Here is a 49,339-nt window from a genome sequence, read left to right as displayed (position 1 = left end):
TGACAGAGGTACTTAAGGGAATGACAGAGGTGCTTAAGGGAATGACAGAGGTGCTTAAGGGAATGACAGAGGTGCTCAAGGGAATGACAGAGGTACTTAAGGGAATGACAGAGGTGCTTAAGGGAATGACAGAGGTGCTCAAGGGAATAGCAGTTGGTTCTGCCGGACTTGTTGGGTGAATCCGGATGCGGCAGGAACATCGATGAAGAATGTGCAGGAAACAGCGAATCTGTTAAAGGGGATTATCCCGCCGATAGTCACTCCGCTGCGAAGTCAGACGGAAATCGACGGTGACGGATTGTCGCGACTGGTTGAACATATCCTGGCAGGCGGGGTGCACGGGTTGTTTGTTTTGGGTACGACCGGAGAAGGGCCCTATCTGTCGTCCGCGCTGCGGGCGGAGTTGGTCCGGCGGGTTTGCAGGCAGGTGAACCGGCGGGTTCCGATTTTCGTGGGGATTACGGATACGGTGGTTTCGGAATCCGCTGCCTTGGCCCATTTTGCTGCGGAAAACGGTGCCGACGCCGTTGTGGCGGCCCCTCCGTATTATCTGCCAATGGGCCAGGAGGAGCTGATTGGGTATATGGAGCGCCTTGTTTCCCAAGTTTCTCTTCCCGTGGTTTTGTACAATATCCCTCTGTGCACAAAGATGTCGATGGACCCTCAAACCGTCCGACGCATTGCGGAGCTGCCCGGTGTCATCGGACTGAAGGACAGTTCCGGCGATATGATGCACTTTCAAAAAATCAAATGGATGTTCCGGGAAAATCCGGGCTTCAAAATCCTGATGGGCACCGAGGAGCTGCTGGCGGAATCTCTCCTGCTGGGGGCCGACGGCGGAATCTGCGGGGGAGCCAACCTGTTCCCCCGGCTGTATGTGGATTTATATAATGCCGCCGTGTCCTCCGACATTCGAAAGGTTCGGCAGCTGCATCAGCTGGTTATGAAACTCAGCACGGCGGTTTACAGTGTCGGCCAGTCCAGTTCGGGGATTTTCAGAGGAATCAAATGCGCCTTGCGCATTATGGGAATTTGCAGCGACATGCCGGCGGAACCGTTTTGCTGTTTTTCAGAGTCCCAGCAGGAAAAGATACGCGAGTTTCTGAATGAGTGGCGAAATCTCTATCCGCCTGCGGACGAACGGTGAAGGGGTCGGCGGCCCTTTCGGAATCGAAAAGAACCAAAGCACAGGGACGGCAAATGGGACAATTCAGTGCGGTTGACCTGACAGTTCTGGTTCTTTATTTTGTCGGGACACTGAGCATCGGGGCTTTCTTTTACCGAAAGAGCCGATCCACGGATGGATTTGTCGCCGGACACCATTCGCTTCCAGGCTGGCTGACCGGCTTGTCTATTTTTGCCACATATCTGAGCAGCATCAGCTTTATCGGCATTCCGGGCAAGGCCTATGCGGACAACTGGAGTTTTTTTACCTTCAGTCTGTCGCTGCCGATTGCTGTGTTCATCGCCTATCATTATTTTGTTCCGTACTACCGGCGGAGGACCGAGGCCATTTCCGCCTATGAGGAACTGGAGCAGCGGTTCGGCTATTGGGCCCGGCTGTACGCCAATCTCTGTTTTCTGACCACACAGATTGCCCGGATGGGGGCTGTGCTGTATCTGACGGCCGTGCCGATGCAGATTCTGCTCGGATGGGATATCAAAGCGATTATCTTCCTGCTTGGGCTTTCCGTGACCGTTTATACGCTGATAGGGGGCATTACGGCGGTGATTTGGACGGATGCGATTCAAAGTGTCATTCTCATCGGCGGGGCTCTGGTTTGTACCCTTGTGATGCTCTTTTCCGTGTCCGGAGGTCCTGCTCAACTGCTGTCAACGGCATTTAATGAGGGGAAATTCAGTCTGGGAAGTTTCGGGCCTTCGCTGCGGGAGGAGACGTTCTGGGTTGTCCTGCTTTTCGGCATTGTGCTGAATCTGCAGAACTTCGGCATCGACCAGAACTATGTCCAGCGGTATAAATCCTCCAAAAACGACCGGGAGGCGGGCAAGAGCCTGCTGCTGGGGGGACTGCTGTATCTTCCGGTCTCGGCGATGTTTTTCCTGATTGGTTCGCTCCTGTTTGCGTATTACAAAATCCAGTCGGCGGAGATTCCGCCGGCCGTTGCGGCCAAGCCGGACTATATTTTTCCTTACTACATTGTTCAGACCCTGCCGGCGGGGTTGAGGGGGCTTTTGATTGCGGCGATTTTTGCGGCGGCGATGAGCACCGTTTCGACGAGTTTAAATTCGGCGGCTACTCTGATTATGTCGGACTTCTTTCGACGATTCAAGGCGGACGCGACGGACCGGCAGTGCCTGAACGTGCTCTATGCGGCTACGGGCTTTTTTGGTCTGTCCGGCATCCTGGCGGCTTTTGCGATGAGCCGATTCGGCGAAGGATTCAAGACGTGGCAGACGCTGGCAGGCATTTTCAGCGGGGGCATGCTTGGGCTGTTTCTTCTGGGTCTGATGTCCCGCAGGGCGGGAAATTCCGCCGGTGGGATTGGCACAACGCTCGGAATCCTTTTAATCCTCTGGATGACGGCATCAAAAAAGTTTCCGGTCTTTTTCGGGCGTTTCGCCTATTCGTGGAACGATTTTCTGATTCCGGTGATTGGGACAGCGGTGATTCTTCTGACAGGCCTGGCTCTCAGCCGGGCAAAAGAAGCAAATAAAAAAGCACCTTGTTCGGAGGAACAAGGTGCTTGAAAAGACGAGCAATTAATGTGTCCGGCGTTTTTTTGCAGCTGTCAGAAGACCGCTGAAGGCCAGCAGCAGGAGCGATGTTGGTTCAGGAACCGCAATAATTCGCGGTCCGCGTCCGCTTTCGGCAGTGTAGATTGCCCCGCCTGTATCTCGAGACCCGCACAGAACAAACGTTGTGTAGGCCCTTCCGGCCGCAAGGTCGTCGAGAAGATGATTCAGCACGTCAAATTGTTTGATGCCGGGTGTGCCTTCTACCGTCCCGCTGTTGAACAGATAGTACTCTATGGAGACGAAGGCTGTCGTCGGGCCCAGATTATCCGCAACGACATCACCGGTCAGGTTCATGGTGCCTGTATTGACCCACCGAATCCCGGCTGAACCATACCAGTAGCCCGTATCAAATCCTAATGATTCCACTTCCAGAACGGCGCTTGTGATTGTTTGGCCGGATAAGGCGGCTATCGGAATTTCGAAGATGGAAATGGTGTAATCGTTTCCGTAGCTGCCGCCCATAGACAGGCCTACCCCCATTTCGTTGGTTCCGGTTGTGTAGCCGTAGGGACCGTATTTGCTGTTCCAGGAATACATCGCATCACCCGACGGCGGGGTATAAAGTGTGATGGCGCCGAACGAAATACTGCATAGACAAGCGGATAAAAAGACAAAAACACTCCAACTATTTTTACACATAAGAACCTTTCTGATTTTCAAAAGGAAAAGCAGGAAAGAAAAAGGTAGATTTCGTTGTGAGGTACGCCCCTCCAATCGTTTATCTATATTTCCGCTTTTCTGTTCTCCAATTTTGCCTATGTTAACAAAAAAGCGTTCTTGAGTCAAGAACTTACTTGGGATTTCTTTGAATTGGAGACGATTCCAATTTGGCTGTGGGGGTCATTTGGATAGGTTTGATGGTTCCGTCGGTGCCATATTCCACAAGGTCTGCGGCGATTTTTCGGCTGCCGGAGTAGGGGCCGTCTCCTTCGACGTTTTCCCAGCGGTGGTAAAAGATGTACCAGCGGTCTTTGGGCGGTACATAAACAAACGAGTGATGGCCGGGGCCTTTAAAGCGGTCGTTGCTGACAAGGATTGGGCCCTTGTAGTCCCAGGGGCCCAGAGGGGTTTTTGAGACGGCATAATGCACCGAATAGGAGCTGTGCCGCCAGCTGCCGTGGCTGTAGGACAGGTAATACAGGCCGTTTCGATAATGGATAAAGACGCCTTCGGTAAAATTCGGCGGCGTCTGCACCGGGATTTCCTGTTTGAGCCCGAGCAGGTCGTCCGTTAATTCAAAAACCCTCAGGGTGGAGCCGGCGCTGCCGCCCGCGTAGAGATAATACTTTCCGGATTGGGGGTCTTGAAAGACCATCGGGTCAATGGCTTCAAAGTTGGGGTCGTTGTGGTCTGACAGCAGAGGCCGCCCGGAATCCGTGAAAGGTCCCAGCGGGCTTTTGCCGACGGCCACCCCGATGTGGGAGGGTTTGGGGCCGAGTGAATAGTAGAAATAAAATGTGCCGTCTTTTTCGATGAGGCAGGGGGCCCAGCCGCTTTTGCGTTCGGTGAGCCATTCGATTTGGCTGACGCTGAAAATCGGCCCGTGTTTTTGCCAATGAAGCAGATCCGCAGAGGAGTATGCATAAAAACGGCCCCTCTCGGAAGTTGGATAAAGGACAAGACGGCCGTCAAACCAGACGGCGTGCGGGTCCGCCCCATCGAAAAGGGGGTTTTCGGCCGGTGCGGCGCCAATCAGAATCCAGACAAAAACGAGCGTCTTCAGAGAACAATTCGATACAATCATCATATTGATTTCCCATTCGAACCTATCATACAAAAAAGAGGCGGCCTGTCCAGTAATTTTCAGTTTTTCCTCTGCCGCAGAAAAAGCCCGGAAAAGAGAAACCGGGCCGGATAGGTGCTTAAGGCGGTCGTGTTTTGAGCCGATAAGAACACCGGGCTCGGCGGATGTCCGCGGGCCTAAGCGTCCGAGAAAAACGGTTTTCTTGAGGCAATGGAAGCCCTCAGAAATACCGGCTGTGAACCGAGGAGACCAACAAATGGCATTTGATATCACGATTAAAGAGTATTTGAAGGAAATCGATGAGGCCCCGCTGCTCAGCTGGGAGGAAGAGAAGACGCTGGCCAAGGCGATTATCGAAAACAATGATCCGGAAGCCCGCGACCGGCTGGTTCGTTCCAACCTTCGGCTGGTGGTCAATATTGCCAAACGGTTTTCCGGACGCGGAATGACGCTGGGGGACCTGATTGAGGAGGGCAATCTGGGGTTATTGCGGGCGGTGGATACCTTTGACCCGGAGCATAAGGTGCGGTTCAGCACCTATGCGGCCTGGTGGATTAAGCAGGCCATCAAGCGGGCGATTTTGAACAATGCCCAGCCGATTCATATCCCGACCTATATGGTGGAATTGATTAATCAGTGGCGTCAGACCTATGCAGAGATGGAACTGAAGCTGGGCCGAACGGTCAGTCTGGAAGAGATGGCCGGAGCGATGAAGGTGCCGATTCGAAAGGCCAAGGCCATTCAGGATATTGTTTCGGTGGTGGAGGCCGGTTTTCAATATGACAATCCGGAGGGCAATGCGGGGCTTGAAGAGACCGTCGAAGATGACAAGGTGTCTCTGCCGGATGATGAAATCGGCGGCGAAGAGGAACTCTGCCAGGCCCTTGAACTGCTGGAGGAAATTGACCCGCGGGAGGCCGAGGTGCTTCGTCTGCGGTTTGGATTGGACGGGCAGGAGCCGCTGACCCTCAAGCAAATCGGCGAAAAGCTCGGGCTGACGCGTGAGCGGGTTCGCCAGATTCAGCGAAGCGGCCTGGCCAAACTGAATGAACTGATGACCCGTTAAATAAACGAAGGAACGGACAAAAGCGGGCCGTTTATAGGTCCGCTTTTTTTATGTACATTCGCCGCCCAAAAAAATATTTTTTTGAGGGAGTTTTTTGCTATAATCCCCGTTTCTGAGATGCGACGGCCTGCGTGCAGGAAAGGGATGGAATTGGATTTAAAAGACTATATTCGCAGTATTCCTGATTTCCCCAAGCCGGGGATATTGTTTCGGGATATTACGCCGCTTCTGGCGAATGCGGAGGCATTTGGGCAGGCAATAAAGGAGATGTCGAGTCCGTATATAGACAAAGCGGTTGACTGCGTGGCGGCGGTGGAGGCCAGGGGATTTATTTTCGGCTCGGCCATTGCGGCGGTTTTAAGCGCGGGCTTTATTCCGATGCGAAAAAAAGGCAAGCTGCCGTATCAGACCGCGTCCGTCCATTATGGTCTGGAGTACGGGCAGGATTCCATTGAAGTTCACTGCGATGCCATTCGTCCGGGCCAGCGTGTTCTTTTGGTAGATGATGTGCTGGCCACGGGCGGGACGATGGCGGCGGCCTGTGAACTGGTGAAAAAACTGGGCGGTCAAATCTGCGGTTTTTCCTTTCTGATTGAGCTGACCGGGCTGGAGGGGCGTCAGAAACTCGGTTCCTATCCCATTCATCGGCTGATTGCCTATTAGCGAAAAATGGACTCCCCTCTGAAGGACAATCTGAAGACGTTCAAGGTGTCAACGCCCGCTCTGCCGGAAGGGGGGTATCCGGTTTTTGTCGGCAGCAGCTTTTTAGGGAAGCTTCGGGAGGCGCTGGAGGTGCAATTTGCCGGACGGACGGGGTTTGTGATTACGGACCGCTCTCTTGTGCAGGCCGGTCATCTGGACCGCTTTCTGGGCGGCAGCCAAATGGGAGTCTATGTGATTGACCCGCCGGGGGAAGCGTCTAAAACGATGCAGACGCTTGCATCGATTTTGGAGGCGATGGAAAGCCGCTTTTTGGGGCGGGATACCCTGGTGATTGCGCTGGGGGGCGGAACGGTCGGGGATATTGCCGGTTTTGCGGCGGCTGTTTTCAAACGCGGCGTGCCCGTTGTGCATATCCCGACGACGACCATCAGCCAGGCCGATTCGAGCATTGGCGGCAAAACCGGCGTGGACAGCACTCGAAGCAAAAACGCCTTTGGCGCATTCTGGCATCCGGCGGCTGTGTATATGGATACCCAGACGCTTCAAACCCTCGATGAGGTGCAGTATCGGGCCGGGCTGGCCGAGTCGGTCAAGCATGCCGCCATCGCCGATGCCGCCTTTTTTGCATGGCTGGAGGAGAATGCCGACCTGCTGCTGAAGCGAGACCCCGCGGTGCTGGAGCATCTGGCCTGTCAGAACTGCCGAATCAAGGCCTCGGTGGTGATGGAGGACCCGCTGGAGAAGAATCGGCGGCGGGTGCTCAATTACGGCCATACGATTGGACATGCCCTCGAGGCCCTCAGCGGATATTCGCTGCTGCATGGGCAGGCGGTTGCGATTGGAATGATTGCCGCCGGATGGATTGAAAAGGAGATGGGGCTGGTTGGTGATGACCGGCTGGAGCGGATTGAGGCCCTTTTGGGTAGACTGGGGCTTGCGACCCGCGCAGCAGGGGCCTATCCGCCGGAGAAAATTTTAGAGCTGCTGAAACTGGATAAAAAGTCCGTCGGCCGACGTCCGCGGTTTGTGCTGCTGGAAAAGCTGGGTTCGGTGCTGTGCCGGGACGGACAATGGGCTGTGGAAGTGCCCGAGGAGATTGTCAGGAAAGTTTTGGTCCGCCTGGCGGACACGGTGTAAAGATTTCAGGAGATTTTCATGCGCTACAGTCAGACGTTTATCCCTACGGTCAAGGAAGTGCCTGCGGAAGCGGAGATTATTTCGCATCAGCTGATGATTCGCGCCGGTCTGATGCGCAAGCTGGCCAGCGGCACCTATATTTATCTGCCCGCCGGTCAGCGGATTTTGCTGAAGGTGATGAATATCGTCCGGGAAGAGATGAACCGGGCCGGTGCGCAGGAGTGCACAGTGCCGGTTGTGCAGCCGATGGAGCTGTGGCAGAAAACCGGCCGGGATATTGATTACGGCGAAACGCTGGGAAAGTTCCGCGACCGGCACGGACGAATGAACGTGCTTTCGCCGACGGCGGAGGAAGGGTTTACATATCTGGCCTCGCAGGAGATTCAGTCGTACAAGCAGCTGCCGCTGAATCTGTATCAAATCAATACAAAATATCGGGATGAGTTTCGGCCCCGCTTCGGCGTGCTTCGTTCCCGTGAATTCCTGATGAAGGATGCCTACAGTTTTCACGCCACGGAGGAGTGTCTGCACAAAACCTATATGGATATGTACAATGCCTACCGACGGGTGTTTGCCCGCTGCGGGCTGGAGTTTGTGATTGTCGAGGCCGAAACGGGCGAGATGGGCGGCACCGGTTCGCATCAGTTCACCGTTCCCTGTGAAAACGGCGAGGATGTGATTGTCTATACAGAGGATGGGCAGCGTGCGTGGAATATCGAAAAGGCCCCGGTGGACCCGCTGCCCAAGCAGCCGCCGGTGCGGGCGGACGCGCCTGCTGAAGTGCATACGCCGAATGTCGGCAGCATCGAAGCGGTTTGTGCGTTTCTGAAGGCCCGTCCGCAGGATTTGATTAAAACCCTGATTTACAAGACAGACGAGGAGGTTTTTGCCGTTCTGGTTCGCGGCGACCATGAAGTCAATCCGGAGAAAGTCAATCAGTTCTTTGTCGGGCATCATATTGAGCTGGCGGATGAGGAGACGATTCGAAAGGTTACCGGAGCGGCCGTCGGTTTTGCCGGACCGGTCGGGCTGGCCGGACGCGTCAGCAAAATTCTGATTGACCATGCCGTGGCGGCTATGGCCGTCGGCATCACCGGTGCCAACAAGACGGATTATCATTTGAAGAATGTTGTGCCGGGCCGGGATTTCCCGCTCGAAGGCGCCGGGATTCAGGTTTGTGATGTCCGCAATGCCGTTGCGGGCGACACCTGGGGCGGGAAAAAACTGCTCTTTAAGCGGGGCATTGAAGTCGGACAGGTTTTTAAGCTCGGCACCAAATACAGCGTCAAACTGGAGGCGTTTTTCCTGGATGAAGAGGGCCGCCGCAAGCCCTGCCTGATGGGCTGCTACGGCATCGGCATCAACCGCATTGTTGCTTCTGCGATTGAGCAGTCGCACGATGAGTGGGGCATTATCTGGCCGATGACGATTGCCCCCTGGCAGGTGATTGTCACGCCCGCCGCACCGGATGCGGATGTGATGGAAGCGGCGGAGCGGATTTACCGCGAGCTTCTGGACAAGGGCGTCGAGGTCCTGCTGGATGACCGGGACCTGCGGGCCGGTGTGAAGTTCAAGGATGCCGACCTGCTGGGCATTCCGATTCGGATTACGCTGGGCAAAAATTCGCTGGCCGAGGGCAAGGCCGAGGTGAAACTGCGCAGCGAAAAGGACAAGCAGCTGGTGGAGATTTCCCGGGCCGCCGCCTTTGCCGCCGAACGGGTTCAGCAGATGCTGAACAGACTGAATGCGGTTTCGGTATAGAAATTTGTGGACAGGATTCACTTTCACCGAATGGCGGGTCTGCTTGACCCTCTTTTGATGAATCGGTATAATCAGGAAAGAAACGAGAGGGTATTCAGGTTGTGATTGAACAGATCAAACAGCATCGCGGGGCACTGGAGGCACTTTGCAAGAAATATCGAGTAGCCCGACTCGAACTGTTCGGCTCGGCCGCTTCAGGCCGGTTTAATCCTCAAACCAGTGATTTGGATTTTTTGGTGGAGTTTTTGCCGCTCCGGGAGGGAGAATATGCCGAGGTTTATTTCGGTCTTCTGTTCGATTTGGAGCAGTTGTTCGGAAGACCGGTGGACTTACTTATGCCCACAGCCGTAAAGAACAGATATTTTCTGGACATGGTGAATCGACAGCGAGAGCCGCTCTATGCAGATTGAAAAACGGTCTTTGTTGGAAGATATTCTCCCGGCGGCGGAGTCCATTGAGCGGTACACGCGCGGCAAAATACTTGAGCATTATCTTGAGGATGATCAGCTTCAGGCCTCCGTGGAGCGAAAGTTCGAGATTATCGGGGAGGCGATGAATCGGCTGTATAAACTCGATGCACAAATCACAGAACAGATAGAAGATTCCCGAAAAATTATCGCCTTTCGCAACATTCTGATTCACGGCTACAGTGCGGTTGACAATCGAGTTGTCTGGGATATCGTCAAATACCATATTCCTCGGCTTTCAAGTCCGGAGTCTGCTCGAGTAAGGCGGATATCTTGCTTATGGGAGAGGTTGCATCACCCCAGCCGGTCAAACTGATTTGCGGGATTCTTGCGTCGGATTTGCGCTGTCTTCAGGCGGCTCAGGAGGCCCTGCAGCGGCAGTACGGGCGGGCGGACTGTATCAGCGAGGTCTGGCCCTTTACCCAGACGGATTACTATCGGGAAGAGACCGGGCCGTCGATTCTCCGCAATTTTCTGGCCTTTGAACAACTGATTGAGCCGGGTCGGCTGGCGGACATCAAACACCAGACCAATGAGCTGGAAAAAAGACTGGCGGAGGAATTAAAGACCCCCTGGCCGCGTCCGGTGAACCTGGACCCGGGGTATCTGGAGCCGGCCAAACTGGTTCTGGCCTCAACCAAGAATTTTTCCCATCGAATTTACATCGGACAAAATATGTATGCCGAGGTGACCCTGATGTTTCACAAAGGGGCCTGGCGGAGTTTTGAGTTTACCTTCCCGGATTTTCGCGGGCCGCAGTACCATGGATTCTTAAGCGAAGTCCGCGAGCGGCTTATCCGCCAGCGGCGGGAATTGCAGGGAATAAAACAATAAAGAGTTCCGACAGCCGTGCCGACGGCTATTCCATCTCTTTTTTGATTTCATTGAGCAGATTGATGGCTTCGATGGGGGTCAGGTTGTTCACGTCCAGTTCCCGGAGTTTTTCGAGGACGGATTTGTGTTTTTCGACAAACAGGAGGTCTTCCTCCTGAGCGGTTTTGTGGCGGGCGAGTTTTTCGCCGGAGGCCTCTTTGGCGAAGGTGTTTTCGAGGTCTTTAAGGATTTCATCGGCCCGGCGAAGGATGGATTTGGGGATGCCCGCCAGTTTGGCTACGTGAATGCCGTAGCTTTTGTCGGTGCCGCCGGGCACAATTTTGTGCAGGAAGATGACCTGTCCCTCCCATTCCCGCACGGCCACGTTGAGATTTTTGACATTGACCAGCAGCCGGCCCAGTTCCGTCAGTTCATGATAATGCGTGGCAAACAGGGTGCGGCATTTGATGTGGTTGGCCAGATGTTCGGTAATGGCCCAGGCCAGCGACAGCCCGTCATAGGTGCTCGTGCCGCGTCCGACCTCATCGAGAATGACCAGCGACCGCTCCGTGGCATTGTTCAGGATATTGGCGGTTTCGGTCATCTCCACCATAAAAGTACTCTGGCCGCGGGCCAGTTCGTCGGAAGCGCCCACTCGCGTGAAGATTCGGTCCACCAGTCCGATGCGGGCCTCTTTGGCCGGAATGAACGAGCCCGTCTGGGCCAGCAGCACCAAAAGGGCGGTCTGGCGGATGTAGGTGCTTTTGCCCGCCATATTGGGGCCTGTGATAATCGCCAAATCACCGCTTTCGGTCCCTAATTCCACATCATTCGGGACAAACTCCGCGCCCATCAGGTCAGCCAGAACCGGATGTTTCCCCTCAATGATGACCAGTTCTTTCGTGTCGGTCATCTGCGGGCGGATGTAGTGATTCTGCCGGGCCAGATGGGCAAACGAGGCCAGACAGTCAATCTGTGCAACGGCGTCGGCTAGTTTCTGCAGGCGCGGGATATACTGTGCCGTGTGCAGGCGGATTTGGTCGAAGAGCTCCTGCTCTCGTTCAAGGGCCTTTTCGGAGGCGGTCAGCACCTGCTCTTCATATTCTTTCAGCGGCTCGGTGATGTAGCGTTCGGCATTTTTGACGGTCTGCTTACGGATGTAGTCGGGCGGCACCCTGTCCGCCATCGAGTGGGTCACCTCGATGTAGTAGCCGAAAACTTTGTTAAAACCGATTTTCAGGTTGGGGATTCCGGTTCGCTGGATTTCCTTCTGCTGATAGTCCGCCAGGAAACTGCGTCCGTCTTTGGAGAGGGAGCGGAGCCGGTCGAGCTGTTCATCAAAGCCCGTGCGAATGACGCCGCCGTCGCGCAGATGCATCGGCGGGTCCGGCTCGACGGCTTTCTCGAGCAGCTCGGCCAGTTCGTCCATGCTGTCGCATTGTCCGGCCAGCTGGTTGAGCAGGGCGGCGGAGCATCCGGCCAAAAGCTCCCGCAGCGGCGGGATTTTCCGCAGGGTGCGTCCGGCGGCGACCAAATCCCGCGGCGTGGCCCGGCCTGTGCTGATGCGGGCGGCAATCCGCTCCACATCGGCGGTTTCTTTTAAGAGGTCCCGAATGCGGGCGCAGACCGTCTCCTGCTCGACCAATTCTTCAATCGCATCCTGCCTTCGCCGAATTTCTTCGAGGTCGTACAGCGGCATGCACAGCATCGAGCGGAGCCGGCGGCTGCCCATGCCCGTCAGGGTCCTGTCCACCGTCTGCAGCAGCGTGCCGCGTGTGCTTTCCCCGCGAATCGTCTGGACGATTTCCAGAGACCGAAGCGAAATCGGGTCAATTCGCAGAAAACGGCTGGGTTCAACCTTTTGAAGTTTGGTGATATGGGTCAGCGCGGTTTTCTGGGTTTCCTGAAGATATTCCAAAACTGCGCCGGCCGCACAGAGCGTTTCATCTCCGTCCTGAATGCCGAATCCCTCGAGCGTCGAGACGCCGAAATGCTTCAGGAGTTTCTGGCGGGCCGTGTATGGGTCAAAATACCAGCCCGGCCGCTCCGTGACGACGGCGTTTGTCATCTGGCGGATTTGGGCCGCCAGGGTCTGGGTTTCCGCTCCGAACAGGTCGCCTTTGCGTTCGGCCAGCAGGACTTCTTTCGGATTAAGGCGGAGGATTTCGTCGAGGGCTTTCTCCCGCGGTACTGACTGGATGAAGAAATGCCCTGTGGACAAATCCACCCAGGAGAGGGCGTCGGCGGTTCGTCCGAGATGGACGGCACACAGAAAATTATCTTCCCGTTCATTGAGAAGAATCTCATCCGTCAGCGTGCCGGGTGTGACAATTCGAACGACGTCGCGTTTGACAAGGCCTTTGGCTTTTTTGGGGTCCTCGACCTGTTCGCACACGGCGACTTTATAACCGGCCTGCAGCATTTTCTTCAGGTAGCCGTCCACGGCGTGGTAGGGAATGCCCGCCAGCGGAATCGGCTGGTCTCCGGCTTTGCCCCGGCTGGTGAGCACCAGCCCGAGCACGCGGGAGCAGACGGCGGCGTCTTCAAAAAACGTTTCGTAAAAATCTCCCATCCGGAAAAAGAGGACGGCATCCGGATACTTTTGCTTAAAATAGCGAAACTGCCGCATCGCCGGCGTCAGATTGTCCTGGTTGACCGATGGCTTCATAGTTTTGATTATACAGCCTGGGGGGCCTTGAACAACAGTTGAATGAGGGTTTTTATACGGTCCGGGTCATCGGCCGACACAATCTTCTGCAGAAGCTGAATCTGCCGGTCCGTAAAGGCCGCCGGCCGGGTCGGGTCGAACGAGTCAACATGAAGAATCTGAAGAATCCGCTCGCAGAGGGTTTCCATATTTGTGCCCTGCAGGGCACTGACGGCGACAGCGTTCCGGTTATCGGGAGGAAGGATTTTGGAAAGGTCATATTTGTTTAAGACCGTCAGGGTCGGAACGGGGCCGGATGTCGGCAGCTGTTGGGTCCATAAAGGTGCTGTCGTATCCAGAACGTACAAAATCAGGTCGCAGCCCTTCAGCAGTTCTCTTGTTCTCTGCTGGGCGATTTGTTCGAGCGTGTCCGCCCGGGCCAGCTCTTCATCCAGACCGGCGGTATCCACCCACTCGACCCAGAGCGGGCCGAGGCGTCCGAAGGCGGTTACCCAGTCGCGTGTGGTGCCCGGAATATCGGAGACAAGGGCCCGCTCCTGTCCGGCCAGTCGGTTCAGAAGGGTGCTTTTGCCGCTGTTGGGCGGACCGGCAATCACGATGCGGACGCCCTGCAGGATTCGCCGGGCGACTCGGCTGTGCCGGAGAATGGCTTCGGATTCGGAGTGAATCGATTGGATATCCGGCCGGTTCATCCATCGCCGAAGTACTTCTGTCAGACCGCCTGTGCTTTGATGGTGAAGACACTGAACACCCAAAAAAGAGACCGCCCGCAGCATTTCGAGTCGTGCCTCCGCCTCGATGGAGTTGGAACAGGCGGACTGGAAGCGCCGCCGGAGCATCTGTTCAAAACCGACGATTTGCACACCGGTGTTTTGAAGGGTTTTTAAGATTTGCTGCAGAATCAGCGGATTGCCGTGGGCGTGCAGGGCGAGGCGGTTTTCCGTTTCCATTGCCGCCAGTCCCTCATCGAGCACGCGGGAGTCTGCGAGAAACTGTCCGCGGAGAATCTGTCCGACTTTCCATCCGGCATCTTGGCGGAATGGAAGGAATATCCGCCGCACGGCATGCAAGGCATCCGGCCCTTCGATTTCGATGGTTCCGATGGCGGCCGTTCCCGCCCCGGTTCGAATGCAGGCCCAGGTTTGTTCCGGGTCGAATCCGGACGGCGGAGTTATTCTTTTTTCGGCGGCTTGGACGTCCATTTGGGCTTGTGTTCGCGGTCGAGCTGTTCGATTTCCGCCTTTTCGTAGAGGTATTTTTTGTAGGCGATGATGATGCCCCGCACGGTCAGGTCAGGCACATAGGAATCGACGAATTCGCAGTCGTCCCGAATCAGGGCGGCCCCGCCGCCGGTCAGAATGACCTGCGGCCAGCGTCCCAGCTGCTCGGCGAATTTTCGGCAGACGGTCTCCAGCAGTCCCAGTGCCGAATAGTAAAGGCCGGAGCGAATGGCTTCTACGGTGTTGGCTCCGTTGGGACTGACGGGTTTGGCCATCGTGATGCGGGGCAGTTTGGCGGTGTTTTCCTGCAGGGCCTTGGCGGCTATTTCAAAGCCGGGGCTGATGGTGCCGCCGACAAAGACGCCGCTTTCATCCACCAAATCAATCGTTACAGCGGTGCCGAAATCCGCCACCACAACCGCATCTTCCACCACGGCAAAGGCGGCTGCGGCGGCAATCAGCCGGTCGGTCCCGACTTCCAGCGGGTTGTCCACACTGGTTTCAATGGGCAAAGGAATATCCCGACCAACCAGCAGCACCTTTTCGTTTAATTCCTCCCGAACCAGTTTTTCCAGCAAATCGGTCCAGACCGGCTTAACCGAGCTGGCCACCAGCACTCCGTCGCGAATCGGTTCGGCGGCGGCTTTGGAAAACGGAATCCGCTCCCAGGCCTCCCGAAGCGTCTGCCGAAGGGTCTTTTCAAGGGCCGGGTCGCCGGGGATGGACCGCAGCCATTTTTCTTCATCATCACAGTAGAGAGCCACTTTGACTCGGCTGTTGCCGATGTCAATCGCGATCAGATTCATAAGGTTTTCCTTTTCCCAGACTCCAGAGGGTTTCTTTCAGTTCGGCGATTCCCTGTCCGGTGGCGGCGGAAATCGCCAGAATCGGTTTTCCGTTCGGCAGACGCTCTTTGTACTGTCGGACGAGCGTGCCGTCGGGGTCCAAATCAATTTTGTTCAGGACGATGACTTCCGGCTTTTCGAGCAGCTGGCGGCTGTACAATTCCAGTTCGTTGCGAATGGTATGGTAATTGACAACCGGGTCGGAGCGGTCCGCCGGCAGGATGTCCAGCAGATGAACGAGAATCCGTGTGCGCTCAATATGCCGAAGGAAATCATGCCCCAGTCCGGCTCCCTTGTGAGCCCCTTCAATCAGCCCGGGGATGTCGGCCATTACAAACCGGCGAAAATCGGACAATTCGACAATCCCCAATACGGGCGAAAGAGTCGTGAACGGATAATCCGCGATTTTGGGTCGTGCCTTCGAGCAGCGGGAGATGAGGGTGCTCTTGCCGGCGTTGGGCATTCCGACCAGTCCCACATCGGCAATCAGTTTCAGCTCCAGCCGCAGTTTGCGCATCTGGCCGGGTTTGCCTTTTTGGGCGAAGCGCGGCACCTGCCGAACCGGCGTGGCGAAGGCCTTGTTGCCTTTGCCGCCGCGTCCGCCGCGGGCGATGCAGACCTGCATCCCCTCGCGGTCCAAATCGGCCAGCAGAATGTTCATGTCTTCATCGTAAACCAGCGTTCCCGGCGGCACGGGAATAATCAGGTCTTCGCCGTCGGCCCCGTGCTTGTTTTTTCCTTCGCCGGGTTTTCCGTTCTGGGCTTCCCAAATATGGCGTCCGGAAAAATCCAGCAGGGTATCAATCGAGGGGTCCACGCGAAAGTACACATTGCCTCCGCGTCCCCCGTCGCCGCCGTCCGGGCCGCCCTTGGGGATAAACTTTTCCCGCCGGAAACTGACGCAGCCATGCCCGCCGTCTCCGGCTTTGACGATAATTTTTGCCTGATCAATAAACATAAGTGTTTTATCCGGATTTTCCCAAAAGGCTGATTATATCATCTTTTTCTAATTTCACAATCTCTCTTGCGGCGGCTTCAGAAAGCCCCGCGGGGTTAAAATGCCGTTGAAAAGATTCCTTGATGAGGTAAGATACTCAAAAATCGCAATTTAAGGTCGTTTTTCAGGGATATTAGTTATGAAACAGGACAGCCATTGTGGTTATAAATCGACTCTTGCGGTCTTCTTCTTTCTGATTTGGGTCTCCAGCGGTTTCGGCCAGGTTTTATCGGCTTCGGCCGCCGGGTTGGAGATGTCGGAAGAAAAAGTCTTGCAGTATCGGAAAATTGCGGAGCAGGATTCTTCTGTGAGTCAGCAGACTCGCCAGCAACTTTTTGAACTGTACGACAAAGCACTGGCGATTCTGGCGCAAAACAAGGAAATACGAGGTCGAACAGAGTCTTTCCGACAAATGCAGGCGTCGCTGCCGGCGGAGCTGGAAAAGGCCCGTCAAGCGCTGGCGGCGCTCAATCAGCCGTCCGGGCTGCTGTCGGCAGAAGGGCTTTCGATTGCAGAACTGGAGGAGAAAGTTGCGGCGGCCCGTACGGATTGGGACGAGGCCCGCAAGAATGCCGAACAGGTTCAGCAGGAAATGCTCCGCCGCACCCAGCGACGGACGCAGATTCCGCAGGAACTCCTGACCGCCCGCGGTCAGATGGACCAGCTCAAACAGCAGCCGCCGCCTGTTGTGCCGTTCCGTGCGTCCGAGCCGGCCCAGGTGTCTGCGTTGGTCAGTCAGATTCAGATTGAAACGTTTCGTCTTCAGATGGAGCTATTGGAGGAGGAGGAAAAGACGTATGCCGCCGCCGAGCCGCTGATGATGCTTCAGCGAGACATCACTTCCAGGCGTCTGGCGGAAGCCGAACGTCAGGTGCGGTTTTGGGAGCAGGCGCTTCAGCAGGCCCTCCTTCGCGAGGTTCAGCAGATTCAGGCCCAGGCCGAGCTGGCCGCGCGGCAATCGCAGGGAACACATCCGGTGCTTCAGCAGCTGCTTCTGGAGAACGCTGAACTGGCGTATCTTCAGGCCGAGCGAATCCGGCAGCTGGAAGAAACCGCCCGGTATGCCCTGTCGGTTGAAACCCAGCTGCGAAACGTCAGCAATGATTTTGAGAACATTCAGGCTCAGATTGCCCGGGCCGGGCAGGTGACCAGCGCGCTGGGGGTGCTGCTGGTAACCAAGAAGAACGACCTGCCCGATCTGCGTGAGCATCAAAGACAGATTCGACGCCGGATGATGGAAAGCTCTGCGGTTCAGCTCGAATGGGGCAAATATGACCGTCAATGGTCGGATTTGGCCGATGTGCCGGGTCAGGCCGCGTTTCGGCTTGCAGCGGCGGGCCTGTCGGAGCGCGACGGAGACTATTCCGTTTTGCTTCCGAAGGTCATCGAACTGCTCAGCCGGCAGCGGGAGCTGCTGCAGAGTCTGACGGCTTCCACGATGCAGTATCTGGCGGCACTGGCCCAGCTGGACATCCAGGAGCGGGCCCTGGTCAGCACCGTTCAGGCGTATCAGCGGTTTATCGAGGAGAATAGTTTTTGGGTCAAAAACACCTCTTTGTTAAGTCTTCGGGATTTTGGGGCTGTTCTGCGGGTCGGCCGGGAATGGATGTCCGGGAGCCGATGGCGTCAGATTTTTTCGGCTTGGCGCCAGGATGTCGTGGAGGAATGGGGGCTGCATATCGTTTGTGCGGCCGGGTGGATTGGGCTGTTCCGCTGCCGAAGGTGGTTCAGAAAGACGCTGGGGGAACTGACTGAAAGGGTCCGCCTGGCGGCACCGGATCGTTTTTTTTACACCGTGTATGCCCTGCTGCTGTCGGTTTTGTCGGCGCTGGTCGGGCCGCTGGTGCCGTTTTATCTGGGCTGGCGTCTGAAGTCCGGCTCAGCGCTGTACCCGGAGGCGGCTTCCCTGTCGGCGGCGCTGCTGGCTCTGGCGGTGAGTCTGTTTGTGTATCGATTTCTCCGGAGCGTCAGCGGACCGGCGGGCCTGGGGGAACATTTCCGTCTGCCGGCGGATTTGCTGAACACGCTTCGACGGCACATCAGCGGGTATTTCCGGATTCTCATTCCGCTTGTGGTTGTGTGGTATTTGACGGAGGATGCTGCAATAGAGGAAGCGGCCCGCAACGGCGTCCTGCGGCTTCTGTTTTTGGCCCGGCAGATTCTTCTGATGGTGTTTCTGCTGGTTTTGCTGCGTCCCTCGGGGGCGTTTGTCTCTTCGTGCCTGCCGCATGGTCACTGGCTTTATGCGTTTCGGTATGTCTGGTACGCGGGCTGCTGGCTGATTCCGCTGTTTTTCTGTTATTTATCCATTCTCGGATACGGATTTACCGCCCGGCAGCTTGAACAGCGTCTGCAGGAGACAATATTGTTTCTGCTGGCCGTGCTGTTTGTCTATGGGATGCTGATTCGCTGGCTTTCGGTCCTTCAGCAGTCTTTGCATCATCAGCCGGCTGAATCTGTCGGGCCGGCTGCACCGGAGTCAACCGCTCCGTCTAAAGAAAGCCGGACGGAGCATTCCCCGGAATGGTTCGCTCATCTGTTTGGTCAGACCCGCAAACTGATCAATGCGCTGGTGATTGTGCTGATGGCGGCGGGGGTCTTTTGGATTTGGAGGTCTGTGCTGCCGGCGTTCGGCGCGCTCGAAAAGGTCCATCTGTGGACCTCATCGGACGCCCAGGGGCGGCTGAGAATTATTACACTGGCCGGACTGTTCCGGGCGCTGATTATCACAATTCTGACGGCGATTCTGACCCGAAACATTCCGGGCTTTCTGGAGGTGAGTCTTCTGCGGCGGTTCCCGCTGGATGCCGGGGTGCGTTTTGCCATCACCTCCGTCAGCCGATATGTGCTGGTGATTGTCGGAATTATGCTGGTGTCCTCTGAAGTGGGCATCCGCTGGTCGTCGATACAATGGCTGATTGCCGCGCTCGGTGTCGGTTTGGGCTTTGGTCTGCAGGAGGTTTTCGCCAATTTTGTCTGCGGTCTGCTGCTTCTGCTGGAGCGTCCGCTGCGGGTGGGGGATGTGGTGACCATTGGGGAAATTACCGGGCGGGTCACCCGAATCCAGACCCGCGCGACGACGATTCAGCTGTGGGACCGCAAGGAACTGGTGGTGCCCAATCGGGAATTTATCACGGGCCGGCTGATTAACTGGACCCTTTCGGATACGGTTTTGCGGCTGACATTTCCGGTGGGGGTCGCGTACGGTTCGGATGTCAGAAAGGTTGAAGAAGTCTTATATCGAATTGCACGTTCCCATCCGAAGGTCATTCAGGATAATCCGGCACCCCGTGTGGTATTTGACAGTTTCGGAGACAATGCGCTGCAGTTTGAGCTGCGGGTTTTCATCCCTTCAATGGACTGTCTGGTCGATGTCAAGCATCAGATTAACTGTGCGATCGACCGGGAATTCCGCAAAGAAGGCATCGAGATTGCGTTCCCGCAGCGGGATTTGCATATCCGGTCGATTCAGGTGCCGCTGCCGATTCAGCCGTTGGAGCCGAGCCGGGATTCCGGAGGTCCGCAATAGTCCGGTCTGCTTATTCTTCCCAGGTTCCCAGGGCGACCGGCGCGCACAGGAAATCTTTTTGGGCGGCAACCCGTCCGCAGCTTTTGCAGACGTATTGGGGATTTTCCACAAGCCCTTTGTATTCTTCCGGGCGGCTGCGGTGAAGCCCGTCGGAGGTCAGTTTGCACAAATGGTTCGAATGGTTTTGGCTGTCTGAACAGGGCTGCATAGGAAGACTCCTGCAAAAAAGGGTTTTTTATTGGGAAACGGATGGAGAGGGTTGGGGCGGCAGGGCGGGAAGCACCGTTACCTTTTCAATTTTGAAACTCCCGAAGACGGTTGTCAGATTCAGAAAATCGGTCGGATTGCCGCTGCCTTTGGCCAGCATAATATGACCCGGTCCGTATCCGTGCGGAGCCCGCGTGGCATCCAGTCCCATCCAGACTCCGCCGACATAGGCCTCCGCCCAGGCGTGTCCTCCGAACACATTTTTTTGTCCGGCCAAATTGTCCGTGTACACCAGTCCGCTGACGACGCGGGCGGGAATCCCCACGGCCCGGCAGAGGGCGGCGGTCAGGACGGCGTGTTCTGTACAGTCGCCCTGGCGGCTTTCGGCGATTTCGCGTGCGGAGGCATAGCCGACGGAGAAGTCGGCGGTTTTGATGTACCCTCGCACAAAGGCCTCAATCTGGCGGGCGGCTTTGGCGGCATCGGTTGTTGTGCCGACGGCGGTCCGGGCCATTTCGACAATTTTCGGGTCGGTGCTCTGGAGATATTCCGTCGGTTTCAGGGCGTCCAGAATCTCCGGGTCGCTGCCGGTATAGGGGAAAGGCACGTCGGAAGGGGGCACAGCCGGACGAACCGTCAGCAAAAACCGTCTGCCTCCCAGCGGCTCGACGCTCTGATTGTTATCCGAAGGCAGAAGAATGTCCTCGGGCGACAGAATGGTGATTTCATAGGCAATTGCCGAGGCCGTCCCCGGCGGAGGCAGAGGAATCGGACTGGGTACGGTCATCAGGGCCAGAAAATCGAAGATGTCCTCCGGCCGCAAGGCCAGGTCTTTTTCGCAGGCAATCAGTTCGAGAGTTTTGTCTCCGAAGGGAACCAGAATTTTCAGCGGTTCGAGATTGTCATCACAATAACTGACCGTTCGAATGGTCTGAACCTGATTTCCGAATGGCAGGGGAATGCGGAGCAGCGTTTCCGTTTCATAGGCCCGAACCTTCCTGCCGAGCAAGTCAATTTCTTTTTTGGGGCCGGCTTTGACGGTCATGGAGAGGATACCGCCGGTGGTCTCGAGCATGTCGGGCCGAAAGATAACGGCTTGAAACTCTGTTCCCTCCGCCAGCCCTTTTTGTTTCTGCAGCCGCCGCATCCCTTCGTTCATCAAGGCGCCCGACGGATAGACCAGCGAAAGGGTTTGCTGGGTGCCGCCGATTTCGAGGGTGACATCCATTTGTCCGTCGGGCCGAATAATCCCGCTTCGCTTCTGTATGCCTCCGCCGATGTCCTGAATCATTTCAAAGCCGAGCGGTTTGCCGTCTTCGGTTTCGATATGGGTTTCCCGGGTGTACAGGCGGGTTGTCTGTCCTCCCCGATAGACGGTAAAAGTCATTTCTTCCGTGGAAACAATTCGGCCGTTTTTGGTCTGTCGGGTTCGGATGGAATGCCCGACCTTTTTGCCTTCCAGAAAGACGGCCATATAGGCGGGTTCTTCATCGGCCGCCCAAAGCGGCCGAACATCAACAGACAGGCACCAGAGCGCCGCAATCCAAATGATGGGGCGCAGCCCCGATGTCCGACTGATTTGAACGGGCTTTGCATTTTTCATCATTCCGTCCTTCCTATATTTTCAGGAGCCGGAGGTTATTTGGTCGATAAAGGATTATAATCCTGATGGAAGGGATTTGCAATGAAACGAACAAGACAATTGTAGAGTAATGCTGTCTACAAACAGCAGTCAGACTGCAGCGGAGTTGCTCTCAAATGACGTTGACGGAATTGCTGGCTCGGGTAAATGGTTCTCAGTTAATTCGTGTGCGGAATGATTCCCGGAAGGTGCAGCCGGGCGATGTGTTTGTGGCGGTTCGCGGCGCCCATGCCGATGGGCATGCTTTTATTGAGCAGGCCGTTCGGCAGGGGGCCAAATACATTGTGGCGGAACGCCCGATGGTGTTGCCGCCTTCGGTGGAACTGATTCTGGTTCAGGACAGCTCGGCGGCGCTCGGTCAGCTGGCTCAGGCCTCGTTCGGCAATCCCAACAGCCGACTGACCAATCTGGCCGTTACAGGCACAAACGGCAAGAGCACAATTGGATACCTTGTCCGTTCGGTGCTGAACACAGCCGGAATGCCCTGCGGGTTAATCGGCACTATCCAATATGATTTGATCGGAGAAATCGTCGATTCCCCCCTGACCACGCCGGACCCGCTGACGCTGGCGGAAGCGGCAGCCAAGATGGTCGAACACGGCGGACGCTTCATGATGATTGAGGCCAGCAGCCATGCCCTCGACCAGAATCGGCTGGCGGGGGTTTCCTTTTCCGCAGCGGCTTTTACCAACCTGACCGGAGACCATCTGGATTATCACAAGACGATGGATGCCTATCTGGCGGCCAAAACCAAACTTTTTACGGGGCTGCCCATTCACGCTCTGGCGGTGCTGAATGCGGATTCCGATGCTTCTGCTCAGATTGCCGCCAAAATCAATCGTCGGATTCTGTGGTACTCCACGCATAAGGAAGCGGATATTACCGCAGAAATTGAATCCATGGATGCCGCGGGCAGTGAATTTTATCTGGTCTTTCGAAATGTGAAAGAAAAGGTGCAGACGCCGCTGCCGGGTCTTCATAATATCAGCAATCATCTGGCGGCAGCGGGGCTTTGTTTTGCCGTGGGGCTGGATGTGTCCACCGTGGCGGCCGGGCTGTCGGCGCTTCAGGCGGTTCCGGGGCGTCTGGAGCCGATTCTTTGCGGTCAAGCCCAGGAGGCCGGAATTCGTGTATTTGTCGATTACGCCCATACGGATGATGCCCTTCGAAACGTCCTGACAACCCTGCGTCCGCTGTGCCGGGGTCGGCTGGTTGTCGTTTTCGGCTGCGGCGGCGACCGGGACAAAACCAAACGTCCACGAATGGCCCAGGTGGCACAGGCCCTTTCTGACCGGGTCATCGTAACCAGTGATAATCCGAGGACGGAGGAACCAAATTCGATTATTCAGGATATAGTAAAGGGATTTACGGATACATTCAGGGTCCAGTCTGTCGTGATTGAGCCGGACAGAAGAAAGGCCATCCGCCTGGCGATTCATGAAGCCAAAGAGGGGGATATTGTCCTGATAGCCGGAAAGGGGCATGAAAACTATCAAATTATCGGAACGCAAAAAAACCACTTCAGCGACCAGGAGGAAGCATTGCGAGCCCTGAGTGAACTGTGATTGTCCGGATTTAACAAAAAACTAATTTTCTTTGTAAAAGTCATCGCTTTTCCGACATCTATTTTTAAAAAGAACGAGAATTTTTTGTCGGGGGATAAGTGAGAAAGCACATCCTTTTTGTCTTGTTCCTGCCGTCGCTGGCTGTTTGTAATTTCATCGCCTACAATGACTGTATTCGCGGAACGGGTGATACAACAGCCCCCAATGTCACAAACTGGACTATTTATAACGGGTTTACATCCCAACCCTCCGGTTACTTAATTGACTTTACCACCGGTCTTCAAACTCCTGTTCTGGCGACTTTCCGATGGAATGCCTCCGCGGGCCTGGCTGTCAGCGAAACCAGCGGTTCGGCCGAAGGGGAAAGTCAGCCGCGGCCGGGGACCCCGGCGTACGAGATTTTCGGCGGGATTGTCGATTTTTCCAATCGGCTGATTTATTACGGCAGCAGCGGCTGGTGGGTTGAAATTGAGTTTACCGGTCTGAACCCTCAAAAAAATTATACTTTTGTTACAACGGCGATTCGGGGGTATCTCTATCCGGAACGTCTTACGCTTTTTACCCTTTCCGGCCATGTCAGCGCCGTTAATAACAGTTCAGACGGGGTTTATTTGAAAAACGGGGACCAAACTGTTTTACGGGCTGGCGGCAATCATTTAAGCACTACCGGATACGTTGTCCGCTGGGACCAAATCCGCGTAGCCGACCGGGGCGATGGAACGGGAAGTTTCAAAGTGCGGGCTCAGGCCTACGGCAGCGACTATCGGGCGTATCCGTTCGGCGGATTTATGCTCGCTGAGGAGGGCAACACGGCTCCCAGAGTGAACGCCGGAGCGGACGAGACGATCCGCCGCCCGCGGGAGTACCTGACCTTAAACGGCTCTGTATCTGATGACGGATATGGAGCTCCGGACGGGACACTGCAAATCGCCTGGTCGCAGCTTTCCGGGCCGGCAGATGCGGTGTTTGTTTCCTCTCCCAATCAGCCGCAGGTCTCGGTACGTTTTCCGACAGCCGGCCGTTATGAACTGCGGCTGTGGGCGACCGATGGGGAGCTGCAAGCATCGGATACCGTGGTTGTCACGGTGGAAGAACCATTCTGTCCTTTGGGGGATATCAACGGGGACTGCCTGGTTAATCTGTCGGACCTGAGCGACTGGGCTGCCGGCTGGCTGGTTGACAGCGGGGCGGGTTTGTTTGATTTGGACGGCAGCGGGCGGATTTGTCCGATTTGTATTTTCTGGCGGTTTCGTGGCTTCAGCAATGGATTGGTTCGGTGCAGGTGGTTTTGCTGCCGGCGGAGGCCGCCGCTGCCGGTGCCCGCTGGCGGTTGGACGGGGGGCCCTGGCTGTCTTCCCAGACTGTTTTGTCCTCCGTGCCGCAGGGGCCTCATACCGTTGACTTTTCGCCGCTTTCGGGCTGGTTTTCTCCGCCCCCTCAGGAGATTTTTGTTTCCGAGGGTCAGCTGACCGCTTTTGCGGCGGAATACACCCGTCCGCCGAAGGTGCTGGCGATTAACGAATTTATGGCCGTCAACTCCAATGTGAGCGATTTGCGTCCGCTGCCGGCAGTCAATCTCTACACGCAGGTCAATGGGCAGCCCGCTTACGAGGATTGGATTGAAATCCGCAATCTGTCCGACCAGACGGTTTCGCTGGAAGGATGGTATCTGACCGACAGCCGAAACAATCTGACCAAGTGGCGGTTTCCGGCCGGCGTCTCCATTGGTCCCTGGGGCTATTTGGTTGTTTATGCATCCAACAAGGACGAATCAAAATACGGTTATCCTTTTATCGATGACTGGGGGAACCTGCATACCAATTTTGAATTGTCGATGGATGGGGAGTTTCTGGCGCTGGTTCGTCCGGACGGACAATGGATAGAAGACCGTTTTGACCCGTATCCGCCTCAGCGGGGTCTGGTCTCCTATGGCGTCAGCTCCGATGGACGAATCGGCTATCTGACTTCGCCGACCCGAGGGGCTGCCAACACAGGGATTTATGAAGGGGTTGTCGGGGATACCCAATTCAGCGTCAAACGCGGATTCTTTGAAAGCCCGTTTACGGTTCATATTTCCTGTTCCACGCCGGACGCGGTCATCCGCTATACGACAGACACAAGCGAGCCGACCGCCACAACCGGCCAAATCTACAATCCGGCCAATCCGATTCAGATTACCCGGACGACTTGCCTGCGTGCGGCGGCCTTCAAACCCGGCTGGCTGCCTTCCAATGTGGATACGCAGACCTATTTGTTTCTGGATAATGTTCTTACGCAGGCAACCAATCCGTCCACCGGAGCGCAGGCAGTCCCCGCCGGCTATCCGACGACCTGGCCCGGCGGTACATACAGCGGCTCCGTCACAGGGGATTACCAGGTGGACCCGGACATCGCCTCGCCCAGCGGGCCGTTCGGACCTTTGTATGCGGCCACCCTCAAAGATGACCTGAAGGCGATTCCGTCGGTTTCGCTGGTGGTGCCGATTGCTCAGCTTTTCGGGTCCGGCACGGGAATCTATATCAATCAGAGTCAGGACGGAACGGAACGGGCCGGCTCCATCGAATGGCTGGACCCGCAGGGCATAGAGTCCTTCCACACCAACTGCGGAGTTCGGATGCAGGGCGGCGTCAGCGGCGGCGGCACGACCCTCAACCGATGGAAGAGTTATAAGTTGTCCTTCCGTCTGACTTTCCGAGGGGTTTACGGCGGTCAGTTCCGGTATCCTTTGTTCGGGCCGAATGCGGCGGACTGGTTTGATACGGTTATTTTGGATTCCCGTCCGCAGAACAGCTGGGTACATCCGGATGCCACACAGCGTCTGCGGGGGGAATATGTCCGCGACCAGGCGGCCTCTGATACGCAGCTGGCGATGGGGGGGTATGCCTGTCACGGCAGGCCCGTGCATCTGTATCTGAACGGTCTGTACTGGGGACTCTACTGGCTGCATGAGCGGCCGGATGATTCCTTTGCGGCGGCCTATCTGGGCGGTGAGAAGGATGATTATGATGTCATCAAGCACGACTATACCAATGTCGTCAGCGGCAGCAATAACGATTATATTGCGATGTTTGCACTTTCGCCCACCAGTCCGGATGTGCTGACGGCGTTTGAAAATCTCAAACAAAAGCTGGATGTTCCCGACTTCATCGATTACCTGCTGGCCAATTTCTATCTGGGCAACGGCGACTGGGACCACAAGAACTGGTACGCGACGCGGAATCGGTTTGACCCGGCCGGACGCTGGCGATGGCATATGTGGGACGGTGAGCATGTGATGGATGACGGCACGTTTACCGTCGTGGATGCCACCACCAAGAATACGGCGATGGCACCGACCGGACTGCATCAGAAGTGGATTGTCAATTCTGAATATCGGATGCTTTTTGCCGACCGGGTTCATAAACATTTCTTCCACAACGGTGCCTTGACGCCGGAAAACTTTGCGGCGATGTTTAACCGATTAACCGGCTGGATTGACCGGGCGATCGTGGGCGAGTCCGCCCGCTGGGGCGACAACCGCCGTCCGGCGACTCCCTATACCCGAAATGTCGAATGGCTCAATGAATGCAATCGGCTGCGGACGAATTTTATTCCGACGCGCCGCGATGTTGTCCTGGCTCAGTTTACCTCGAAAAATCCGCCGTGGTATCCGACGATTGCGGCTCCGGAGTTTTTTGTGAACGGCGTTTTGCAGTACGGCGGACGGGCCGAAAGCGGGGCCGTTCTGACAATGACCGCCGGCAGCGGCAATACCATCTGGTACACGCTGGACGGTACAGACCCGCGGCTGCCGGGCGGAGCGGTCAACACGGCTTCGGCGGCGGTTTACAATGCTCCGCTGACTCTTTCCAAAACCCTGTTTATCAAGGCCCGGGCTCGAACCAGCGCCGGGCTGTGGAGTGCGCTGGCGGAAGCCGTCTTTGAGGTCGGGTCGGTGCGGGACTATCTCCGCATTACGGAAATTATGTATCATCCGACAAATCCGGAGATGGAGTTTCTCGAGTTGAAAAATATCGGCGATCAGACGATTCATCTGGACTGGGTTCGTTTTACCAAAGGGATTCGGCATACGTTCCGGAATGCGTCGATTGAAGGCGGCGGTTTTCTGCTGCTGGTCAAAAACAAAGCCGCTTTTGAAGCCGTCTATACCAATGTTCCTGCCGGCGTGCCCATTGTGCAATGGGACGAGGGGGTTCTGGACAATGCCGGAGAGACCCTGACGCTCACGGATGCGCTGGGCGAGGTCATTTTGTCGTTTGCATACAAGGATTCCTGGTATCCGCTGACCGACGGGGCAGGATTTTCTCTGACGCTGCTGAATCCGCTGGAAAGCGACCTGTCGGTCTGGGGCCGCAAGATGGGCTGGCGGGCCAGTACAGCCGCCGGGGGCTCGCCCGGCCGGGAGGAAATCGGACTGCTCCCCGGCAGTGTTGTAATCAATGAACTGCTGGCCCATTCTCACGGCTCATCGCCCGACTGGATTGAACTGTATAACACGACCGACCAGGCGATATCCATCGGCGGCTGGTTCCTCAGCGACAGCGGCAGCAATCTGATGAAATATCAAATCCCGGAGGAAACCGTGCTGGCTCCGTATGGATATATTGTCTTTTACGAAGACCTTCATTTCGGCTCGGCGTTTGCTCTCAGCGAGAACGGAGAAACGGTTTATCTGACCTCCGGCCAGGGCGGCCAACTGGGCGGATATCAGGCCGTCCAGCCGTTCGATGCATCGTTGAGCGGGGTTTCTCTCGGCCGTTATCTGAAAAGCGACGGCGATATGGATTTTGTGGCGATGAGCATCCCGACCCCCGGCGGTCCGAATGCCTATCCGCAGGTCGGCCCGATAGTGATATCGGAAATCCAGTACAATCCCGGCCCCGGCAATACAGGCAATGAATATATTGAACTGGTCAATCTTTCCTCACAGCCGGTTCTGCTGCAGGACTGGGTTGATACGGAAACGGCGCCGGGAGTTATCGTTCAGGAGTTGGTTCCCTGGGCCTTTACGGAAGGGATTGATTTTACCTTCCCGCCGAATACGGAGATTCCGGCCGGCGGTGTGCTGATTGTTGCCAAAAGCCCGTCCGCTCTGCAGGCTTATTACGGTTCTCAGATTCCGGCGGGCGTTCCCGTTCTGGGGCCGTTTGAGAATGATACGTCCTTAAGCAACGGCGGCGAGAAGGTCCGTCTTTGTCGGCCCGGGGAAAAGCCCTTCGGCAAAACTCGTTCCTGGATTCGCGTGGATCAGGTGACCTATGATGATGAGCCTCCATGGCCGACCCAGCCGGACGGCTACGGAGCGACCCTGCAGCGGATTTCTCTTTCTGCGTACGGCAACGACCCGGCCAACTGGACCGCCGGGGCTCCCTCGCCGGGGGTGTATTAAAGCATATGCCCCCGAATCAATAAGACTGGATTCCCGCCTTCCTTCTTCGCGAAAAGCTTCGGAGGACAAGTCGCGGGAAGACCTGGATTCCCGCCTGCGCGGGAATGACAGGCACCTACACGGAAATGGCAGAGACCTGCGAGGGAATGGCAGACGTCTGCGCGGGAATGTCGAAATGACGCGGGAATGACGGGTGCCTTTGTGGGGATGACGGAGGGCTTGGCGTGGGAAATAGCCCCGGGCGCAAGCCCGGGGAAAAGAGGATGCATCCGTTAACAGTTATCAGTCATCAGTTAACAGTTATCAGTTATCAGTTATCAGTTATCAGTCATCAGTCATCAGTTATCAGTTATCAGGGACGAAAGGAGATTTTTCGGTCTTATCTGTTTCAATTCCTCCCGGGCTTGTCGGCGGAGGTTTTTTCCCTTAGAATGGTGCAGACTTGTTTAGGGAAAGGGATGCTATGCTCAAGGGAATTCCGGCGATTCTTTCGCCCGACTTGCTGAAGGTGCTGATGGAAATGGGCCATGGGGATGAACTGGTGCTGGCGGACGGCAACTTTCCGGCCTGTTCGAACGCCCGCCGTCTCATCCGGGCCGACGGCCTGATGATTCCGCCGCTGCTGGAGGCCGTTTTGAAATTCTTTCCGCTGGACCAGTATGTCCAGCGGCCGGCTGTGCTGATGCAGGTCGTGCCTGGCGACCCGACTCGACCGACCATTTGGGAGGAATACCGGAAAATCATTCGGGCCAGCGGCGAGAAGTTTACCGATTTTGAGCAAATCGAACGGCACGCTTTCTATGAACGTGCCCGAAACGCCTTTGCGATTGTGGCCACCAGCGAACCGGCCCTTTATGCCAACCTGATTCTCAAGAAGGGCGTGGTCGTTTGACCGGGCGGCTTTGGAGGATTTGGTCCAGAAGCTCGGCCAGCTCTTTGGGTTTGGAACGCTGGGGGTTGTGGTCGGCCTCCATTCGGTGCACCGGCCATTCGTAGCCGGCCGCCCGCTGAGCGTATGGATAAAATGTGTCCAGCTGTTCGGCCGTACCCGGGTCAACTGTCAGAATATAATCGGCTGGAATCTCCAGACGTTTCGGGTTGTTCAGGACGATGGGGTCGGTGAGGGTCTTGAGGGGATGCGGGACATCTTTGGGCGGATTTTGGTCTTCTTTGACCCACATCGGATAGATAAATCCGCCGCGTGCGGCGGCCAGCAGCTGCGCCTTGTTGGCGGCAAAGGCCGGATGGTCCAGCAGATTTTCTCCGTCCTCCGGAAGGACGGCATCCAGATAAATCAGCCGGCTGATTCGCCCCGGAATCCGGTTGGCAACGCCGGTGATGACCATTCCGCCGTAACTGTGGCCGAGGAGAACAATCCCTTTCAGGTCTTCAAATAAAATCACATTCACAATGTCCTGAATGTGGGTTTCTAAGCTGATTTGCTCGCCGGCCAGATGGACCCGTTCTCCCTGTCCGGTCAGGGTGGGTCGATAAACCTGATACCCTTTGGCTTGGAGCAGTTCCTCCATTTGACGAAATCCCCAGCCGCCGCCCCAGGCCCCGTGAACCAGAACAATTACGCCTTTGGAGGGCTTTGTTTGCTGCCGGCAGCTGAAGAGCGGTGCAAGCCCCAACACCATCAGCCACATCCACAGTACAGTCTTTTTTGTCATCGTTCGCTCTCCGTTATGTCTTGTCTGCACGCCGGATTTGGTCCAGCTGAAGCATAAACTTATTCAGGCGGCTGTTGCCTTCTTCGTATTGATTCTGGGCATTCCGCAGATGACGGCCCAGCACCCCCCAGCTGTCGACGAATGAGCCGAATGTGCCGGCCAGCTGTTCGAGGGCGGTGCGAATCTCGGCGGCCTGTTTTTCAATCTGCATCCCGCGAAGCCCCATGGCCACCGTCATCAGATAGGCATACAGCAGATTGGGAGAGACCGGAATGACTTTCTTGGCAAGGGCATAGTCCGGCAGATTCACCTTGTCTGAATCATAATGGACGATGGTTTCGTAATAAACGTTTTCGGCCGGAATGTACATCAGGGCAAAGTCCGCCGTGCCCTCTGCGGGCAGGATATAACTTTCAGCGATTTTGTCGATGTGTTTGCAGACGTCGTTTTGAAACTGGCGGCGTGCCTTGCTGCGGTCCTCGTCGCTTTCGGCGGAGGCAATCTTCTCAAAAGCCGGCAGCGGAAACTTCGCATCAATCGGAACCGAATAATCCGGCAGCCGAACCAGCGCATCGACAATTCTGCCGTTTTTGAAGGTGTGCTGAATGGTGAAATGTTCGGCGGGCAGAATATTGCCCAGAAGCCCCTCCAGCGAATATTCGCCGATTTGTCCTCGCAGTTTGGGGGCTTTGAGAATATCCTGAAGCTTGCGAACCTCCTGGCCGATGCGCAGCATCTGTTCGCTGTCGCTTTTGAGTCGGCCCAGCTGTTCCTTCAGCTCGCCCAGGGTCTGTCCGCTGTGGGCCAGAAACCGGCTGATGCTCTCCTGGCCCATTTGCAGGTTTTTGTCGAGTGTTTGAGAGAGAATCAGAGTGCTCTGGCGCATCTGTTCCAGCTGCTGCTGAAAGAGTTCATTGGTTTTCTGCTGGGAAACGACATCGCGCCGCAGTGAAGAGACCGTCAGTAGAATGCTGACGACGACAATTCCGATTCCGATGAGCGTGAGCAGCAATATCGTTTCCATAGCGATTCTCCGAAGGCGTTAAGATGCGCAGGTTCGGAATAATTATAATCGCCGCGGGGCGCCTCGTCAAAGGTGAATCGCTCCGGGGAGGGGGGTATGCCCTAAAGAAAAGAACGATTTCGATTTTCCTTTGTTCCTTTTTCTGGGTACAATAGATAAAGAGAGAGATTTCAGGGAGTTTCGTATGCGTTTGAGAATAACTGTATTTCTGCTAAGCGGGCTGTTCCTGCTCGGGTTCGGCTGTGAGCCGGGGCAGCGGTCCATGCTCGGGAGGATGAGAACACCCCGTCAGGGGATGATCAGCAAAGAGGAGCTGCGGGACCTGCTGAACAGCTATCGGGATTACTATGTGGCGGAGCTGAAGCGGATCGGCGAACAGCTCGATACCGTCAATGGGACCCGGCGGTCTCAGCGCACCAGCCTCCAGATGCGTATGCGCATCATCTCGGCGATTGACACCATGCTGGAGCCCTCCGACCCGGTGGTGGCCTTTCTGGAGATTTGGGGCTTTACCCTCCGGATGCGTCTGTATCTGGAACAGGGAGACGGGATGGAACTTTACGGGGACAAACAGTCTGTCGTGATTGCGTTTACCCGCGAGGTTCAGGAGGAAATCCAGCGAATCGCCCGGCTGTTTCTCGATGAGCAGAAGTACCAGGAGGCCTATGACAATCTGATGGAGTTTGCCCGGCGGAATCCGATTCGCGGCACCTACTCCAATCTGATTGTGATGGCTACCAAAGAACGGAAGGAAGGTCCGAATCCGCTGATGAATGTGATTACGATTCCGATGGCGCCGTTCAGTGCGATGCGCGGAGTGGACCGCACAGCCGATGCCGTCTATCAGTTCCGCAATACTGCCGAGCGGTTTACGGATGTCGTCCGCGACCTGCCGGAGATGATGCACTGGGAGGCCCAGCTGTTTATGGAAGAATGGTTTGGTTCTGAACAGATGCAGTCGCTGCTGACCAGTCTGGAGCGGTTTTCGGAAAGCAGTGTCCGGATGTCGGCTGCGGCGGAGAAACTGACGTCTATGCTCGAGGAGGACTCTTCTTCGTCGGCCCTGAATCAGACCCTTGCATCGGCTCAAGGGACGGCGGCGGAAGTGCGGGCGGCGATTGAATCGCTGGACCAGACAGGGCGAACGCTGCGGGAGACGGCGGGGGAAGTCGCCCGGGCTGCCGAGGCGGCTCGCGCACTGGTTGAGCCGTTTCTGGTTCGCAGCGAACGAGACCCCCAGGCCGGTCCGCCGTTTACGATGCGGGATTTTGATGCCCTCGTGTTAAATATCGGCCGGTCGGCCGAACAAATCCATCAGGTTGTATTATCGCTGCAGCAGATGCCCCAGACCCAGGACCAGATTACCCGGCAGATTAACGCCTCCGTCGATCACGCCGCCAAACGAATCCTTCAATTGCTGCTGGTCTTTTTTGTCCTGATGCTGGGCTATCACATTCTCACGCGCAGAAAAAAGACGCAGCCAAACTCCTGACGGCGGCTAGCCGAGGGCTACATCCAGAATCATCATCACGGTAAAGCCGAGCATGGCAAAGGTGGTGGCCAGGTCCACATGGCCGGCCCGCTGCGATTCGGGGATGACTTCTTCGATAACGACGAAAATCATGGCGCCGGCGGCAAAGGCCAGGGCATACGGCAGCAGGGGCGTAATGCTCATCACCGCCCAGGCACCGAGGACGCCCGCAATCGGCTCGACCGCGCCGGACAGCTGGCCGTACCAGAAACTTTTCAGGCGGCTGAACCCTTCGCGGCGGAGCGGAACCGATACGGCCGCTCCTTCGGGGAAGTTCTGGATGCCGATGCCGATAGCCAGGGCCAGGGCTCCGCTGAAGCTCGCTTCGGACAGGCCGTATTTGAGGGCGCCGAACGCAATGCCGACCGCCAGTCCCTCCGGAATATTGTGCAGGGTAATGGCCAGAACCAGCAGAACGCTCCGCCGCCAGGAGGTATGAATGCCCTCGGCCTCTTCGGTCGGATAGCCCAAATGCAGATGCGGCAGCAGGACATCAACCCCCCGCAGGAATGCTCCGCCTAATAAGAAGCCGACGGCGGCGGGAATCCAGGCGATTTGTCCCTGATTGGACGCCATCTCGATGGCCGGTGCCAGAAGGGACCAGTAGCTGGCGGCAATCATCACGCCCGCCGCAAACGAGAGCATCGCATCGAGCGTGCGGCGGTTGATGCTTTTGAAGAAAAAGACGGTGCCCGCTCCGAGGGCAGTCAGGCCCCAGGTAAAGAGCGTGGCCAGGAGGGCCTGCACAATCGGGTTGAGCTGTTCGAGTCGTTCGAGCATCGGCTGCAAGTCCTTATCTCCAAATACACCGGCAGTATAACCGGAGTTGCTGTTCGGGGCAAGAAGCGGACGAAAAGGAATTTTCACCACAGATTACACAGAGATAAAGTTAACCACGGACTTACACGGATTGAAGAAAGGAAGAATTACAAATGAAGAATGAAGAAAGAGAATTCACCGGCCAGCAGCCAGCTTCCAGCGGCCGGTCTCCGGAAAAATCCGAAAGTCCAAAATCAAACGGCAAAAGGAGCATTGCCGGAGGTGAATACGATGTTTTCTGGTCATGCCGGAACCCTTAAGTTTGTGCTTGACTTGGCTGAAAAGACTAATGTATAAATAATAGTGCTTAGGAGGTTTTAGGACGGGTAAAAAGTTCCCGCCCCTTGAACATTTAGGAGAGGCAAAGGAGAAAACGACAGCTCTGCAGTCCGCATATCGACGAGATTTCCTTGCCCGGGCGAAATTGCTGCAGGGAGGATTTGGTTATGAAACAACTCTTTTTGCTCTGAGCTCCGTATCAGCGGGGGCAATATGGGCAGAGAATTATGTCAGCGGAGCGGAGCACATTTCGCAGCGTAGGCCGGCTTCTCAGAGCACCGGTTTCCAGGATTGCGATGCACCGGAAAGGAGATGATTTTCTCATTTCTGAAAATGAATCAGGAAGAACGATAGCGGAGGGCAGAAATCATGAAAAAGAAAACAGCTGTATTCCTTATGACAGCAAGTCTTTGTTTGGGCGGCCGAGTTTTGGCGGTGTTAAGCGGAAGCGGGACGGAAGGGGAGCCCTATCTGATTCAGTCGCTGGCGGATTTTGATGAGTTTGCGGGCGATTCTTCCTATTGGGCAAGCGGGATTTATACCAAACTGATGTGTGATCTTAATTTGGCGGGAAGGACCTACACGCAGGCGGTGATTGCCCCGGATACGAGCATAGAGTCAGAATTTCAGGGGACAGCTTATGCCGGCATTTTTGACGGGGATGGTCATATTCTGTTGAATCTGACTATCAATGCCCCAATGCAGGATTATATCGGTTTGTTTGGATATGTTCATCCAGGAGGTCAAATCAGAAATCTGGGCGTTGAGAACGGCAATATCCTATCCGGAAATTTGTTTGTCGGCGGACTGGCGGGAAGAAATGAGGGCACCCTTGCCGGCTGTTATGTCACCGGTGGAGTTACAGGAGGGCAAGCAAACGGTGGGCTGGTGGGTGGGCTGGTGGGGTATAATCAGGGAGGTAATTTAACCTCCTGCTATACCGTCTGTTCGGTTACAGGAAAGGGGGCTTATTATACTGGTGGGCTGGTGGGATATAATGTGGGAGGGGTTCTGCGTTCCTGCTATGCCTCCGGTATGGTTACGGGAAAATATGATGTCGGCGGGCTGGTGGGATACAATGAGGGAGGGATTCTGTACTTCTGTTATGCCGCCGGCAGGGTTATAGGAGAATATAATTATGTCGGCGGGCTGGTGGGACACAATTACAGCGGTACTCTCACTGCCTGTTCTGCCGCCGGACCCGTTACAGGAGGGCATTATGTCGGAGGGCTGACAGGGGCTAATTATACCGGCACTCTCACTGCCTGTTATGCCGCCGGTGCAGTAACAGGGGACAGCGCTATCGGCGGGCTGGCGGGAAGCAATGGCGGTACACTCATTTCCTGCTATGCCACCGGTTCAGCAGCAGTAACAGGCAGAGTTGGCGGCGGACTGGTGGGGTATAATCATGGTCCTCTGACCGCCTGTTATGCCGCCGGTGCAGTGACAGGGAGCAGTATTGGCGGTCTGGTAGCGTTGAATGCTTCCGGTACGATTACCGCCTGTTTCTGGGATATCGAAACCAGCGGTCAAACAAACAGTGCCGGCGGGACGGGCAAAACGACAGCTGAAATGAAGACCCTTTCGACTTTCCTCAACAGCGGGTGGGATTTTACGAATGAGACGGCCAACGGAACGAATGATATTTGGCGGATGTGTGTAGACGGCCTTGATTATCCCCGTTTGAATTGGCAATCCGCTGCGGGGGATTTTGCCTGTCCGAACGGTGTCCGTCTTGAAGACTTATTGTTCTATTGCGGCAAATGGCGGATGAATACCTGTACAAGTGATAATCTCTTTTGCGGCGGAGCGGATTTGGATGCCTCCGGGGTTGTGGATTTTGCCGACTGGGCCGTTTTTGCGGAACACTGGCTGGAAGGGATATAGCTGCCTGTTATCTTCCAGAAGATTATTTCCACAGGTATCCGTATGGGAGTACGATTGGCATTTATGAGAATAAAAAAGAGACCGCCGGGGATGAGCCGGCGGTCTGCGAGGAGTGCGTAATCGTTCCCATTTACAAGGGCTGCTCGTCATCGGGCTGCTGGAGCTGGGCGAGCAGGTCGAGGAGTTTTTGGGCGGCAGGCTGATTGGCCAGGTCTTTGGCCGCTTCCTTCAGATGGTCGGCGGCCTTGTCATATTGTTCGATGCCGATGTACTGATACCCCAAAAGCAGATGGAAATCGGCCGCAAAGGGCTCGGCCTGTGCCGCCTTTTCGAGGGCCTCAATCTGGGCCAGCAGCACCTCTTCCTTATCATAGAGTCCGCGCGGGTAGTAAATCGTCAGCTGGTCATCCGGAATGGCCGCCACAGCCGAACGCAGCACGGCGGCGGCATGGGCATAGTCGCCGTCGGCAAAGAGGGCCTGGCTGTAGGTGAAGGGCAGGATGATGTCATCCGGAGAAATCCGCACGGCCTCTCGGAATTGGGCGGCGGCATCCGCATATTTGCCCGCCAGGAACAGATTAACCGCTCGATCAAAGCACAAGTCGGCGGCGGTCTGGAACTGAGGGGCATCGGGCGCGGAAATCTTTTCGATGTAGCCGCTCACATCGTAGTTGGTATCGCCGAAGGGATACTTCCAGGCCGTAGAGGTTTTCTGCGAAGAGTCGGTATCGGCGGTACCGTAGTAGTTATATGTATTGTATGTGTTCTGCTCGATGACGGGGGCGGGAGTGATGACGGTCGGGCCGTACCAGTAGTACGGATGGCAGCCGTACCAGTAATAGCGGATATAGCGGTATTCGCACGGCCACCAGCCGCCGATGCTCACAAAGACATACCGGCGGTGATAGCGGGGGTAATAGTATGTCAGACCCCAGCAGGAATGATAGGGTACGCAGGCCAGACGAGCACAGGAATTAAAGGAAAACGTCAGAGAAAAATAGGAGCCGTGATTGTGCCAGTGCGGACTGCTGCGGACAATCACCAGGTCCGGATGGAGTCGGCGCGGGATGTAGGGCCGCGGACGGTGAGGCGTGATGTCGCCGACGACCACAATCTTTTTTTCCGGGGTGATGGTGATTTTGCTGTCGTATCGGTCTTTATGGCTTGGACGGCTGTTGTGCACAGACGCTCTTGCCTCTCTGTCGGGATGGTTTCGGGACGGCTCACGCAATTCGTCAGCCCGAATGATGCTTTGACTGCCGGGGCGTTCGGACTGGGCAAGAGGACGCTCCGAGGGGGGCTGGGGTTTTGTGCCCCCGTCGCGGGGGTCACGCGGAGCGGGCCGCTCAATTTTGGAGACGATGACGCGTCGGCCGGAGCGGTCCGAAGCGGTCCGGGCGGTTTCGGTTTGCCGTAGCGGAACCGACTCGGGCTTGTCTGCCGACCGTTCTGCGAATTGCAGGGACGTTGTGCTGCGGAGATTTTGCGGACGGCGAATCTCTGATTTTTCCACAGAGGGGTTCGTCTCCTTTGGGCTGTTTTGGGAATCAAGTCGGTTTCGTCCGGATGCAGAATCAGCGACAATGACACGCCGCTGGGTATTCAGGCGGCTCTGGAAACGTGCAGAGGAAGTCGAACCCGCATCCGTTTGTCCTTCGTTATCCGCAGGAGTTCGGTTTTCCGCTCCCATGGGGCGCAGAACGATACTCTTTGGTGCTGTCGGACGGACAGCGGGGGCATTCGGTTTTTCCGGCGGTTTGGAGGCGGAAGCCGTCAAAGACTCGCGAGCACTGGTTCGGACGGTACGTTCGGAAGGCCTGGTCAAACTGCTCGGAGAGAGCGGCTGGGGCATTGTCCGGATTTCCGACGGCCGAACGGGCTTTGCGGCAGGAGCGGCGGGCCGAATGAGCGTATCTCGGCTTACGGCAGCTTGCGGTTCGGACCGCTGAATCGGGCGGGAAGGTTGTTGAGGGGGCGCAGCCTTTTCCGCCGGTTTGGCCGGTTCAGCGGGCGGCGCCGGCTGCGGCTGAGGCGATTCCTGTTTTTGCGGTGCGGCGGGGCGGTCATTTCCCCGAGCAGAACCGCGATTGTCCGGTTTTTCACGGGCCATAGCGGTCAGGGACACTGACAGAATTGCCATCCCGAACAGAAGCCATTGTGTAGGTCTGCTTTTCATGGCTTATCTCCTTTCTGGGCAGACCGGCTTGAAAAAGCCTGGTTTGCTCATGTGATTTTTACGATTTTAAGGGCTGGTTCTGCATGGCTGACAGGTAGCCGTCCAAAAATTCGGATGCCCGTGTGCAAACACGAATCAGCACCTCTTTCTCTTCCGGAGTTACGTTGATGGCATGGAAAAGAGCATTAAAGCGTTCGGTCTGCTGCTCCAGATATTTTTCTATCGTCTGTCGCCCTTTGTCGGTGAGTTTGACCAGGGTCACTCGCTGGTTGTCGGGCTTGATGGTTTTGGATACAAGTCCTTTTTCGCGCCACAGACGCGTGAGGGTCATCGAGATGGTGCTTTCGCTGACGTTCGGCCAGGATTGGGCGATTTCAGAGACGGTCATCTCGGGCCGTTCCAGCAGCTGCTGCAGAATCAGGGCCTCCCGCTCCGTCAGACTGCCGGGCGCATCGCCTTCCTGTGCGGCGCGAATCAGACGCATCCGCAAACTCAAATCCTGTATGGCCTTTTTTAATTCCGGTCCCATGGGGCCGTCCAAGAACCGTTTTTCTATCAGATTATACCCTCATTATACAAAAAATATTTCAAGGAATACAATATTTATTCTTCAAACAGTTTAATTTTTGAAATAAACTGAGTCCGATAAAATCTTAACTATTTTATTTTTAATGACTTATAGGTAGAAGGCCAGATAAAAGAACGTGATAAAAAAAGAAATTATCAGTGCAAATAAGGAAATAATTCGCTGCCAGCTCGGGGTTTTCCAGATGAAGGGCTGGGTAATCAGTGCAAAAAGAAGCCCGGCAAAAGGGATTATGGAGGCAACCAAGGCAATCAGGGCCAGCACGGTAGGAAGCAAGGAGGATGGACCCTCCCAGAGCATTCGGTGAAGGTCAGCAGGTGTCAGTTGGGATGCCTCTTTCAGCGGGAGATTCAGGTGAAAACTCTTTCCGCAGTTTCGGCAGGTCAGCCGGGTTGAGCGGAGACGGATTGTAGGGATGAAGAAGAAAAGAGTTCCATTCTCCGCAATTTCTGCGGAATCCGCCGGCCCCCTTTCACCGCAGGATGGACAGTCTATTGTGAAGGCAGGCCCTTCTGTTTCCCGGCTGGATGTGCTGAATACAAAAAAGAACATATCTGCGTTCAGTCCGGCTGTTTCCAGGCATACACGAAGCCGTCGTCACAGCCGACCAGGACGAGGTTGTTCACGACGGCCGGAGAGGAGACAATCGGCCGGGCGAGGTTGGCGGACCAGAGCTCTTTGCCGTCGGCCAGCGAAAGCATCCGGAAGAAGCCGTCGTCGGAGCCGAACAGGACTTTTGTTCCGCAGATGACCGGGCTGGAATTGACGGCATCCTCCGTGCGGAATGTCCAAAGGAGCCCGCCGGTCTTTCGGTCCAGGCAGAGGACTTTGTTTTTTTGCGAGCCGACAACCAGGTATTGTTCATTGACGGCCGGTACGGCAAAGAAGGCATCGTCCGGATGACTGGACGTCCAGACGATTTGTGCCGTTTGGATATCCACGCAGAAGAGCTGTCCTTCGAAGTTGCCGACATAAGCCAGGTTGTCGTAAACGGACGGGCTGGACGGAATATAAGAGCCGGTATCGATACGGCGAACCTGCCCGGGGTCGTCAGGATGAATCAGATACAGGTTGGCATCGCAGCCGCCGGCGATGACCGCCGACGGAACGGCCGCCGGCGTGCCGTTCAGATAACTTTCGGTTTGGAAGGTCCACAGGACTTTTCCATCCGGGCGGAGGGTGTGGAGGGTTCCATCATAGCTGCCGAAAAAAATACGGCCGTTGAGGAAGTTGGCGGAACCGGCGATTTTGCCTTTGGTTTCGTATCGCCACAGGACGGCACCGTCAGCGGGGTTGAGTGCATAGAACCAGCCGGTTGTCGTGCCGACATACAGGGCCGATTCGGTCCAGAGAGCGGAGGCCTCCATTTCCCCCGGTTCCCGGCTCCAGAGGAGTGAGCCGGTTTCCAGGTCGAGGGTGTAGAGTTTTTGGTCGGTCGAGGTGATATAGACTTTGCCGTCGGCGGCGATGGGGGTGGATTTGACGGGGCCGGCTGTTTTGAATTTCCAGGCGAGTGTGAGCCGCTCGGGCAGTTCACCCTCGGCGGTGCCGGTTAATTGCGGATTGCCGCGAAACATCGGCCAGGCGTCTGTGCCGAAGGTCAGCCGAACGTCAGATGCGGACGGGGAAGAGGGCGGCTCCTTTTTCTGCAGTTTGGCCTGGCGATGGGCCGCAATGACCGCCAGAACAGCCGTCAGCGGCAGCAAAAGCAGCAGAAACGGGACTACAGTCCGCTGCAGATGCATAGGCGGTTTCCTTTCGATTCAGGAACTCATATGCCGTTCGATAAAACTCGTATCCACCTGATTTTTTACGAACAGGTTGTGCGAAAGGATTTTCAGGCACGCCGGAATTGTGGTCTTGATCGGCTCAATGCGAAACTCCCGCAGAGCCCGCTTCATTGTCGCGATGGCCTGTTCGCGGGTGGGCTGATGGACAATCAGTTTGGCGACCATCGAGTCGTAATACGGGGAGACGACGGAGCCCTGAGCCAGATGGGTATCGACCCGCACACCCGGTCCGCCGGGGACAATAAAGCGGTGAATCGGACCCGGACAGGGGGCGAAGTTTCGGGCGGGGTCTTCGGCATTGATGCGGCATTCCATCGCGGCGCCGGTGTGTTTGATGTCGCGCTGGCGCAGCGTGAGCGGGTTTCCGGCGGCGATTTGAATCTGCCATTTAATCAGGTCGTGGCCCGTCACCAGTTCTGTGACGGGGTGTTCGACCTGAATGCGGGTATTGACCTCAATGAAATAGAAGTTTTTGTCCCGGTCCAGGAGAAACTCGACCGTGGCGGCATTGTGATATTTGGCTTCGTGCACCAGCCGAAGGGCCGAGCGGCACAGCTCCTCGCGGGTTTTTTCATCCAGAACCGGACAGGGGGATTCTTCAATAAGTTTTTGATGCCGCCGCTGAATGGTGCAGTCACGCTCGTAAAAATGCACAGCGTTTCCGGTTTTGTCGGCCATCACCTGCACTTCGACGTGTCGGGGTTCCATGATGTATTTTTCCAGATACAGGGCCCCGTTTTTGAAGGCGGCTTCGGCCTCGGCGCGTGCGGCGGCGAAGGCCTTGTGCAGACTGATGTCGTTGTGGGCGACCCGCATTCCGCGTCCGCCGCCGCCTGCGGCTGCCTTGAGGATGACCGGATAGCCGATTTTGTTGGCCAGTTTAATCGCCTCTGCTTCATCTTTCAGTTCCCCTTCCGAGCCGGGTACGAGGGGCACGCGGGCCTTTTGGGCCACCAGTCGGGCCTGGACCTTATCGCCCAGCATCCGCATGGATTGCGGGTCCGGACCGATAAAGGTAATCCCGCATTCTCCGCAGATTTCCGCAAAGTGGGCGTTTTCGGCCAGGAAGCCGTAGCCGGGATGGATGGCGTCCACATCCGCAATCTCCGCGGCGCTGATAATGGCCGGGATATTCAGATAGCTTTTGGCCGCCGGCGCCGGCCCGATGCAAATGGTTTCGTCTGCGGTTTCCAGATATGGAGCTCCGCGGTCGGCTTCGGAAAAGACCGCTACGGCCTCGATGCCCAGCTCATGGCAAGCCCGGATAATCCGCAGGGCGATTTCTCCTCGATTGGCAATCAGGATTCTGCTGAACATAATCTCCTCAAATTGTTCCGAAACGATTTGGCGGGCTTAGGGTCGCACGCGGAAAAGGGGCTGACCGTATTCGACGGATTGACCGTCCTTGACGAGGACTTCCACGATAGTTCCGGACACTTCGGCCTTGATTTCGTTCATTACTTTCATGGCTTCGACGATGCAGACGACTGTATCGGGCTTGACTTTGTCCCCCGGTTTGACATAGGGGGCGGCCTCCGGATTGGGGGCGGCATAGAAGGTGCCGACGATGGGAGATTTGATTTCCAGCAGACCGCTTTCTTCGGATTTGGGGGATTCCGACGGGGCTTTTGGGGCGGCTGGGGCGGGGACCGAAGCTGCCGGGACTGCAGCTGCAGCCATGGGGACCACCGAGGGAACGTAATGGGCTGTTGCCGGCTGGGGACGTTTCAGGTGAATTTTCTGGTCCCCGTCAACAATTTCCACCTCAATGAGGTCGTTTTCCTTCATCAGGTTAATCAATTCCCGTACCTTTTTCAGGTCATCCAGTTTGTCAGCCATTCCAGTCAATCCTTATTAAGGGGGATTTTGGTTTCAAGACTGAGCGGTCAGTATAGGCAAATATCCCGAAAATGCAAGGGTTTTTGGTTGTTCGTTATAAAACATAACAGGTCCATATTCTCTATTTCAAAGAGGTTTCTTTACAAGATGGATTCCATTTTGTATACAATGGCTCCAATGAAAAAAGATTTGCTGCAGCGGATTCGGGAAGGCATTGTCATCGGCGATGGGGCGATGGGCACGATGCTCTATCAGCGGGGGGCTTTTGTCAACACCTGTTTTGAGGAGCTCAATTTATCTCGGCCGGACTGGATACGGGAAATCCATCAGGCCTATATCCAGGCGGGCTGTGATTTTATTGAAACGAACACCTTCGGCGCCAACAGCATCAAACTGGGGCGGTTCGGGCTGGCGGACAAAACGGCGGTCCTCAACCAGACGGCGGCGGAAATCGCCAAAGACGCTGCGCCTGTGGAGGTTTTGGTGGCCGGCTCGATGGGCCCCAGCGGATTAAACATTCCGGTTCCGGACCCGGAATTGACCTCCATGCTCCATCAGGTTTTTGCCGAACAGGCGCGGGCGCTGTTCGAGGGAGAAGTGGATTTCTTCCTGCTGGAAACCTTCAGCAGCGAAGCGGAGCTTCTGATTGCCGTGGAGGCGGTTCGGTCGGTGTGCGAGCTGCCGATTCTGGCGCAGATGACCTGTTTGGAGCACGCTCAGACGGTTTTTGGGACCCCGATTGAACAGGCCCTTTCGGCGGTTGCCCAGCATCCGGCGGTTGCGGCGGTCGGACTGAACTGTTCGGTCGGACCTTCTCATATGCTCGAGGCCCTCCAGCGGATTCGCGGGATTACCGACAAGCCGATTTCCGTGCAGCCCAATGCCGGCCTGCCCCGCCAGGTGGATGGGCGGATGCTGTATATGTGCACGCCGGAGTATATGGCCGAATATGCCAAGCGGTTTTTTGAAAACGGGGCGCGGATAATCGGGGGCTGTTGCGGCACGACGCCGGAACATATTCGTCAGATTGCCAAGGCCGTTCGTCCGCTGGACCGGGTGACGTCGGCTGTGTCTGTGCCGTCAAACCGGATTGAAGTGTCCGCTCCAGCCGGTGTTGAGCCCCGGCCGCTCAAAGAACGGTCCAAACTGGGGGCAAAACTGGCTGCCGGCCAGCCGATTGTGTGTGTGGAATTGACGCCGCCGCGCGGCGTGGACCTTCGCGGGGTGCTCGAGCGGGCCCGCCTGTGTGCCCAGCACGGAATTGATGCGGTCAATATTCCGGATGGTCCCCGTGCCAGCGCCCGGCTCAGTCCGATGGTTACGGCCGTCAAGATTGAGCAGGAGGTTGGGATTGAGACGATTCTGCACGTCTGCTGCCGGGATAAAAATCTCATCGGCCTTCAGTCTGATTTGCTGGGTCTGTATGCCGTCGGGCTGCGAAATGTGCTGATTATTACGGGCGACCCCCCCAAACTGGGTGAATACCCGAATGCTACGGCGGTTTTTGATTTGGATTCGATTGCCCTTACGCGGGTCGTTCAAAATCTCAATCGCGGGATTGACATTGCGGGCAATCCTCTGCCGGAGCCGCTGGGGCTGACCGTCGGCGTCGGGGCCAATCCGGTGGCGTCGGATATTCATCGGGAGATTGACCGCTTTCGTCTGAAGGTGCAGGCCGGGGCGGAATATGCGATTACGCAGCCGGTGTTTGATTTGGAAATGTTTTATGCATTTCAGGCAACGGTGGAGAACTGCCGCATCCCGATTCTGGCGGGCATCTGGCCGTTTGTCAGTTATAAAAATGCGGAGTTTATGGCCAACGAGGTGCCGGGAGTCGTTGTGCCGGAGGCGCTGCTGAAGCGCATGGCCAAGGCCAAAACCCGCCAGGAAGGGCGCCGCATCGGGGCCGAAATTGCCCACGAAATGATTGCCCAGCTGGCCCCGCACGTGGCGGGCTTTGCCGTCAGTGCTCCGCTGGGACAGGTTGATATGGCCCTGGCGGCCCTGGGACGCATCCCGATTTCGGAGTTATGACCGCCCTTGCGTTTTTTATAAGGTGTCCGAGCCGGAGCCGAGGGTGATGAAGTTCCACACCTCTGTTGCGGCATAGTTTTCGACGGCTTGCAGGTAAGGTTTGGGGTCGAAGCGTTCGCCGCCTGACAGGACGCGCGGTTTGGGCCACGTGAAGGCGGTTTCGACCAGAAGCTTGCGGGGCTCGCGAAGGAATGATTCAATGCGCAGCTCAATGGTAACCGGCTCCTGGCCTTCGGCGGCATGAGGCGGAATCAGCAGACGCAGTCCGCCGCCGTGCACGGGCCGTCCGCCCAATGTTTTAAAATCCTCCGGCGACTGATTGAGCCGATTTTCCCACAGGTACTGGAAGGCGTGAACCTTCGTGCTGTACAGATGGTCAATGCGGGCGCTGGTGTTCAGGAGCTGGTATTGTTCGGCCGGCCAGATTTGCTGGTAGGCAATCGTGACGGCCTCCGCCTCCCGGCAGAAGTAGTCCAAGTCGCAATTGGGATTCAGGGCGATAATCTTCAAATTATGAATCTGGGGGGCCGGGCTTTCGAGGAGGATTTGCAGCGGGGAAGACGGCGGCTCCCGGCGGAGCTGAAAGCCGTTTTTGTAAAACAGCGTTTGGGAGAATTCCAGTCCGTTTTCGAGCAGGGCTTTCTGGAAATCTATCTGGACGCTCGGGTCGGCATTCCAGCCGCCTGCAAGCACATAACTGATGCTGAAGTGCGCCGAGGTTTTCGATTCACGTAAAATCAAATCCATAAAAGTCTCCTGTTTTTTATGTTGTTTATTATACGATTATCGGGCGTTTTGGTATAGAAGAAATGTCTGCGAGCGGCGGTTAAGATGGGCAAACTTCCGGCCGATGAGAGAGGGGAAGTGCGAAACGTCAAAATAGGGGCCGACTATGAAGCGTTTGGAGAAGAAACCGGTACCTTGGCTTATGCTCAATTATGAGATTAAGGTTTATCCGAATTTACGGAGCTGTGTAAAGCCGGATATGAATCGGGTCAAACCCGAGCAGATGCCGCCGCTGATGGTACGAAAAGCGGGCTGGAGGCGATAATCACGGAATACAAGACCGATTATTACAGAAAATAACCCGGCGAATAAAAAACGCCTGCCGGAACAGCGAGTCCGACAGGCGTTTTTGTTTTGATAAAAACAGGCTCGCTATTTAGCCACGGGCGCCAGCCCCTGGAAAACAGCTGTCCCGCATTTTCCTTGCTTTTCCCCATCCACTTTTTCAGTGGGGAGAAGTACTTTACTTTTTCTTAATTCGCGGGTAGTTGCCCAGATACTCGGTCTGCGGCAGCTGTCCCACCAGCGGCAGGGCGTATTCGACAAAGGCCTGCGTAATCCCGTTGCCTTCCGGATTGATAAACTCATCGGGCAGGGATTTGGTCTTTTCAGCCACGTTGGCCAGCTCGGTGGGGAAGTATTCCACACCGTAGTTTTTGCCGTTTCCGGTTCGCTTCATCGCCACGGAGCCGTTGTCGTACTTCATCGAGTACTGCACGGCCATCCGCCCGCACATTTCGGCTTCCTGCCGGTCCACTTCGGACTGCAGGCCCGCAAAGCTGCGCTGCAGATATCCGAAGGTGTCGGCGCGGACGCGTTTGACTTTCAGTTTGGTTTTTACCTGAGCGGCCAGGTAGTCGGCCAAGGCGCCCGTGCCGGACAGCTGCACGTTGCCGTGGGCGTCTTTTTCGCCGGTCTGGGCGATTTTTTCCGTCCAGGTGACGTGATCGGTATCGCAGATGCCTTCGCTGACAGCCACGACGCAACGGCCCAGCTTCTTATAGACGGCCTCGACATCCGCCAGGAACTTGTCCATCGTAATCGGCCGTTCGGGCACATAAACCAGATGCGGACCATCGTCATCCCGCTGCTTGCCGAGTACGGAGGCGGCCGTCAGGAAGCCGGCGTGCCGGCCCATGATGACATCGATTTTGATGCCCGGCAGAGCGCGGTTGTCGAGGTCATCGCCGATCAGGGCGCAGGCGACAAACTTGGCGGCGGTGCCGTAGCCCGGGCAGTGGTCGGTCACCAGCAGGTCATTGTCCACGGTTTTCGGGACGTGGAAGGCCCGGAACTGATAGCCGACCTTTTCGGCCATATTATTGATGATGTAGCAGGTGTTGGCGGAATCGTTGCCGCCGATGTAGTAGAAATATTCCACATCGTATTTGCGGAATACATCGAGGATTTTTTTGCAGTATTCCTCATCCGGCTTGTCGCGGCTGGAGCCGAGGGCTGAGGAAGGCGACAGGGCCAGACGTCGGAGGGTTTCCACAGACAGCTTTTTCAGGTCGATAAAGTCTTCTTTTACAATGCCGGAGACGGCGTGGACCGCACCATAAAGATTGTCGATTTCTTTGTGCTTGATTGCTTCCGTAATCACGCCGACCAGCGAGGCGTTGATAACCCCCGTAGGGCCGCCGGATTGACTGACTACCGCGTTCGCCATTGAATTTTCCCCTTTCTTAAAGCAGATTGTTTTGGATTTATCGGGGGAACAATTATAAGGGACATCGGGGGCAAATCAAGCCGCAAAAAAGAAAAACAAACTCGGAAAATCGGGCGTTTTTGGGAGGGGATTGACAAGCGGCCTCTTGTCCGATAGGATGTCCTTTTTGGGCTGCCGGTTTTCGGCGGCGTGTGCGGTGGAAGTAGCTCAGCTGGTTAGAGCATCAGATTGTGGTTCTGAGGGTCGAGGGTTCGAATCCCTTCTTCCACCCTTTCTTAAAACAGCCGGCTTTCGTTAAACATTCCAATAAAAGGTATGCCTTGTCTTTATTTAATCAAATTTTAAAAAAACGAACATTTTTTGGTGTTTTTCGTGTCTAATTTTTCCCATTTTCGGGCACTACAAAAGGAAAGATTATTCGATAGAGTGAATAGTGGACAAAAAAGACCAGGTAAAGCCGGATGAATTTCTGAACCTGCTGATGCAGAAGCAGATGCGGATATACGCCTTTATTTTGAGTGTGGTCCGCAATTTTGAAGACGCTGACGACATCCTGCAGGAGACGGTTCATACGATGTGGCAGAAGTACGAAGAGTGCCGTCCGATTGAGGATTTCGTGGCCTGGGGAATTCAGGTGGCCTATTATAAGATTCTTGAATACCGCAAGAAGAAAGACCGGACAGTGCATGTGGATTTGAACAGCGGTCTTTTTGACCAGGTGATGGCGGCCAGTCGGACGCTGGATAAAGAAGGCGAAGAAGTGCTGGAGAAACTCAAGCGGTGTCTAAAGCAGCTCAGTCCTCGCAGTCGGCGGTTTATTGAACTTCGCTATTATCAGGACCTCAAGCCCAAGCAGATTGCGGTGCTGTTGGGGCTTTCGGTTGTCAATGTGTATAAGATTTTAAGCCGGATTCACAGCCAACTGGTGCAGTGTGTCCGGCTGCAGGCGTAAAACGGGGACAGTGGATGGACGAATTCCGACGTGAAGAGCTGGATTTGCTTTTGTATCAGATGCTCGAGAACGAGGCATCGGACGAGCAGATTGCGCATCTGAACAAACTGCTGTCGGAGAATGCCGAGGCGCTGCGGTATTCGATGGATTTTTATTTGGTGGCATCGGCTCTTCGCAAAAGCAATGTGATTCCGTCGGCCTCGCTGGGGACGGTGAACGAGATTGATGAACAGTTCCATCTGCTGAAGTTGTTTGCAGAGGAGGAGCGAGTGGCTCCTTCGATCGAGCTGCCGGAGGAAGACGAGGAGCCGGCTGCTCGGCCGGTTCCTAAGACGGTGTATCGTCCGGACCGGCAGAAAGCGGCGCTGTGGGCTTTGACGGCCTCGATGGCGGCGCTGGTGATTTTTTTCGCTTCGGTGAAGTTTTTGCCGGAACGGGAGCCGGTTGCCTTTGTCGCCGAAGCGGTAGAGCCCAGGTGGCAGAATGGAGAAGAAGGACTGAAGATTCAGGATTTGCTGTACAATACGGATACGCCCCGGATTCTTCGGTCGGGACTGATTGAAGTGGAGTTTTACTCCGGGGCGCGGGTTGTGATTGAAGGGCCGGCGGAATTTGTCTGCAAATCCGACAATATGCTTTCGCTGTCCTATGGACGGGTCTATGCCCGTGTGCCGGATTATGCGTCCGGTTTTACAGTCCTGGCCAATGGGATGCGGATTGTGGATTTGGGGACGGAGTTTGGGGTTCAGGCGAATGTGGACTGTTCGGTTGAACTGCATGTGACAAAAGGACGAACCTCCCTCGTTACCGGCCGCGGTGAGCAGGATGTACATTCGGTGGAGGCCGGCCAGGCCCGCCGAGTCCGCGACGGCGGAGGGACTGTAGAGGAGATTTCCCTCAAAGAGACGCATTTTGCCCAGCGAATTGATACCCGCACCCAGATGGTCTGGAAGGGACAGCGGACGCTGAATCTGGCGGATATGGTCGGCGGCGGCAACGGACTGGGAACGGGCTGCCTGGAATGCGGAATTGACCCGGCTACAGCCCGCGGAATGCGGATGGATGAGTATTACTACTGGCGTTTTCCGGAGGCGGACAATCGTTACCGCACGGTGGACTGGCATCCGTTTATTGATGGGATATTTGTGCCGAACAGCGCCCGCGGGCGTCAGATTGTCTCCAGTCGGGGGGATATTTTTGAGGAATGTCCGGTTACCAACAGCCGCTATTATGTGAGCATTGTCAATGGGACGGAGCAGACGTTCGGCGGCGGCGGTCCCGGTCTGGCTTTGAACGGGGTTTATTACGGGAATGCGGCAAGTCCTGCGATTTTCCTGCATGCCAATCAGGGCATCACGTTTGATTTGGAAGCAATACGGCAGGCCCTCAAGGGAGCTGCCATCCTTCGGTTTGATTCTGTCGGAGGCATCTCTGCCACGGCGCCGGAATACGGTCTGGCGGATTTGTATGTGCTCGTAGACGGCAAGGTGCGGTTCTACCAGCCGGCTGTTCAGAAGAGCCAGTTCTGCCGAATTTCTGTGGAGCTGAGGCCCCAGGATCGATTTCTGACCCTGGCGGCAACGACCCATCCCGGCAAGCAGGTGCCTGCCGGATTTAACGAAGAACACGGCGACTGGTGCCTGTTTGGGGCACCGGTGCTTGTCCTGGAGCCATAAACGTCAATTCGTAAGCCAAACTGGAAATCGAAACCTTAACAGAGAGAGAAAGAAATGATGTACCAAAGCAAAGCTGTTTTACGTCGGCCGAAAAAGGGATTTACGCTGATTGAGCTGCTGGTGGTGATAGCGATTATCGGGCTTTTGC

At 55.9% G+C, this 49,339-nt stretch carries 39 protein-coding genes and 1 tRNA gene; 22 read left to right on the top strand and 18 right to left on the bottom strand.

Annotation, left to right across the window (positions count from 1 at the left end; genetic code table 11):
- The first annotated feature begins 202 nt into the window (after window positions 1-202).
- Window positions 203-1,147, top strand: coding sequence for a dihydrodipicolinate synthase family protein (locus tag WHS88_08140; GenBank protein MEJ5260142.1), 945 nt, complete (start codon window positions 203-205; stop codon window positions 1,145-1,147).
- Between the two features lie 53 nt (window positions 1,148-1,200).
- Complete coding sequence (locus WHS88_08135; protein ID MEJ5260141.1) at window positions 1,201-2,709, top strand: sodium:solute symporter; 1,509 nt, start codon at window positions 1,201-1,203, stop codon at window positions 2,707-2,709.
- 12 nt (window positions 2,710-2,721) lie between these two features.
- On the opposite strand, the gene WHS88_08130 is transcribed toward WHS88_08135, so the two are convergent.
- Both WHS88_08130 and WHS88_08125 read right to left on the bottom strand, forming a co-directional pair.
- Window positions 2,722-3,396, bottom strand: coding sequence for a PEP-CTERM sorting domain-containing protein (locus WHS88_08130; protein ID MEJ5260140.1), 675 nt, complete (start codon window positions 3,394-3,396; stop codon window positions 2,722-2,724).
- A 151-nt stretch (window positions 3,397-3,547) separates the two neighbouring features.
- Window positions 3,548-4,504: a family 43 glycosylhydrolase gene (locus WHS88_08125; protein MEJ5260139.1), complete on the bottom strand. Its 957-nt coding sequence runs from the start codon at window positions 4,502-4,504 to the stop codon at window positions 3,548-3,550.
- Between the two features lie 253 nt (window positions 4,505-4,757).
- Between WHS88_08125 and WHS88_08120 the strand changes: the two genes are divergently transcribed.
- From WHS88_08120 to WHS88_08090, 7 genes are all read left to right on the top strand, one after another.
- Window positions 4,758-5,567, top strand: coding sequence for an RNA polymerase sigma factor RpoD/SigA (locus WHS88_08120; GenBank protein ID MEJ5260138.1), 810 nt, complete (start codon window positions 4,758-4,760; stop codon window positions 5,565-5,567).
- Window positions 5,568-5,711: 144 nt separating this feature from the next.
- Window positions 5,712-6,230 (top strand): adenine phosphoribosyltransferase, encoded by a 519-nt coding sequence (locus WHS88_08115; protein ID MEJ5260137.1) that lies wholly within the window; start codon window positions 5,712-5,714, stop codon window positions 6,228-6,230.
- A 6-nt stretch (window positions 6,231-6,236) separates the two neighbouring features.
- Window positions 6,237-7,367, top strand: coding sequence for a 3-dehydroquinate synthase (gene aroB / locus WHS88_08110; GenBank protein MEJ5260136.1), 1,131 nt, complete (start codon window positions 6,237-6,239; stop codon window positions 7,365-7,367).
- An 18-nt stretch (window positions 7,368-7,385) separates the two neighbouring features.
- Window positions 7,386-9,128, top strand: a complete 1,743-nt coding sequence (locus WHS88_08105; protein MEJ5260135.1) for a proline--tRNA ligase — start codon at window positions 7,386-7,388, stop codon at window positions 9,126-9,128.
- A gap of 101 nt (window positions 9,129-9,229) precedes the next feature.
- Window positions 9,230-9,538, top strand: a complete 309-nt coding sequence (locus tag WHS88_08100) for a nucleotidyltransferase domain-containing protein (GenBank protein MEJ5260134.1) — start codon at window positions 9,230-9,232, stop codon at window positions 9,536-9,538.
- Window positions 9,528-9,911, top strand: coding sequence for a HepT-like ribonuclease domain-containing protein (locus WHS88_08095; GenBank protein ID MEJ5260133.1), 384 nt, complete (start codon window positions 9,528-9,530; stop codon window positions 9,909-9,911). The genes WHS88_08100 and WHS88_08095 overlap by 11 nt, the downstream gene beginning before the upstream one ends.
- Window positions 9,875-10,429 carry a DUF4416 family protein gene (locus tag WHS88_08090; protein MEJ5260132.1) on the top strand — a complete coding sequence of 185 codons (555 nt, stop codon included), beginning with the start codon at window positions 9,875-9,877 and terminating at the stop codon, window positions 10,427-10,429. The genes WHS88_08095 and WHS88_08090 overlap by 37 nt, the downstream gene beginning before the upstream one ends.
- A 25-nt stretch (window positions 10,430-10,454) precedes the next feature.
- On the opposite strand, the gene mutS is transcribed toward WHS88_08090, so the two are convergent.
- From mutS to obgE, 4 genes are read right to left on the bottom strand one after another with little or no spacing between them, the layout of a single operon-like run.
- A complete protein-coding gene (gene mutS / locus WHS88_08085) occupies window positions 10,455-13,076 on the bottom strand; it encodes a DNA mismatch repair protein MutS (GenBank protein ID MEJ5260131.1) in 2,622 nt (873 codons plus the stop codon).
- Between the two features lie 8 nt (window positions 13,077-13,084).
- The gene (locus tag WHS88_08080; protein ID MEJ5260130.1) at window positions 13,085-14,278 is read right to left on the bottom strand and encodes a GTPase; all 1,194 of its coding nucleotides are present in this window, start codon (window positions 14,276-14,278) and stop codon (window positions 13,085-13,087) included.
- Window positions 14,248-15,102 (bottom strand): type III pantothenate kinase, encoded by an 855-nt coding sequence (locus WHS88_08075; protein MEJ5260129.1) that lies wholly within the window; start codon window positions 15,100-15,102, stop codon window positions 14,248-14,250. Before WHS88_08075 ends, WHS88_08080 begins: the two co-directional genes overlap by 31 nt.
- Window positions 15,083-16,099, bottom strand: a complete 1,017-nt coding sequence (gene obgE, locus WHS88_08070) for a GTPase ObgE (GenBank protein MEJ5260128.1) — start codon at window positions 16,097-16,099, stop codon at window positions 15,083-15,085. Before obgE ends, WHS88_08075 begins: the two co-directional genes overlap by 20 nt.
- 178 nt (window positions 16,100-16,277) lie before the next feature.
- Here obgE and WHS88_08065 point away from each other — a divergent pair, with 178 nt between their 5' ends.
- Window positions 16,278-19,667 carry a mechanosensitive ion channel domain-containing protein gene (locus WHS88_08065; protein MEJ5260127.1) on the top strand — a complete coding sequence of 1,130 codons (3,390 nt, stop codon included), beginning with the start codon at window positions 16,278-16,280 and terminating at the stop codon, window positions 19,665-19,667.
- Between the two features lie 10 nt (window positions 19,668-19,677).
- Here WHS88_08065 and WHS88_08060 read toward each other — a convergent pair whose 3' ends face one another.
- Together WHS88_08060 and WHS88_08055 are read right to left on the bottom strand one after the other, a co-directional pair.
- On the bottom strand, window positions 19,678-19,875 hold the full coding sequence (locus WHS88_08060; protein MEJ5260126.1) for a hypothetical protein: 198 nt from the start codon (window positions 19,873-19,875) through the stop codon (window positions 19,678-19,680).
- 27 nt (window positions 19,876-19,902) lie between these two features.
- Entirely contained in the window at window positions 19,903-21,480 is a 1,578-nt protein-coding gene (locus tag WHS88_08055) for a transglutaminase-like domain-containing protein (GenBank protein ID MEJ5260125.1), read from the bottom strand.
- A 152-nt stretch (window positions 21,481-21,632) separates the two neighbouring features.
- Here WHS88_08055 and WHS88_08050 point away from each other — a divergent pair, with 152 nt between their 5' ends.
- The 4 genes from WHS88_08050 to fucU all read left to right on the top strand — a co-directional run bounded on the left by WHS88_08050 (window position 21,633) and on the right by fucU (window position 29,362).
- The gene (locus WHS88_08050; protein MEJ5260124.1) at window positions 21,633-23,081 is read left to right on the top strand and encodes a UDP-N-acetylmuramoyl-L-alanyl-D-glutamate--2,6-diaminopimelate ligase; all 1,449 of its coding nucleotides are present in this window, start codon (window positions 21,633-21,635) and stop codon (window positions 23,079-23,081) included.
- A 98-nt stretch (window positions 23,082-23,179) separates the two neighbouring features.
- The gene (locus tag WHS88_08045) at window positions 23,180-24,550 is read left to right on the top strand and encodes a hypothetical protein (GenBank protein ID MEJ5260123.1); all 1,371 of its coding nucleotides are present in this window, start codon (window positions 23,180-23,182) and stop codon (window positions 24,548-24,550) included.
- Between the two features lie 56 nt (window positions 24,551-24,606).
- The gene (locus WHS88_08040; GenBank protein ID MEJ5260122.1) at window positions 24,607-28,470 is read left to right on the top strand and encodes a lamin tail domain-containing protein; all 3,864 of its coding nucleotides are present in this window, start codon (window positions 24,607-24,609) and stop codon (window positions 28,468-28,470) included.
- Window positions 28,471-28,933: 463 nt separating this feature from the next.
- Window positions 28,934-29,362 (top strand): L-fucose mutarotase, encoded by a 429-nt coding sequence (gene fucU / locus WHS88_08035; GenBank protein MEJ5260121.1) that lies wholly within the window; start codon window positions 28,934-28,936, stop codon window positions 29,360-29,362.
- Here fucU and WHS88_08030 read toward each other — a convergent pair.
- Together WHS88_08030 and WHS88_08025 are read right to left on the bottom strand one after the other, a co-directional pair.
- Window positions 29,340-30,143, bottom strand: coding sequence for an alpha/beta hydrolase (locus WHS88_08030; protein ID MEJ5260120.1), 804 nt, complete (start codon window positions 30,141-30,143; stop codon window positions 29,340-29,342). The two genes, fucU and WHS88_08030, sit on opposite strands and share 23 nt — an antisense overlap.
- A 13-nt stretch (window positions 30,144-30,156) precedes the next feature.
- Entirely contained in the window at window positions 30,157-31,167 is a 1,011-nt protein-coding gene (locus tag WHS88_08025; protein ID MEJ5260119.1) for a DNA recombination protein RmuC, read from the bottom strand.
- A 184-nt stretch (window positions 31,168-31,351) separates the two neighbouring features.
- Between WHS88_08025 and WHS88_08020 the strand changes: the two genes are divergently transcribed.
- Entirely contained in the window at window positions 31,352-32,659 is a 1,308-nt protein-coding gene (locus tag WHS88_08020) for a hypothetical protein (protein MEJ5260118.1), read from the top strand.
- Window positions 32,660-32,665: 6 nt separating this feature from the next.
- Here WHS88_08020 and WHS88_08015 read toward each other — a convergent pair whose 3' ends face one another.
- Window positions 32,666-33,478 carry a ZIP family metal transporter gene (locus WHS88_08015; protein ID MEJ5260117.1) on the bottom strand — a complete coding sequence of 271 codons (813 nt, stop codon included), beginning with the start codon at window positions 33,476-33,478 and terminating at the stop codon, window positions 32,666-32,668.
- A 159-nt stretch (window positions 33,479-33,637) separates the two neighbouring features.
- On the opposite strand from WHS88_08015, the gene WHS88_08010 reads away from it, so the two are divergent.
- Both WHS88_08010 and WHS88_08005 read left to right on the top strand, forming a co-directional pair.
- Window positions 33,638-33,814 carry a hypothetical protein gene (locus WHS88_08010; protein MEJ5260116.1) on the top strand — a complete coding sequence of 59 codons (177 nt, stop codon included), beginning with the start codon at window positions 33,638-33,640 and terminating at the stop codon, window positions 33,812-33,814.
- Window positions 33,815-34,192: 378 nt separating this feature from the next.
- A complete protein-coding gene (locus tag WHS88_08005; protein MEJ5260115.1) occupies window positions 34,193-35,683 on the top strand; it encodes a GLUG motif-containing protein in 1,491 nt (496 codons plus the stop codon).
- Window positions 35,684-35,813: 130 nt separating this feature from the next.
- Here the strand turns inward: WHS88_08005 and WHS88_08000 are convergent, their stop codons facing one another.
- The 5 genes from WHS88_08000 to accB all read right to left on the bottom strand — a co-directional run bounded on the left by WHS88_08000 (window position 35,814) and on the right by accB (window position 42,074).
- On the bottom strand, window positions 35,814-37,859 hold the full coding sequence (locus WHS88_08000) for a tetratricopeptide repeat protein (GenBank protein ID MEJ5260114.1): 2,046 nt from the start codon (window positions 37,857-37,859) through the stop codon (window positions 35,814-35,816).
- Window positions 37,860-37,917: 58 nt separating this feature from the next.
- Complete coding sequence (locus WHS88_07995; GenBank protein MEJ5260113.1) at window positions 37,918-38,388, bottom strand: winged helix DNA-binding protein; 471 nt, start codon at window positions 38,386-38,388, stop codon at window positions 37,918-37,920.
- 617 nt (window positions 38,389-39,005) lie between these two features.
- Window positions 39,006-40,190, bottom strand: coding sequence for a PQQ-binding-like beta-propeller repeat protein (locus tag WHS88_07990; protein MEJ5260112.1), 1,185 nt, complete (start codon window positions 40,188-40,190; stop codon window positions 39,006-39,008).
- Window positions 40,191-40,208: 18 nt separating this feature from the next.
- Window positions 40,209-41,552 carry an acetyl-CoA carboxylase biotin carboxylase subunit gene (gene accC / locus WHS88_07985; protein ID MEJ5260111.1) on the bottom strand — a complete coding sequence of 448 codons (1,344 nt, stop codon included), beginning with the start codon at window positions 41,550-41,552 and terminating at the stop codon, window positions 40,209-40,211.
- Between the two features lie 36 nt (window positions 41,553-41,588).
- On the bottom strand, window positions 41,589-42,074 hold the full coding sequence (gene accB, locus WHS88_07980; protein ID MEJ5260110.1) for an acetyl-CoA carboxylase biotin carboxyl carrier protein: 486 nt from the start codon (window positions 42,072-42,074) through the stop codon (window positions 41,589-41,591).
- A gap of 147 nt (window positions 42,075-42,221) precedes the next feature.
- Between accB and WHS88_07975 the strand changes: the two genes are divergently transcribed.
- The gene (locus WHS88_07975) at window positions 42,222-44,108 is read left to right on the top strand and encodes a bifunctional homocysteine S-methyltransferase/methylenetetrahydrofolate reductase (protein MEJ5260109.1); all 1,887 of its coding nucleotides are present in this window, start codon (window positions 42,222-42,224) and stop codon (window positions 44,106-44,108) included.
- Between the two features lie 15 nt (window positions 44,109-44,123).
- Here WHS88_07975 and WHS88_07970 read toward each other — a convergent pair whose 3' ends face one another.
- On the bottom strand, window positions 44,124-44,855 hold the full coding sequence (locus WHS88_07970; GenBank protein MEJ5260108.1) for a hypothetical protein: 732 nt from the start codon (window positions 44,853-44,855) through the stop codon (window positions 44,124-44,126).
- Window positions 44,856-45,000: 145 nt separating this feature from the next.
- Here WHS88_07970 and WHS88_07965 point away from each other — a divergent pair, with 145 nt between their 5' ends.
- The gene (locus tag WHS88_07965; GenBank protein MEJ5260107.1) at window positions 45,001-45,159 is read left to right on the top strand and encodes a hypothetical protein; all 159 of its coding nucleotides are present in this window, start codon (window positions 45,001-45,003) and stop codon (window positions 45,157-45,159) included.
- A 198-nt stretch (window positions 45,160-45,357) separates the two neighbouring features.
- On the opposite strand, the gene WHS88_07960 is transcribed toward WHS88_07965, so the two are convergent.
- Window positions 45,358-46,563 (bottom strand): 6-phosphofructokinase, encoded by a 1,206-nt coding sequence (locus WHS88_07960; GenBank protein ID MEJ5260106.1) that lies wholly within the window; start codon window positions 46,561-46,563, stop codon window positions 45,358-45,360.
- A gap of 196 nt (window positions 46,564-46,759) precedes the next feature.
- Between WHS88_07960 and WHS88_07955 the strand changes: the two genes are divergently transcribed.
- From WHS88_07955 to WHS88_07945, 3 genes are all read left to right on the top strand, one after another.
- Window positions 46,760-46,833, top strand: a tRNA-His gene (locus WHS88_07955).
- A gap of 163 nt (window positions 46,834-46,996) precedes the next feature.
- Window positions 46,997-47,515 carry a sigma-70 family RNA polymerase sigma factor gene (locus tag WHS88_07950; GenBank protein MEJ5260105.1) on the top strand — a complete coding sequence of 173 codons (519 nt, stop codon included), beginning with the start codon at window positions 46,997-46,999 and terminating at the stop codon, window positions 47,513-47,515.
- 14 nt (window positions 47,516-47,529) lie between these two features.
- Window positions 47,530-49,191: a hypothetical protein gene (locus tag WHS88_07945; GenBank protein ID MEJ5260104.1), complete on the top strand. Its 1,662-nt coding sequence runs from the start codon at window positions 47,530-47,532 to the stop codon at window positions 49,189-49,191.
- Window positions 49,192-49,339 lie beyond the last annotated feature (148 nt).

The sequence above is a fragment of the Anaerohalosphaeraceae bacterium genome, from assembly GCA_037479115.1.
Classification (GTDB): Bacteria; Planctomycetota; Phycisphaerae; order Sedimentisphaerales; family Anaerohalosphaeraceae; genus JAHDQI01.
Note: the sequence above shows the minus strand (reverse complement) of the source record. Positions and strands in the feature narration are given on the sequence as shown.

Bases quoted from the DNA above. Each gene is read 5' to 3' on its own strand.
- WHS88_08040 (MEJ5260122.1), top strand. From the start codon at position 24,607: ATGGCCGTCAACTCCAATGTGAGCGATTTGCGTCCGCTGCCGGCAGTC.
- WHS88_08000 (MEJ5260114.1), bottom strand. From the start codon at position 37,859: ATGAAAAGCAGACCTACACAATGGCTTCTGTTCGGGATGGCAATTCTG.
- WHS88_08065 (MEJ5260127.1), top strand. From the start codon at position 16,278: ATGAAACAGGACAGCCATTGTGGTTATAAATCGACTCTTGCGGTCTTC.
- WHS88_08015 (MEJ5260117.1), bottom strand. From the start codon at position 33,478: ATGCTCGAACGACTCGAACAGCTCAACCCGATTGTGCAGGCCCTCCTG.
- WHS88_08125 (MEJ5260139.1), bottom strand. From the start codon at position 4,504: ATGATGATTGTATCGAATTGTTCTCTGAAGACGCTCGTTTTTGTCTGG.
- WHS88_07960 (MEJ5260106.1), bottom strand. From the start codon at position 46,563: ATGGCGAACGCGGTAGTCAGTCAATCCGGCGGCCCTACGGGGGTTATC.
- WHS88_08095 (MEJ5260133.1), top strand. From the start codon at position 9,528: ATGCAGATTGAAAAACGGTCTTTGTTGGAAGATATTCTCCCGGCGGCG.
- WHS88_08005 (MEJ5260115.1), top strand. From the start codon at position 34,193: ATGACAGCAAGTCTTTGTTTGGGCGGCCGAGTTTTGGCGGTGTTAAGC.
- WHS88_07975 (MEJ5260109.1), top strand. From the start codon at position 42,222: ATGGATTCCATTTTGTATACAATGGCTCCAATGAAAAAAGATTTGCTG.
- WHS88_08115 (MEJ5260137.1), top strand. From the start codon at position 5,712: ATGGAATTGGATTTAAAAGACTATATTCGCAGTATTCCTGATTTCCCC.
- aroB (MEJ5260136.1), top strand. From the start codon at position 6,237: ATGGACTCCCCTCTGAAGGACAATCTGAAGACGTTCAAGGTGTCAACG.
- WHS88_07965 (MEJ5260107.1), top strand. From the start codon at position 45,001: ATGAAGCGTTTGGAGAAGAAACCGGTACCTTGGCTTATGCTCAATTAT.
- WHS88_08105 (MEJ5260135.1), top strand. From the start codon at position 7,386: ATGCGCTACAGTCAGACGTTTATCCCTACGGTCAAGGAAGTGCCTGCG.
- WHS88_07945 (MEJ5260104.1), top strand. From the start codon at position 47,530: ATGGACGAATTCCGACGTGAAGAGCTGGATTTGCTTTTGTATCAGATG.
- mutS (MEJ5260131.1), bottom strand. From the start codon at position 13,076: ATGAAGCCATCGGTCAACCAGGACAATCTGACGCCGGCGATGCGGCAG.
- WHS88_08025 (MEJ5260119.1), bottom strand. From the start codon at position 31,167: ATGGAAACGATATTGCTGCTCACGCTCATCGGAATCGGAATTGTCGTC.
- WHS88_07990 (MEJ5260112.1), bottom strand. From the start codon at position 40,190: ATGCATCTGCAGCGGACTGTAGTCCCGTTTCTGCTGCTTTTGCTGCCG.
- WHS88_08030 (MEJ5260120.1), bottom strand. From the start codon at position 30,143: ATGACAAAAAAGACTGTACTGTGGATGTGGCTGATGGTGTTGGGGCTT.
- WHS88_08135 (MEJ5260141.1), top strand. From the start codon at position 1,201: ATGGGACAATTCAGTGCGGTTGACCTGACAGTTCTGGTTCTTTATTTT.
- WHS88_08120 (MEJ5260138.1), top strand. From the start codon at position 4,758: ATGGCATTTGATATCACGATTAAAGAGTATTTGAAGGAAATCGATGAG.
- WHS88_08130 (MEJ5260140.1), bottom strand. From the start codon at position 3,396: ATGTGTAAAAATAGTTGGAGTGTTTTTGTCTTTTTATCCGCTTGTCTA.
- WHS88_07995 (MEJ5260113.1), bottom strand. From the start codon at position 38,388: ATGGGACCGGAATTAAAAAAGGCCATACAGGATTTGAGTTTGCGGATG.
- accC (MEJ5260111.1), bottom strand. From the start codon at position 41,552: ATGTTCAGCAGAATCCTGATTGCCAATCGAGGAGAAATCGCCCTGCGG.
- WHS88_08080 (MEJ5260130.1), bottom strand. From the start codon at position 14,278: ATGGACGTCCAAGCCGCCGAAAAAAGAATAACTCCGCCGTCCGGATTC.
- fucU (MEJ5260121.1), top strand. From the start codon at position 28,934: ATGCTCAAGGGAATTCCGGCGATTCTTTCGCCCGACTTGCTGAAGGTG.
- WHS88_08075 (MEJ5260129.1), bottom strand. From the start codon at position 15,102: ATGAATCTGATCGCGATTGACATCGGCAACAGCCGAGTCAAAGTGGCT.
- WHS88_08060 (MEJ5260126.1), bottom strand. From the start codon at position 19,875: ATGCAGCCCTGTTCAGACAGCCAAAACCATTCGAACCATTTGTGCAAA.
- WHS88_08055 (MEJ5260125.1), bottom strand. From the start codon at position 21,480: ATGATGAAAAATGCAAAGCCCGTTCAAATCAGTCGGACATCGGGGCTG.
- WHS88_08020 (MEJ5260118.1), top strand. From the start codon at position 31,352: ATGCGTTTGAGAATAACTGTATTTCTGCTAAGCGGGCTGTTCCTGCTC.
- WHS88_08010 (MEJ5260116.1), top strand. From the start codon at position 33,638: ATGAAGAAAGAGAATTCACCGGCCAGCAGCCAGCTTCCAGCGGCCGGT.
- accB (MEJ5260110.1), bottom strand. From the start codon at position 42,074: ATGGCTGACAAACTGGATGACCTGAAAAAGGTACGGGAATTGATTAAC.
- obgE (MEJ5260128.1), bottom strand. From the start codon at position 16,099: ATGTTTATTGATCAGGCAAAAATTATCGTCAAAGCCGGAGACGGCGGG.
- WHS88_07970 (MEJ5260108.1), bottom strand. From the start codon at position 44,855: ATGGATTTGATTTTACGTGAATCGAAAACCTCGGCGCACTTCAGCATC.
- WHS88_08090 (MEJ5260132.1), top strand. From the start codon at position 9,875: ATGGGAGAGGTTGCATCACCCCAGCCGGTCAAACTGATTTGCGGGATT.
- WHS88_08140 (MEJ5260142.1), top strand. From the start codon at position 203: ATGAAGAATGTGCAGGAAACAGCGAATCTGTTAAAGGGGATTATCCCG.
- WHS88_08050 (MEJ5260124.1), top strand. From the start codon at position 21,633: ATGACGTTGACGGAATTGCTGGCTCGGGTAAATGGTTCTCAGTTAATT.